Origin of the sequence: Kocuria sabuli, from assembly GCF_040981185.1 — a bacterium.
GTDB classification, from domain to species: Bacteria; Actinomycetota; Actinomycetes; order Actinomycetales; family Micrococcaceae; genus Kocuria; species Kocuria sabuli.
In genome coordinates, this window is record NZ_JAVHZE010000002.1 from 113,219 (window position 1) to 169,321 (window position 56,103).

Sequence of the window (56,103 nt, forward strand, 5' to 3'; positions counted from 1 at the left end):
CGGAGCGGTACTTGTTGTGATGGTCCTCGGCCACCCAGCGCGCCACGTCGCGGGCCTCGTAGCCCGGTGCGGGCGAGCCGGTGCGGTCGATCTCGATGGACGTGTGGGGCATGCGCGGTCCTCTCATGTCGGGGAAGGGCGGCTCAGCCGCCGGAGACGTCGAGCTCCGCCGCGACCAGGCCCAGCCGCTCGGCGTCGCCGAGCTCGCGGGAGTCGAGCCAGCCGTGCGGCAGCTGCGCCCGCTTCGGCGAGCCGGCCCGGCCGCGCGGGCCCTCGACGGCGTCCCCGGGGTAGCCCTGGTCGAGGTCGAGCTCGGCCAGCAGCTCCCGCAGGGTGGCGAGGTCGGGCACCTGGGCCAGCCGGGCGCGCAGGGCCCCGCCCACGGGGTAGCCCTTGAAGTACCAGGCGACGTGCTTGCGGATCTCCCGCAGGCCCTTGGCCTCGTCGCCGAAGGTCTCGACGAGCAGCTCGGCGTGGCGGTGGATCGTGCGGGCGACGTCGGCCACCCCGGGCCGGAAGCGGTCGGGGCGGCCCTCGAAGGCGGCCTGCAGGTCCCCGAAGAGCCAGGGGCGGCCTTGGCAGCCGCGGCCGATGACCACGCCGTCCACGCCGGTCTGCTCGACCATGCGCACGGCGTCCTCGGCGCTCCAGATGTCCCCGTTGCCGAGCACGGGCACGTCCGGCAGGGCCTCCCGCAGCTGGGCGATGGCGTCCCAGTCCGCGGTCCCGGAGTAGTGCTGCTCGAGGGTGCGCCCGTGCAGGGACACGGCGGCGACGCCGTGGTCCCGGGCGATCCGGCCGGCCTCGAGGTGGGTCAGGTGGTCGTCGTCGATGCCCTTGCGCATCTTGATCGTCACGGGGACGTCGCCGCGGGAAGCCTCCTCGACGGCGGTGCGCACGATCGCGGTGAACAGGTCCGTCTTCCAGGGCAGCGCGGAGCCGCCGCCGCGCTTGGTGACCTTGGGCACGGGGCAGCCGAAGTTGAGGTCGATGTGGTCGGCCCGGTCCTCCTCCACGACCATGCGCACGGCCCGGCCCACGTGGACGGCGTCCACCCCGTAGATCTGGATGGAGCGCGGGGTCTCGTCCGGGTCGTGGTCGATGATCCGCATGGACTCGGGACGGCGTTCCACGAGGGCGCGGGCGGTGACCATCTCCGTGACGTAGAGCCCGCCTCCGTACTCCCGGCACAGCCGGCGGAACGCCTTGTTGGTCACCCCGGCCATGGGGGCCAGCACCACGGGGACGTCGATCGTGAGATTGCCCAGCTGCAGCGGCGGCAGGTCGAGCCTGGCGGGCGCGGACCCGGGTCGGGTGTCGGTCGGTCGCGTGTGCATCACCGGGGAATTCTCTCACGGACGGCGCACGGGACGGGCCCCGTCACCCTCCGGTCCCGGGGCCCGTCCCGTGCGCCGAGAGCTCACGAGGCGGGCGGCTCCGCGAGGACCACGGCGGTCTCCACCACCGCGGCCACGCCGGCGGCGAGGAGGTTCTCGACGACGGCGGTCAGCGGCTCCATGGACCCGTCCACCTGGAACTGCACCGGGTGGTGGTGGGCCAGCAGGGCCAGCAGCTGCTCGAGCGCGGGGCCCGCCGCGGCGTCCCCCGGTGCCCAGCCGAGCACGACGTGCGCCGGGGCGTCCTGCGTGCCCTCCTCCGGGGCGGGGGCTCCGCCGGGGGCGGCGTCGAGCTCGACCGGGCGGTAGCTGACGGCGAAGGCGGAGAGCCTGCCCCGCTCCCCCGCCGCCACGCCGTTGCGCAGGACCACGGCCCCGAACGCGTGGGCGGCCTCGGAGAGGAACAGCTGGTTGACCCGCCCGATCGGCAGCTCGGCCGGCTCGTCCCAGGCGTGCACGGAGCGGTAGAACTCCCACAGCGCCCGGGTGAGCTCCACGGAGCCGGTGGCCAGGTCCTCGACGGCCTGCGCCGGCGTGCCGTCCGGGTGCTCGCGCAGCGGCTGCAGCGGCAGCGCCCCGGCCTCGACGCGGACCACGGTCGAGACCTGGACGGGCGCGAGGCCGGCGGCGCGGGCGAACCGCTCCCCGGCCGAGCCGGGCGCCGCCTTCGTGCGCAGCGCCTGCACGCCCGAGGGCGAGCCGGCGGCCTCGGTGCGCAGCCGCTCCAGCAGGGTGCGCCCGATCCCCTCGCCGCGGCGGTCGGGGGCGACCTCGACGTAGGCCCAGAGCCGCAGCGGGTGCAGCGACGACTCGTAGACGGTGCCGGCGGCCACCGGCACCCCGGCGTCCTCCGCGACCACGGTGCGCGACCACGGTGCGTCGGCGTCCGGGCGGAGCACGGCGCGGAACGCGGCGGCCTGCGGGCCCTCCGGGTCCGGCCACACCTCCAGCAGCCGCAGGTCGTCGCCGTCCCGCCAGGGTCGGAGCGTGAGCGAGGCCTGCATCAGCGGACGAGCTTCCCGGCGAGGTAGGACTTCACCTGGTCGAGGGCCACGCGCTCCTGGGTCATGGCGTCCCGTTCGCGGATGGTCACGGCCTGGTCCTCGAGGGTGTCGAAGTCCACGGTGATGCAGTACGGGGTGCCGATCTCGTCCTGCCGGCGATAGCGGCGTCCGATCGCCCCGGAGTCGTCGAAGTCGATGTTCCAGTTCCGGCGCAGCTCGGCGGCCAGGTCCCGAGCCTTGGGCGAGAGGTCCTCGTTGCGGGACAGCGGCAGCACCGCGGCCTTGACGGGAGCCAGGCGCGGGTCCAGCTTCAGGACGGTGCGCTTGTCCACCCCGCCCTTCGAGTTGGGCGCCTCGTCCTCGGTGTAGGCGTCCACGAGGAAGGCCATCATCGAGCGGGTCAGGCCGAAGGAGGGCTCGATCACGTAGGGCAGGTAGCGCTCGTTGGTCTGCTGGTCGAAGTAGTTGAGGTCGGCGTTGGAGTGCTCGTTGTGCACGCCGAGGTCGTAGTCGGTGCGGTTGGCCACGCCCATCAGCTCGCCCCACGGGTTGCCCTGGAAGCCGAACCGGTACTCGATGTCGATCGTCCCCGCCGAGTAGTGCGCACGGTCGTCCTCGGGGACGTCGTAGCGGCGCATGTGGTCGGGGTCGATGCCGAGGTCGGTGAACCAGTTCCAGCACGCCTCGACCCACTCGTCGAACCAGCGCCCGGCCTCGTCGGGGTGGGTGAAGTACTCGATCTCCATCTGCTCGAACTCGCGGGTCCGGAAGATGAAGTTGCCGGGGGTGATCTCGTTGCGGAAGGCCTTGCCGATCTGGCCGATGCCGAACGGCGGCTTCTTTCGCGCGGCGGTGACCACGTTGTTGAAGTTCACGAAGATGCCCTGCGCGGTCTCGGGCCGGAGATAGTGCAGGCCCTCCTCGTTGTCGACCGGGCCCAGGAAGGTCTTCAGCAGGCCGGAGAACTGCTGCGGCTCGGTCCACTGGCCCTTGGTGCCGCAGTTGGGGCAGGGGATCTCGGCCATGCCGTTCTCGGGGGCGCGGCCCTTCTTCTCCTCGAAGGCCTCGACCAGGTGGTCCTGGCGGGCGCGCTTGTGGCAGGAGGTGCACTCCACGAGCGGGTCCGTGAAGGTGGCCACGTGCCCGGAGGCCTCCCACACGGGCTTGGGGAGGATGATCGAGGAGTCGAGGCCCACCATGTCCTCGCGCCCGCGCACGAAGGTCTGCCACCACTCGTGCTTGATGTTCTCCTTGAGCTCGGCGCCGAGGGGCCCGTAGTCCCAGGCCGAGCGGGAGCCGCCGTAGATCTCACCCGCCTGGAACACGAAACCGCGGCGCTTGGCCAGCGAGATGACGTTGTCCAACGTGGATTTGGGGGCCATGGGGTTCACTCCAGGTTCTCGCCCGACCGCCGGCTGCGGACGCGCGTGGTGGGTTGCGTGGCCCGGCGGGTCGGCGCCGGGGCTGCGGCCGTCGTCGGCCGTCATGAACGAGGACGCCGCGGGCGGCGTCCTCGCCCCAGGGTAGCCAATTCCCGGGGGAACCGCCGACCGCCCGCCCCGGGCGGGGTGCTGACCGGCGGACTCCGGGACCTGGGACAATGGGGGCATGACGACCTCCCCGCAGCCCGCGCGCACCGACGACCTGCCCATCCGCGACGACATGATCCGGCTCGGCCAGGCGCTCAAGCTGGCCAACCTCGCCGAGGACGGCGCCCACGCCCGCGCCCTCGTGGAGGACGGCCAGGTGTCGGTCAACGGGGAGGTCGAGACGCGGCGCGGCCGCCAGCTGCACCCGGGCGACGTCGTCTCGGCGGGGGGCGCCTCCGTCCGGATCACCGCCGGGGGCTGAGCGGCCGGGGTCACTCCCCCAGCACGACGTGCGTGAGGTACTCCCCCACGTGCCGGAGCTCCTGGGGGCTGATCCCGTGGCCCACCCCGGTGTACTGCACCTTCATGACGTCGGCGTGCCCGAGCATCCACTCGGCCGTGGCGTCGACGAGGTGCGGCGGGATGACCGGGTCCTGCGGGTCGCGGCCCCAGAACATCCGCAGGGGCTGCTCGCGCAGCCGGTCGTCGGCGAACGACGGGTGCTCGCCCGGCACCACGAACCCGGACAGGCCCACCACCGCGGCGATCTCCCCGGGCAGGCGGCGGGCCAGCGAGGTAGCCATCGCCATGCCCTGCGAGAAGCCCAGCAGCGTGATGCTGGGGTGCTCCGCGGCGCGCTCGCGCAACCACCCGGCCACCGGCTCGACGGCCTCGGCGACGCGCTCGGCCGAGAAGCTGAGGTCGCCCGCGAGCGGGAACCACTGGTAGCCCAGCTGGACGGGCTGGGGCGCGCGCAGGGAGGCCACGCTGAACTCCCCCGGCAGCTCCGGGACGAGGCCCATGAGGTCGTGCTCGTGGGAGCCGTAGCCGTGCAGCAGCACGAGCAGCGGGGTGCCGGGACGGGCGTCGGCCTCGTTGCTCCAGACGGCGTGGGGGGCGGCGGTTCCGGTCGGGGCGGGGGCGTCGGTCATGGCACCAGTGTGCCACCCGGGACCGGGCGGACCGGGCCCTCAGGGCCGGGCCAGCACCGTCTCGACCAGCAGCTTCCCGATCTGCGGCGTCTCGATGAGGAAACCGTCGTGCCCGGACGGGGACGAGAGGGTGTGCCGCCGGACGTCCCCCGGCAGGGCGGCGGCCAGGACGTCGGACTCCCGCGGCAGGTAGAGCCGGTCGGAGTCCACCGCGGCCACGAGCCAGTCGCACGAGGTCGTCGAGAGGGCCTCCTCGAGCGTGCCGCGGCCGCGGCAGACGTCGTGGGACATGAGCGTCTCGTTGACCGCGAGGTAGCTGTTCGCGTCGAAGCGCCCCGCGAGCTTGGACGCCTGGTGGTCGAGGTAGCTCTCCACCTGGTAGCGCCCGCGTCCGCCGGGGTGCGTGTCGATCACGCGCTCGTCGGCCTGCGGGGTGCGCCCGAACCGGTGGTGCAGCTCGTCGGCGGAGCGGTAGGTGATGTGGGCGATCCGCCGCGCCAGGCCCAGCCCCGCCACGGGGAACGGACCGTCGTAGTAGTCCCCGCCCCGGAAGTCGGGGTCCTGGCGGATCGCGAGGTTCTGCGCCTGGCCCCAGGCCAGCTGCTCGGCGCTGGACTGGGCGCAGGCGGCCACCACCGCGCAGGACCGGACCCGGTCGGGGTGGCTCACGGCCCACTCCAGGGCGCGCGCCCCGCCCATGGACCCGCCGATGACGAGGCGCCACGAGGCGATGCCGAGGGCGTCGGCCAGCGCGGCCTCGGCGTGCACGGAGTCGCGCACGGTGACCAGGGGGAAGCGGGATCCCCAGGGACGGCGCTCGGGGTCCACCGAGGCCGGGGCGGGGGTGGCCGGCCCGGTGGTGCCGTAGCAGCCGCCCACGATGTTGGCGCAGACCACGAAGTACCGGTCCGTGTCGATGGCGGCGCCGGGGCCGACCAGGCCGTCCCACCAGCCGCCGCTCTCGGCGGCGCGCCGCTCCGCCTCGGAGGCGCCGGGGCGGGCCCGGCCGGCGGCGACGTGGGTGTCCCCGGTGAGGGCGTGCTCCACGAGCACCGCGTTGGAGCCGTCCGGGGCGAGCACGCCCCAGGTCTCGTAGGCGATCCGGACCTCCGGCAGCCGGAAGCCGGACTCGAGTTCCAGCGTCCCGATCCCGGCGTGCCGCGGCACGCCGTCCTCGCGCACGCCCGGACCGGCGTCGGCGCCCCGCACGACCGTCACGCTCACTCCTTCCCTCCGGGCACGGCCGCTGCCGCGGCGAAGCCCTGCTCCAGGTCCGCCAGGATGTCCCTGACGTTCTCGAGGCCCACGGACAGGCGCACGAACCCGGGCTCCACGCCCGACGCGAGCTGCTCCTCCGGCAGGAGCTGGCTGTGCGTGGTGGACGCGGGGTGGATCACGAGCGAGCGGACGTCGCCGATGTTCGCGACGTTCGAGTGCAGCGTCAGGGCGTCCACGAAGGCCGCACCGGCCTCCCGCCCGCCCTCGAGCACGAACCCGAGGACGGAGCCCGCGCCGCGGGGCGCGTACTTGCGCGCCCGGTCGTGCCAGGGCGAGGACTCCAGTCCCGCCCAGCTCACCGTGCGCACGTCCTCGCGGGCCTCGAGCCAGCGGGCCACCTCCCCGGCGTTGGCCACGTGGCGCTCCATGCGCAGGGACAGCGTCTCGATGCCCTGCGCGATGAGGAACGCGTTGAAGGGGGAGATCGCCGAGCCGAGATCGCGCAGCAGCTGCACCCGGGCCTTGAGGATGTACGACAGGTTGACCCCGAACGCGCCCTCCGCGCCGAGCGCCTGGGCGTAGACCAGACCGCCGTAGGACTCGTCGGGCTGGTTGAAGCCGGGGAAGCGCTCCGGGTACCGGCCGAAGTCGAAGGCGCCGGAGTCCACGATCACGCCGCCGAGCGCGGTGCCGTGCCCGCCCAGGAACTTGGTGGCCGAGTGCACCACGATGTCCGCGCCCCACCGGAAGGGCTGGACGAGGTACGGGGTCGCCACCGTGTTGTCCACGATGAGCGGCACCTCGTGCTCGTGGGCGATCCCGGAGACCGTCTCGATGTCGAGGACGTCGTTGCGCGGGTTCGGGATGGTCTCGGCGTAGAAGGCCTTGGTGTTGGGCCGCACGGCGCGCCGCCAGGCCTCGGGGTCGTCCGGGTCCGCCACGAAGGTGCTCTCGATGCCGAGCTTGGCGAGGGTGAACTTGAACAGGTTGTAGGACCCGCCGTACAGGCTGGGACTGACCACGACATGGTCCCCCGCCCCCGCGAGGTTCAGGACCGCGAAGGTCGTGGCCGACTGCCCGGCACTGAGCAGCAGGGCGCCCACCCCGCCCTCCAGCGCGGCGATGCGGTTCTCCACGACCTCCGTGGTCGGGTTGCCGATCCGGGTGTAGATGGGACCGAGCTCCGCGAGCGCGAAGCGGTCCGCGGCGGCCTGTGCGTCCGGGAAGACGAAGGACGTGGTCTGGTGGATCGGCAGGGCGCGGGAGCCGGTGACCGGGTCGGGGCGCTGGCCCGCGTGGATCTGCTGGGTCTCGAAGGACCAGCCCCCCGGGTTCTCGGGGGTGGGCAGCTCGGCCGCGGGGGCGTCGGTGGGGGAAGCGGGGGACTCGGACATGCCGGGACTCCTTGCGGGTGTCAGGGGTCCGGTGTCCGACCGTGGTGGTGCTGCCGTGCGACGGCCGGGCACCGAGGACCCGCGCTTGCTCGCTCGCCGGTCGCGAGGAGCCCGGTCTTCACCCAGGGCACCCCACCGCGGTGGAGGGTTGCCGGCCAGCTAGCTGGGGCTTGGACGCTGGCGCTCATGACCTGGGCAACATTGTCCGGATTCCGGCGACGCGGCGTCAAGCCGGGCCCGGCGAGTCCCCCGGACACGGTCTGTGCGCGGCGGGCTCCGGCACGGCGCGGACCGATTTGGAGACGAAACTCACACGGTGCCACGATGAGCCCATGAGAGTCGACCACGTGTCCTACGCCTGCCGCCCGGAGGGCCTGGCAGCCACCACCGAGGGCATCGCCGACCAGCTCGGGATCGAGCCGGTCAAGGGCGGGGTGCACCCCCGTTTCGGTACCCGCAACATGATCCTGCCCCTCACCAACCACCAGTACGTGGAGGTCGTCGAGGTCCTCGAGCACCCCGCCGCGGAGAAGGCGCCGTTCGGCCAGGCCGTGCGTGCCCGCTCCCGGGCCGGCGGCGGCTGGATGGGCTGGGTCGTCGAGGTCGACGACCTCGCTCCGTTCGAGGACCGTCTCGGCCGCCGGGCCGTGCCCGGCCACCGGGTGTTCCCGGACGGCCGGTGCCTGGAGTGGCACCAGATCGGCGTCAAGGGTCTGATGGCGGACCCCCAGCTGCCGTTCATGGTGCACTTCGACTCGGGCCCGGAGATGCACCCCTCCCAGGCGCGGCTCACCGACGTGGGTCTGGCGGGGATGTGCATCGCCGGTGCGCCCGAGCGGGTCACCGAGTGGCTGGGTGCGCCCGTGGAGACCGCGCTCGACCAGCTGAGCGTGGACTGGCGCTACCCCGCGGGCACCCCCGGCCTGCTCTCCGTCTCCTTCGCGACCCCCGACGGCCTCGTCACCATCTGAGCCGGAGCACGGGCTGCACCGCGGGCCGGGGCGGGTGCGCCCCGGCCCGCGCCTCAGCCGAGCAGCCAGGCGGTGCCCAGGAAGCCCACGGCGTCGAGCAGGAAGTGCGCGACGACCAGGGGCATCACCCGCCCGGTGCGCCGGTAGAGCTCGGCGAACACGAGGCCCATCACCACGTTGCCGAGGAAGGGACCGATCCCCTGGTAGAGGTGGTAGCTGCCGCGGAACACGGCCGTGACCGCCAGCACCACCGGCCAGCGCCAGCCGATCCGGGTGAGCCGGTCGGTGAGGAACGCGACCACCACCACCTCCTCCACGAGGGCGTGGCGCAGCGCGGAGAGCAGGAGCACCGGCACCGTCCACCAGTGCTCGGCCAGCCCCGACGTCGTCACCTCGGCGGTGAGGCCCAGGGCGCGGCCGGCCGTGTAGAGGGCGAGCGTCCCGAGACCCATGATCAGGAACAGCACCGCGCCCAGCCCGAGGTCCGGGAGCGGCATCCGGGCGTCGAGCCCGATCCGCCGCCGCGCGATGCCCAGGGCGCCCGCGGACCCGGCGAGCAGGTAGAGCGCGAGCAGCACCGGCACCAGGTCCAGCCCGATGCCCGTGAGCTGGCGCAGCAGGTCGAACAGCGGCTGGAGGCTCAGCGGCGGGTTCATGGTCGTCCGCGCCTCGGAGAGCGGTCCGCGGGCGAGCTGCTCCGCGAGGGAGAGCACCGCGTAGAGCGCCGAGGCGCCCAGCGAGACCCCGAGCACCAGGAGCACCTGCACCCACAGGTCGGCGCGGGTGGAGCCGAAGGCCGGAGGGCGCGGGGCGAGGTGCGAGGGGGTGCTCATGCGGACATTCTGGCACCGGCGGGGCCGGGCCCCGGGCCGGGAGCGCACGCACCGGTGCTGCTCGAGTCCGGGGGGCGACCGCCGGCCGCGGCGCCCCCGGGGGCGAGGTCGCCGGGCCGGTCGAGGCGCTCCGCGCCGGGCGGCACGTCGCGTCCGCCGGGGGCCGGCCCGTCTTCCCTAGGATGGGAGTCATGACAGCCCTTCCCCCGCAGATCAGCCGCCAGCCCGTGGAGCGCGCCTTCCACGGCCACGTGTTCCCCGACCCCTACGAGTGGATGCGGGCCAAGGAGTCCCCCGAGGTGCTCGCCCACCTGGCGGCGGAGAACGAGTACGCGGAGGCCAGCACGGCGCACCTGGCGGGACTGCGGGAGTCGATCTTCGGGGAGATCAGGAACCGCACCCAGGAGACCGACCTGTCGGTGCCGAACCGGCGCGGCGACTGGTGGTACTTCTCCCGCACGGTGGAGGGTGGCGCGCACCAGGTGTTCTGCCGGGTCGCGGCGGCCACCACCGGCGACGTCCTCGCGGACTGGACCCCGCCCGTCGTCGAGCCCGGGCTCCCCATGGCCGGGGAGCAGGTGCTCCTCGACGCCAACGCGGAGTCCGCGAAGCACGAGTTCTACTCGCTCGGGGGCTTCGACGTCTCCGAGGACGGGGAGCTGCTGGCCTGGTCCGAGGACGTCACCGGCGACGAGCGGTTCACGCTGCGCGTGCGCGACCTCACCACCGGGGCGCTGCTCGCCGACGAGATCCCCGACACCTTCTACGGGTCCTTCCTCACCCCCGACGCCCGCGCGGTCTACTACACCGTGGTGGACGAGTCCTGGCGGCCCCACCAGCTGCGCCGGCACGTGCTGGGCACCCCCGTGGCCGAGGACGTCGTGGTCCACGAGGAGACCGACCCCGGACTGTGGCTGGGCGCCGGGCTCTCCGCGGACCGGCGCTGGATCGTGGTGGAGGCCATGTGCTCCGAGTACTCCGAGCAGCTGATCCAGCCGGTGGCGGAGCCCGGGGCGCCGCTGCGGGTCGTGCTGCCGCGCACCGACCGGGTGCTCTACGAGGCCGAGCCGGTCCTGCTGGACGGGCGGGAGCAGATCCTGCTGACCCACGACCACGAGGCCCCCAACTCCCGGATCTCCCTCATGGACCCGGCCGACCTCGGCCGTCCGGTCGCGGAGGTGGCGCTGCGCGACGTCGTCCCGGCCTCGGACACCGTCCGGGTCCACGGCTGCGCCGTCACGGCCACCCACCTGGTGGTCTCCGTCCGGGCGGAGACCACGCTGCGGGTCCGCCTGCTCCCCCTGGCCGGCCTCGGCACGCCGGCCCAGGCGGCAGCGGTGGAACCGGCGTTCGCCGAGGAGCTCTACACCGCCGGCGTGGCCGCCGCGGAGCACGACGCCCCGGTGGTCCGGCTGTCCTACACGTCCTTCACCACGCCCCCGCGCGTCTACGACCTCTTCGCCGCCGGCGCCACCGGGGACGACGACGCCCTGCCCGCCGACCCCGTGCTGCGGCGCGAGGCCACCGTGCTCGGCGGCTACGACCCCGCCGACTACACGGTGGAGCGGGACTGGGCGAGCGCCGCGGACGGCACCCGGATCCCCGTCTCCCTGGTCCGCCGGGCGGACCTGGACCCCGCGGTCCCGGCGCCGGTGCTGCAGTACGCCTACGGCTCCTACGAGCACAGCACCGACCCGTCCTTCTCGGTCGCCCGGCTGTCCCTGCTCGACCGCGGGGTGGTCTGGGCGGTCGCCCACGTCCGCGGCGGAGGCGAGCTGGGCCGGGCCTGGTACGAGCACGGCAAGAAGCTGCACAAGGCCAACACCTTCACCGACTACGTCGCGGTGACCGAGCACCTCGCCGCCCGGCCGGACGTCGACGGGGAGCGCATCGTGGTGATGGGCGGCTCCGCGGGTGGGCTGCTCGTGGGCGCGGTGCTCAACCTGGCCCCCGAGAGGTACTGCGGCGCGCTGGCCGCGGTGCCGTTCGTGGACCCGCTGACCTCCATCCTCGACCCGTCGCTGCCGCTCACGGCCCTGGAGTGGGAGGAGTGGGGCAACCCCATCGAGGACGACCGGGTCTACCGGTACATGCGCGACTACTCCCCCTACGAGAACGTGCGCCCCCTGCCCTATCCCCCGGTCCTGGCGGTGACCAGCCTCCACGACACCCGGGTGCTCTACGTGGAGCCGGCCAAGTGGGTGGCCGCCCTGCGGGAGGCCACGACCTCCGGGCACCCGGTGCTGCTGCGCTGCGAGATGGCCGGGGGCCACGGCGGGGCGTCCGGGCGGTACGCGCAGTGGAAGGACACGGCGTGGGAGTACGCCTGGGTGCTCGACCGGATGGGCCTCGCCGGGGCCTGACCGCACCGCCGGTGGGCGGGCTGCCGGCGGACGGGCTGCGGGCGACCGGGCACCGGGTCACGGGCACCCGGCACCCGGCACCCGGCTCAGGGAAGCGGCGGCACCGGGTGCCCGGGCCCGCGGCGGAAGCGGCCCGGGTCCAGCGCCTCGGCGGTGTCCCGGGAGCACCACGGGCCCACGGTCCCGTCGAGCAGCAGGTCCGCGGCCGCCCGGGCCATGGCGGTGCTCGTCTGGAAGCCGTAGCCGGACTGGCCGGCGAGCCACAGCAGTCCCGGCACGTCCGGGTCCGGCCCGCACACCGGCACGCCGTCCGGGGCCTCGGTGCGCAGCCCGGTCCAGGCCCGCTCGATCCCCGTGGCGCCCAGGGACGTCACGGCGTTGAGCCGCGCCACGAGGTCCTCGACGTCCTCGAGCACGGGCTGCGCGTCGCAGGGCTCGCTCGGCACGGCCTCGGACGGGGAGACCAGCGCGCCGTCCCCGGCCCGCCGGTAGTACCAGCCGGCGGCGACGACCATGGGGTGGTCCGGGGCCAGGGGCCTGGCGAGGCGCACGAGGGCCGCGGTGCGCCGCAGCGGGCGCAGGCCGAGCGGGGCGGCGCCGAACCGGCCCGCGACCTCGTCCGCCCAGGCGCCCGCGGCGACGACCACGTGGCGGGCCCGGATCCGCTGTCCGCCGGCGGTGGCGCCCCAGCCCTCGGCGTCGGGCTCCGCCGCGGTCACCGGCGCCCCGGTGAGGATCCGCGCCCCGGCCGCCGTGGCGCGGTCCCGGTGCCAGGCCACGAGGGCGGCGGCGTCGGTGCGCACGGACGTGGCGTCGAGCAGCCCGCCCGCGACCGCCTCCGGCGGGGAGCAGGCCAGCTCGGGGCACAGCTCCGCGAGGGCGGCGCGGGAGAGCCCCTGCAGGCCTGGGACGGCCTCGGCGCGCAGCTCCGCCCCGGTGCCCACGAGCACCATGCGGCTGGGCCACGCCAGCGGCCGCGGCGGCACCGGCCGGGGGTCCAGCAGCCCGGCGACGGTCACCGCGGTGAGCTCCCGCACCGGCTCGGGGCCGTAGCTGGGGATGAGCTGCTCGGCCGAGCGCCCGGAGGTGTGGTGGGCCAGGGCGGGCTCGGTCTCCGCGAGCACGATCCCGGCCCCGCTCCCCCGCCGGTCGGCCAGCTCGGAGGCCAGGGAGAGTCCGGCGATGCCGCCGCCGATGATGAGCACGTCGTGCACGGGGTCCATGCCCCCATGCTCGCACGGCCGCTGCCGGCGGGAACGGCGCTCCCGGCGCCGGGACGCCGAGGGGCCGCGGCCCGGCGGATCCCTGCACGGTCTCCGTCGGCCCGCGGCCCCCCGGGGCGGGCGGGTCAGCCCTGCACGCCGAGCTTCTCCAGGATGAGCTCCCGCACCCGTGCGGCGTCGGCCTGGCCGCGGGTGGCCTTCATGACCGGCCCGATCAGCGCGCCCACGGCCTGCACCTTGCCGGTCCGGACCTTCGCCACGACGTCGGGCATCTGGGCCATGGCGTCGTCGATCGCCGCAGTGAGCACGCCGTCGTCGGAGACGACGGCCAGGCCGCGCTGCTCCACGACCTCGGCCGGGGAGCCCTCGCCCTCGAGGACGTGGGCGAGGACCTTCTTGGCCAGCTTGTCGTTGATCTTGCCCGCGCCGATGAGCCCGTCGAGCTCGACGACGTGCTGCGGCGTGACGCCGAGCTCCGCGATCTCGACCTCCCGCTGGTTGGCCAGGCGGGCGATCTCGCCCATCCACCACTTGCGGGCCGCGGACGGGGCCGCCCCGGCGGCGACGGTCTGCTCGATCTCGTCGAGGACCCCCGCGTTGACGACGTCGCGGAACTCCTCGTCGGAGAACCCCCACGCCGCCTGGAGCCGCTTGCGGCGCTCGGCCGGGGGCTCCGGCAGCTCCGCCCGCAGCCGCTCGATCCACTCGTCGTCCGTCACGACCGGCACGAGGTCCGGCTCGGGGAAGTAGCGGTAGTCGTCGGCGTCGGACTTCGGGCGCCCGCTCGTGGTGGAGCGGGTGTCCTCGTGCCAGTGGCGGGTCTCCTGCACGATCGTCCCGCCGGAGTCGAGCACGGCCGCGTGGCGCTGGATCTCGAAGCGCACGGCCCGCTCCACCGCGCGCAGCGAGTTCACGTTCTTCGTCTCGGAGCGGGTGCCGTACGTGGTCGCGCCCTTGGGCATGAGGGACACGTTGGCGTCGCAGCGGACGTTGCCGCGCTCCATCCTCGCGTCCGAGATGCCGAGGTTCTTGACGATCTCGCGGATGACGGCCACGTAGGCGCGGGCCAGCTCCGGGGCGCGCGAACCCGCGCCCTCGATCGGCTTGGTCACGATCTCGATGAGCGGCACCCCGGCGCGGTTGTAGTCCACCAGGGAGAAGTCGGCGCCCTGGATGCGTCCGGCCGCCCCGCCCATGTGGGTGAGCTTGCCGGCGTCCTCCTCCATGTGGGCGCGCTCGATCTCCACGGTGAACACGGTCCCGTCCTCCAGCTCCACGTCGACGGAGCCGTTCTCGGCGATCGGCTCGTCGTACTGGGAGGTCTGGAAGTTCTTCGGGGTGTCCGGGTAGAAGTAGTTCTTCCGGGCGAAGTGGGACACCGGGCGGATCTCGCAGCCCAGGGCCAGGCCGAGCTTGATCGCCGACTCCACGGCCACCCGGTTGACCACGGGCAGCACCCCCGGCAGCCCCAGGGAGACGGGGGTGACGTTGGTGTTCGGCTCGTCCCCGAAGACGTTCGGGGCGGCGTCGAACATCTTGGTCCGCGTGTTGAGCTCCACGTGGACCTCGAACCCGAGGACGGGGTCGAACTTCTCCATGGCCTCGTCGAAGGACAGGACCTCTTCGGTGGACTGGGTCATCAGCGGGCTCCTCCCCGGACGGATGCGGACAGGGCGGACGCGGCGGGCAGCTGCCGGACCAGCTCGGCGGTGTCCGGCAGGTCCTTCCAGAGGGGCCCGCCCCAGCGGTCGGCGAGCAGGGCCTCGAGGCCGGCGCCGGCGCGGTAGAGCCGGGCGTCCTCGCGGGCAGGGGCCATGAACTGGATGCCCACGGGCAGCCCGTCCTCGGGGGCGAGGCCGCCGGGCACGGAGATCGCGGGCACCCCGGCCAGGTTGACGGGGATGGTCGCGATGTCGTTGAGGTACATCTGCATCGGGTCCGCGGACTCGTCCACGGCGCCGCGCTCGAAGGCCGTGGTCGGGGAGGTCGGGGAGACCAGCACGTCCACCTGCTCGAAGGCGGCGGCGAAGTCGCGCTGCACCAGGGTGCGGACCTTCTGCGCCGAGCCGTAGTAGGCGTCGTAGTAGCCGGCGGACAGGGCGTAGGTGCCCAGGATGATGCGGCGCTTGACCTCCCCGCCGAAGCCCGCGGCCCGCGTCGCGCCCATCACGCGCTCGATGGTCAGCGGCCCGTCCTCGGGCAGCACGCGGTGGCCGAAGCGCACGCCGTCGTACTTGGCGAGATTCGAGGACACCTCCGAGGACATGATCAGGTAGTAGGCGCCCAGGGCGTAGCGGAAGTTCGGGGTGGAGACCGGCACGATCTCGGCGCCCGCGGAGCGCAGGAGCTCCACGGCCTCGTCGAAGCGCTGCTGGACCCCGGGCTGGAAGCCCTCGCCCGTGAGCTCCTCGACCACGCCGACGCGCAGGCCCTCGAGCCCGCCCTCGGCAGCGCCGGCCCGGGCCTGGGCCACGAGGCCGCCGACCGGGTCGGGCAGCGAGGTGGAGTCCTGCGGGTCGTGCCCGCCCACCACCTCGTGCAGCAGCGCGGCGTCGAGCACCGTGCGCGCGACCGGGCCCACCTGGTCGAGGGACGACGCCATGGCGATCACGCCGTAGCGCGAGACCCCGCCGTAGGTCGGCTTCACGCCGACCGAGCCGGTCAGGGCCGCGGGCTGGCGGATGGAACCGCCGGTGTCCGTGCCCAGGGCCAGGGGCGCCTGGAACGCGGTGACGGCCGCCGCGGATCCGCCGCCGGAGCCGCCGGGGATCCGGGCGAGGTCCCACGGGTTGCCGGTGTCGCCGAACGCGGAGTGCTCGTTGGAGGAGCCCATCGCGAACTCGTCGAGGTTCGTCTTGCCCAGCATCGGCATCCGGGCGGCGCGCAGCCGGCGGGTCACGGTGGCGTCGTAGGGGCTCATCCAGCCCTCGAGCATCCGCGAGGCGGCGGTGGTGGGCTGGCCCTTGGTGACGATGAGGTCCTTGACCGCCACCGGCACGCCGGCCAGCTCGGGCAGCTCCTCGCCGCGGGCGCGGGCCGCGTCCACCTCGGCGGCCACGGAGAGGGCCTCCTCGGCGTTGACGTGCAGGAAGGCGTTGAGCCCGGCCTTGCCGCGGCTGCGGTCGGACGGGTCGACGGGGGCGCCGTCGGTGTCCTGGATGCGGTCCAGGTGGGCCTGGACGACCTCCGCGGAGCTGACCTCTCCGGCGGCGAGCTGCCGGGCGAGCTCGGCGGCCGAGAGGCCGACGACGCCCTGGGGGGTACCGGTGTTCGTCATGCGGCTACCCCTCGTCCAGGATCGCGGGCACCTTGAACTTGCCCTCGGCGGCGTCGGGGGCGTTCCGGAGCGACTCCTCGGCGGTGAGGGTGTCGCCCACGACGTCGTCCCGGAAGACGTTGTGCAGCGGGATCGGGTGGCTCGTGGCCGGGACGTCCGGGCCGGCGGCCTCGCTGACGGACGCGACCGAGTCGACGACGAGGTCGAGCTCCGTCGCCATGGACCGCAGCTCCTCCTCGGTCATCTCGATGTGCGCGAGCTTCGCCAGGTGGGCGACCTGCTCGCGGGTGATCGCAGACATGCGCACTCCTGCTCGTGGTCGGGGTGGTTTCCGGTCCAGTCTAGCCGCGCGGGCTCGCCCCTCCGCGCGCGCGGAGGCCCTCCGCGGGGGCATACCCTGGAGGCACGCCCACCCACCACACAGGAGCACCCGGACATGGCCAAGAGCACCCCCGCCCGCACGAAGAAGGCCCGCGGGGCCAAGAAGGAGCGCACCGACGGTGCCCGGTCCGGGAGGACCACGCGCGCGACGTCGGCGGCGGACGCCGCCAACGCGTGGCGCCAGCGGGTCAGCAAGGACGCCGCCGCGACGATCGACACGATCATGGCCCACGTGCAGGCCGTGGCCGAGCAGCAGCTGGCCCAGCACGGGGCGTTCCCCGCGTTCCTCGTGACCGCCCGCAAGGACGGCGAGTTCGAGCTCGACGCCCTGTCCGCGGATCAGGCGGAGGAGCTCGCCCCCGAAGCCGCCCTGGAGGCCCTGCGGGAGAAGGCCGCGCAGCTGCGGGACGAGATCCTGTGCGCGGGGGTCGCCTTCCCGGTCACCCTGCCGGACCGCTCCGGGCAGACCGCGGTGGCCGTGGAGGCCCAGCACCGGGAGGGCGAGGCCCTGCTGGTCGTCCAGCCGTACCGGGTCAGGGGCGCGGAGCGCTCCGTGAGCTTCGGCGACGCGACGGTGGAGCCCGCCGAGCGGTGGCTGTGGCTCTGAGCGTGCCGCCCCGGCACCCGGCCGGGCACGACGAAGGGCCCCTCCGTGGCGGAGGGGCCCTTCGTCGTGCTGGTGCGCGGTCGCGGCCGCGCGGTGCCGGTCCTGGAGCGGATCAGGCGGGGATGTTCAGCACCTGACCGGGGAAGATCAGGTTCGGGTCGGCGATGCTGCCGGCGTTGGCGGCGGCCAGGGCCTCCCAGCCACCCTCGATGCCCAGCTTCGCGGCGATGACCGAGAGGGTGTCGCCGGCGACCACGGTGTAGGACTCGCCGGCCACGGAGGCCGGGGCCACGGAGACGGCCGGGGCGACGTAGTCGACCACGGGGGCCGGGGCGGCGACGGGCGCCGGAGCAGCGGCGGGGGCGACGGCCGGGGCCGGGGCGGCCACGGGGGCCGGAGCGGCCTTGACCGGGGCCGGCGCGGCCTCGACCGGGGCCTGGACGGACTGCGGGGTCACGGCGGAGGCGGAGCCCATCGGGTTGGCGGAGGGGGCGGCGGAGCCGCTCAGACCCAGCTTGGCCGAGCAGGCGGGCCACGCGCCCCAGCCCTGGCCGTCGAGAACGTTCTCGGCCACGGCGATCTGCTGCTCGCGGGAGGCGTCCTGCGGGGCGCCCTGGCCGCCGAAGGCGGCCCAGGTCGACGGGGTGAACTGCAGGCCACCGGAGAAGCCGTTGCCCGTGCTGGTGTTCCAGTTGCCACCGGACTCGCACTCGGCGAGCTGGTCCCAGGTGGAGCCCGGGGCGGCGTTGGCCGGGAGGGCCATGGCGCCCACGGCGGTTCCGCCGAGGAGAAGGGCGGCGGCACCGCGGCGGACGTTGCGACGAACAGCGGAGGTGTTGGTCATGATGCTCCCTTGGGCCACCTGCGCTCGTTTCCGTCCCCGGATGTCTTCGCGCCGTCGTCTACCCGTCAAGGTGTGGTCGGGTAAGTGCTTACAGGTGGCTGCCCTTCAGACGACGTGCGGTGTTACGGCAGCACCTAGCATGAGTTCGTGGCGCGCCGGAGATCGGACTCCAGGCACACCGGATCCCCGGAGGGAATCCTCGGGGAAGCTGTTTATCACGGTAGCGTAACGATTTCCGTTGCGCTACCCCTTTGCAACCGGGGTGAGGTATAACACTTCCGGTCTGCGTGGGGTTGCCGGCCCGTGACGGACGCCGGCGAGAGGAGCACGTGCTCCCGAAGCGGAGGGCGGACCCTCGGGAAGAACGCTTCTTCGGTCACGCTATGGCAACGGTTTTGTCTCGGTCAAGTCACGAGAGCCATCTCACACGGGGCGGGCCGGCGTCCGCCGCACCCGTCTCAGCCCGGAATGCCCCGTTCACGTGCGGTGATCCAGGCCGCGAGACGGTCCGCGACCGGCACCTCGCCGTCGGCCGGGGAGGGGAGGCGGGGTCGTTCGACGAGCGCTCCGGCCTCCTCGGCGATGAGCGCGCCGGCGGCCCAGTCGTGCTCGTGCAGGCCCTGCTCGCCGTATCCGTCGAGGGTCCCGTCGGCCACCATGCACAGGTCGAGCGCGGCCGAACCCAGACGCCGCATGTCCGTGTACTGCCGCATTGTGCTCAAGAAAGTATGGAACTCGCGTTCGCGCCGGTCGGCGTCGTAGGGGAAACCGGTCCCGTAGACCCGTCCCCGCCGGTCCGGCTCGGGGCCGGCCAGGCGCCGGGTGGCCCCGTCCGCCTCCAGCCACGCCCCGGCGCCCCGCACCGCGTAGTAGGTCCGGCGCAGGGCCGGGGCGTTGACCACGCCCACCAGCCAGTTGCCCTGGGCGTCGGCGGCGGCCACGGACGTGCAGTAGTAGACGATGCCGCGGATGAAGTTGGTCGTGCCGTCGAGGGGGTCCACCGACCAGCGGATCCCGGACGGCTGCTCCGGGCGGTGCGTGCCCGACTCCTCGCCCGTCACCGTGTCGTCCGGACGCCGGTCCAGGACGGTGCGCAGCACGGCCTGCTCGGCGGCGACGTCGAAGCGGGTCACCCAGTCCCCCGCCTCCGACTTGCCGGTCACGCCGAGCCGGTCGGCATCCCGGCCGCGCAGGACCTCGGCGCCGGCCTCGGCGGCCGCCAGTGCCAGCTCCAGCAGCTCCTCGAGCTCCCCGCCGGTGGGGCCCAGGCCCTCCAGTACGTCGTCGTGGCGTCCCATGCTCATTCCCCGTCCTCGTCGCCTGCGGCGTCGGCCGCGCTGTCCTGTGCCGTGCTGTCCTGTGCCGTGCTCCCGTCCGCCGGGCCGCTCTCCGCCGCACCGTCTGCCGCGCCGTCCGTCGCACCGTCGGGCGCGACGGCGTCCGGTCCCCCGGCCAGGAGGCGCTCGAAGCCCGCCTCGTCCAGCACGGGCACGCCGAGCTGCTCCGCCCTGTCCAGCTTGGTGCCCGCGCTCTCACCGGCCACCAGGAAATGGGTCTTCTTCGACACGGACCCGGAGGCCTTGCCGCCGCGCACCAGGACGGCCTCCTTCGCCGAGTCCCGGCTGAAGCGCTCGAGGGTGCCGGTGATGACCACCGTGGTCCCCTCTAGGGTGCGGGGCACGGACTCGTCGACCTCGTCCTCCATCCGCACGCCCGCGGCCGCCCAGCGCTCCACGATCTCGCACCGCCACGGCTCGGCGAACCACTCGGTGAGGGCGGCGGCGATGACCGGGCCCACGCCGTCGGCCTGGGCGAGGGTCTCCTCGTCGGCGTCGCGGAGGGCCTGCATCGAGCCGAACGCGGTGGCCAGGGAGCGGGCCGCGGTGGGCCCCACGTGCCGGACGGACAGCGCCACGAGGACCCGCCACAGCGGCTGGGACTTCGCCTTCTCCAGCTCCTCGAACAGCTTGCGGGTGGTGGCGGTGGGCTCGGACGGCTTCTTGGCCGTGCCCTTGGTCCAGAAGTACGGCACGAGCTCGGTCTCGCCCGTGGGGGCGCCGCGGGACTTCTTCTCCCGCCGGATCCGGACCTCGCGCAGGTCCTCGGGCGCGAGGTCGAACAGCTGGGCCTCGCTGGTCAGCGGCGGCGTGGCCGGCTCGTCAGGACCGGTCAGCGCGAGCGCCGACTCGTAGCCGAGGGCCTCGATGTCGAAGGCGCCGCGCCCGGCGGCGTGGAAGACCCGCTCCCGCAGCTGGGCGGGGCAGCTGCGGGCGTTGGGGCAGCGGATGTCGACGTCGCCCTCCTTGGCCGGGCGCAGCTCGGTGCCGCAGGACGGGCAGTGCGTGGGCATCACGAACTCCCGCTCGGTGCCGTCGCGCAGGGCGACCACGGGTCCCACGATCTCGGGGATGACGTCGCCGGCCTTGCGCAGCACCACGGTGTCCCCGATGAGCACGCCCTTGGCCCTCACCACGTCCTGGTTGTGCAGGGTCGCCATCTCGACCGTGGACCCGGCGACCCGCACGGGCTCCATCAGCCCGAACGGGGTGACCCGCCCGGTGCGGCCCACGTTGACCAGGATGTCCCTGAGCTTCGTGTGCACCTCCTCCGGCGGATACTTGTAGGCCACGGACCAGCGGGGGACCCGCGACGTGTGCCCGAGCCGGAACTGGGTCCGGCGGTCGTCGACCTTGACCACGATGCCGTCGATCTCGTGGATGAGGTCGTGGCGGCGGCGGCCGAACTCCTCGATGAAGGCCAGGACCTCCTCCGTGGAGGACAGCACCCGGCAGTACGGGCTGACGGGCAGGCCCCACCGCTCGAGCTGCGCGTAGACCCCGGACTGGGTGTCCGCGCGCAGGCCGGTGGCCGCGCCGATGCCGTGCACGTACATGGACAGCCGGCGCCGGGCCGTGACCTCGGGGTCCTTCTGCCGCAGGGAGCCCGCCGCGGCGTTGCGGGGGTTGGCGAACGGTGCCCTGCCCCCGGCGACGATCGCCTCGTTGAGCGCGCGGAAGTCCCGGGAGGAGATGAACACCTCGCCGCGGATCTCGACCTCCTCGGGGAGGTCGTCGCCGGTGAGGGTCGTGGGGATGGTGGCGATGGTGCGGACGTTGTGCGTGACGTCCTCGCCGGTCGTGCCGTCGCCGCGGGTCGCGGCCCGCACGAGCTCGCCGTCGCGGTAGAGCAGGTTCACGGCCAGCCCGTCGATCTTCAGCTCGGTCAGCCACGCGGAGTCCGGGGCGTCGGGCAGCGCCTCGATCGCGGCGGCGGCCTTGTCCATCCAGGCGGTGAGCTCGTCGATCGAGAACACGTCCTCGAGGGAGTACATCCGCGCGAGGTGGGTCACCGGGGCGAACGCCGCGGAGACCTCCCCGCCGACCTCCTGGGTGGGCGAGTCGTTGGCCACCAGCTCGGGGTTGAGCGCCTCGATCTCCTCGAGCCGGCGGTAGAGCCTGTCGTACTCCGCGTCCGGGACGGTGGGGGCGTCCTCCACGTAGTAGGCGGTCCGGGCCCGGCGCACGCGCTCCACGAGCTCCGCGTACTCCTCCTTGAGGTCCTCGCGCGGCGGGGCCGGGTTGAGGTCCTGACCGGTGGCGTCGACGGGACGGGCGTCTGTGCTGTGCTGTGGGCTCACCCGACCATTGTGGCCCACGCTCCGGACACGCTCGGCGCGGCGCCACGGCGCCGGACCGGTGCCGGTCCGGCGCCGTCTGCTCAGCGCGGGTCGCCCAGGCCCAGCGGCAGCCCGAAGCCCGTGCGCACGCCCGGGGAGCACAGCACGCTGTCGGGGGGCCGGGCCGCGAGCTCCCGGAACCCCGAAGCCTGCACCAGGGAGTCCTCGAGCGCCAGGAGCTCGCCGCGGTGCAGGGGCCACGGACCGTGGGTGTTGGGCACCCAGAGGGGCCGGCCCCACCACGGGGTGTGCAGCCCGAAGCGCGCGGTGAGGAACACCTCGAGCGGCTCGGGCCGGTCGATCCGCTCCCCCACCGCCACCCGCAGGTGGCTCGCCGGGCGGCTCCGCCGGGACGGTCCGCGGCGCCGGCTGCGGTAGTCGAGCACGGTCCGGCCGCGGGCATCCTGCTCCCGGGCGAAGCGCATCCGGGCCCAGCGGTAGGGCACGTCCAGCAGGCCCCGGGCCCCCAGCACGACCGCCGCCCGCTCGGCCTCGAGCGTGCGGAACACCACGCCCCGGCGGCCCTGGTCGTCCACCGAGTACGTGCGGACGTTGAGCTCCAGGAAGCTGCCGAGCCACGGGACGCCGCCCCGTCCGAGCAGGCCCGCCCCCTCCATCCGGAACGGGACCAGGCCCACCCACGCGTGGCCGTCGAACAGGTCCGGGCGGACCCCGCGGGGCAGCAGCGGGGCCACCAGGGCCGGGTCGGTCCGCCAGTGCACGAAGCACGCGTCCCGCCACCACTGCTCGGAGACCCGGGGCGTGGGCAGGGGCGGCCCCTGGGGGCTCAGCGGACGTGGCGGGCGGCCGGTCACGGCCCGAGCCGCTCGACCGCTCCCGTGAAGTGCGGGCGGCCGCGGCGGGGGTCCCAGCCGACGTAGTCGGAGCGCCGCCACTGCGCGCCCCGCCCGTCGTCGGAGACCGCGACCGCCACCGTGCCGGGGAGCAGGACGGGGGCGGCGAACTCGACCGTCCAGCGGAACGCCGTCCCGGCCGGGACCCCGACCTCGGCCAGCGCGCGGGAGGCGGAGTACATGCCGTGGGCGATCGTCCCCCTCATCCCGAGCGCCCGGGCCGTGGGCCCGGAGAGGTGGATGGGGTTCCAGTCCCCGCTCACGGCGGCGTAGTCCCGCCCCGTTCCGGCCGGCAGCTGCCAGCGCCCCGTCGGTGCGGGCGGCACGATCTCCCGGCGCGGCGCGTCGTCGGCCGTGCCCGGCACGCGGACGCCCTTGGCGAGGTAGGTCGAGCGGCCCGTCCAGACGACCTCGCCGTCCTCCCGGGAGAACCGGGCGACGACGTCGACCTGCGCCCCGGCCCGGTGCGGGCGCAGCCGCTCGGCGTGCGCCGTGGCGGTGAGGTCCTCCCCCACCGCGACGGCGCCGCGGTGCTCGACCTCGTTGGCCAGGTGCACCATGCCCAGCACCGGCAGCGGGAAGTCCCGGCGGATGAGCACGCTCATGGCCACGGGGAACGCGAGGGCGTGCAGGTGGCCGGAGAACGCCTCGGTCCCGCCCGGGCCCTCCCGCAGCGGTGCCCCGACCGTGCGGCAGAACGCCTCGTGCCCGGGGGCGTCGACGACCACGCCCTCGACCACGTGCTCCACGGCGGGCAGCGCGGGCGGCCCGGGGCGGCGGCCGGGCCGCCGGGCCGCGAGGCCGCGGGTCAGCGCCCCGCCGGCGGCCCCGGCCGCGGCACGGGCGTAGAGCCCGCCGAGGGAGGGGACGTCGGTGAGGACCACCTGTTCGCGCGGGGTGCCGTCCATGCTCACGCCCCCACCAGGTTCTGCCCGCACACGCGCAGCGTCTGTCCGTTGACGCCGCCGGCGGCGTCCGAGGCGAGGAACAGCACGGCCTGCGCCACGTCCTCCGGCAGCCCGCCCTGCTGCAGGGAATTCAGCCGGCGGGCCACCTGGCGGCGGGCCGCCGGGATCCGGGCGGTCATCTCGGTCTCGATGAACCCGGGGGCCACGGCGTTGACGGTGCCGCCGCGGGCGGCGAGCCGCGGCGCCGTGGCCGCGACCATCCCGATCACCCCGGCCTTGGAGGCGGCGTAGTTCGTCTGGCCGCGGTTGCCGGCCACCCCGCTCGTGGAGGCCAGGCAGACGATCCGCGGGGCCTCCCCCAGCCCCTCGCCCGCCAGGAGCTGCTCGTTCATCCGCAGCTGCGACTCGAGGTTCACGGCGAGCACCGAGGACCAGCGGGACTCGTCCATGTTGGCCAGCAGCTTGTCCCGGGTGATCCCGGCGTTGTGCACCACCACGTCGAGGCGGCCGAAGCGCTCCCGGGCGAGAGCGAGGATCCGCTCCCCGGCGCGCTCGTCCGTGACGTCGAGCTGGAGGGCCACGGCACGGATCTCGTTGGCCAGCGCCGCGAGGGGCTCGCCCGCGGCGGGGACGTCGACGACGACGACGCGGGCACCGGCCTCGGTGAGCGTGCGGGCGATCCGGGCGCCGATCCCGCGGGCCGCGCCGGTGACCGCGGCGACCTTGCCCCGCAGCGGGGCCTCCCAGTCGACCGGCAGCTGCCCGGCATCGTCGCCGACCGTGAGGAACTGCCCGGAGACGAAGGCGCTGCGCCCCGAGAGCAGGAAGCGCAGGGCACCGAGCACGCTCGGCGCCTCGGGGGCCACGCCCTCGGCGAGCAGCACGCCGTTGGCGGTGGCCCCGCCGCGCATCTCCTGGGCCACGGAGCGCAGCAGGCCCACCACCGCCTGGCGGGCCGCGGCCACGGCCGGGGCGAGCGGCTCGGCCGCCGCCGGGGTGGCCGAGGCCGCGCCCGCGCCGATGCCCGGCGCGGGCCGGGACACGGTGACCACCCGGCCGCCGGGGGCGAGCGAGCGCAGCGCCGCACCCAGGCCGAGCGCGGGCTCGGTCAGGTCCGCGGGCTCCGCGAGCTCGGTGAGGGCGAGCACGACGGCCCCGAAGCGGTGGACGTCCTCGGGGTGGCGGCGCACGTCGAGGTCCCAGCCGAGCAGGGTCCCCGCGATCCGGTCCGCCTCCTCCCCGCGGCCCAGCACGAGGACGGGGCCGGGGACCAGCGGGGCCCCCGCCCGGTGCCGGCGCAGCCGGGCCGGGGCCGGCAGGCCGAGCTGGCGGGCGAGCTTCGCCCCGGGCGCGGAGCTGACGAGGTCGAGATAGGTGTCTGCCATGGAAGGAGTCCTTGCTGTGCTGGTCGGTGGAGGGGCCGCGGGGACGGGGGTCAGCGGGCTTCGAGGACCGCGGTGACGCCCAGTCCGCCGGCGGCGCACACGGAGATGAGCCCGCGCGCCGGGCGCCCGGTCTCGTCGGCGCGCTCGCGCAGCAGCTTGGCCAGGGTCCCGACGATGCGGCCGCCGGTCGCGGCGAAGGGGTGCCCGGCCGCCAGGGAGGAGCCCGTGACGTTGAGCCGGCTGCGGTCCACGGTGCCGAAGGCGCCGTCCAGGCCGAGGCGCTCGCGGCCGAACTGCTCGTCCTCCCACGCGGCGAGGGCCGAGAGCACGGTCGCGGCGAACGCCTCGTGGATCTCCACGAAGTCGAAGTCGTCCAGGGCCAGGCCCTGGCGGGCCAGCAGCCGGGGGACGGCGTAGACGCCGGCCATGAGCAGCCCCTCGTCCCCGTGCACGAAGTCGACCGCGGCCGCCTCGACGTCCACGACGTCGGCGAGCACGGGCAGGGAGTGCTCGGCCGCCCAGTCCTCGGAGGCGAGCAGCACGGTGGAGGCGCCGTCGGTGAGCGCCGTGGAGTTGCCGGCCGTCATCGTCGCCTCGGCGTCGAGGGACCTGCCGAAGACCGGCTTGAGCCCCGCCAGCTTCTCGACGGAGCTGTCCGGGCGCATGTTGTTGTCCCGGGACACCCCGCGGAACGGGGTGACGAGGTCGTCGAAGAACCCGCGGTCGTAGGCCGCGGCGAGGTTGCGGTGGCTCGCGGCGGCGAGCTCGTCCTGGGCCTCGCGGGAGATGCCCCAGCGGGCGGTGGTGAGCGCCTGGTGCTCGCCCATGGACAGGCCCGTGCGCGGCTCCCCGGTGCCGGGGGCCACCGGCCTGAGGTCGGCCGGGCGCAGCCCCGCCAGGGCCTTGAGCTTCTGCGAAGTGGTCTTCGCCCTGCTGAGCTGGAGCAGCGCCCGGCGCAGCCCCTCGCTCACCACGATCGGGGCGTCCGAGGCGGAGTCCACGCCGCCGGCGACGGCCGAGTCGATCTGGCCCAGCCGGATCTTGTTGACCAGGGTGGAGACGGCCTCCATCCCGGTGGCGCAGGCCTGCTGCACGTCGAAGGCGGGGGTGCGCGGGTCCAGGACCGAGCCGAGCACGGACTCGCGGGTGAGGTTGAAGTCCTTGGGGTGCTTGAGCACGGCGCCGGCCGCGACCTCGCCGATGCGCTCGCCGGCGAGGCCGTAGCGGGCGGCGAGGCCGTCGAGGGCGGCGGTGAGCATGTCCTGGTTGCCGGCGCTCGCGTAGGCGCCGTGGGCGCGGGCGAAGGGGATGCGGTTGGCCCCGACGACGACGGCGCGGCGGGTCACGCCCGTGCGCTCGGCGCCGCTGGGGGTCGTGCGCTCGGCGGTGGGGTCGGCGGTCTGCTCGGGGGTGGACTCGGTCACAGGGAACTCCTCGGTGGTGTTGTGATGACGATCACGTCACGAACGACAATACCTGATACTCTGGGTATCGTGAAAGACGTCGACATTCCCGAGCCCGCCGACTCCGAGGCGGCGGCGCCCGCCGTGGACGGCAGGTCCTCCCGCTGGGCCCGGCACCGCGCCCAGCGGCGCACGGAGCTCATCCGCACGGCCCGCGGCGCCGTGGACGAGCTCGGGGCGCAGGCGTCCATGGAGGAGATCGCGTCCGCGTGCCGGACGTCCAAGTCCGTGTACTACCGGTACTTCGGGGACAAGGCGGGGCTGCAGCGGGCCGTCGGCGAGTACACCGTGACCCGGATGCGGGACCGGCTGGAGGAGGCGGCCCGCGCGGCCGGCAGCTTCGAGGACACGGTCGAGGCGATGGTCGCGGAGTACCTGCTCGGCATCGAGCGCTCCGCCGCGGTGTACCGCTTCGTCGTGGCCCTGCCGCCCGACTCCGGCCGCTCCCGCCACGAGCGGCACCGCGCCGAGCGGTCCCGCGGCGATCGCGCCGGCAAGGACGAGGACGAGGCCGACGGGGAGCGCTACGTGATCCAGGAGTTCGTCGAGTCCGTCACCGCCCTGCTGGCGCAGGCGCACGTGCGCCACTCCCCCGCCGCCCAGCGCCTGGAGGAGCCGGTGCTCGGCTACTGGGCGGCGTCCACGATCGGAATGGTGCGCGGCGCCGGCGAGGCCTGGATGAACACCCCCGGCGGGGCGCAGCGCCCGTCCCGCGAGCGGATGACCGAGCTGATCGTGGGCTGGGCCGTCGACGGGCTGCGCCCGCCCGGCGCGCCCGTGCCGGAGCAGCCCTCCACCTGACCACCGTCCCGGGCCGGGCGAACCCCGGCCGGCCCGTCCACCCCGTGACCGCACCGGCCACCGCCGGTCACCCACGACAGGAGCGAGCATGACCACCACCGTCGACCGACCCGTCCGCGCCACCGCGGACACCACCGACCTCACGGCGCCCGCCGTCGACGTCGCCGCGCTGGGCGAGGTGCTGCTCGGGCGCTGGGCCGAGGTCCGGCGGCAGACCCGCCGGATGCTGCTCGACGAGCGGCTGCACGACCGGCCGGGCCTCACCCACCACGAGCACCGCGAGCGCGTGCTGGGCCAGCTGCACCTGCTGGTCGAGCACGGGGCCATGAGCCGGGGCCTGCCGAAGGAGTACGGCGGGCACGACGACCCCGGCGGCAACGTCTCCAACTTCGAGGAGCTGCTGCTCGGCGACCCGTCGATGCAGATCAAGGCCGGGGTGCAGTGGGGCCTGTTCGGCTCCGCCGTGCTCAACCTCGGCACCGAGGAGCACCACCGCCGGTGGCTCCCGGACATCCGTGACCTGCGGACCCCAGGCGTGTTCGCGATGACCGAGATCGGCCACGGCTCCGACGTCGCCTCGATCGGCACCACGGCCACCTACGACCCGGCCACCGAGCAGTTCGAGATCCACACCCCCTTCAAGGCCGCGTGGAAGGACTACCTCGGCAACGCCGCCCTGCACGGGCGCGCCGCCGTGGTCTTCGCGCAGCTGGTGACGCTCGGCGTCAACCACGGGGTGCACGCCTTCTACGTGGACATCCGCGACGAGGACGGCCGCTTCCTGCCGGGCGTCGGCGGCGAGGACGACGGCCACAAGGGCGGGCTCAACGGCATCGACAACGGCCGGCTGCACTTCACCCGGGTCCGCGTCCCGCGCACGCACCTGCTCGACAAGTACGGCCACGTGGCCGCCGACGGCTCCTACAGCTCGCCGATCGCGAGCCCGGGCCGCCGGTTCTTCACGATGATCGGCACCCTCGTGCAGGGCCGGGTCTCCCTGGACGGCGCGGCGGTGCTGGCGAACAAGGCCGCGCTGACCATCGCGATCCGCTACGGCATCGAGCGGCGCCAGTTCAACGCGTCCTCGGACGTCCAGGAGGAGGTGCTGCTGGACTACCAGCAGCACCAGCGCCGGCTGCTGCCCCGGCTCGCCGAGACGTACGCCATGCACTTCGCCCACCAGGAGCTGCTGGACAAGTACGACGGCGTCTTCTCCGGCCGCGAGGACACCGACGAGAACCGCCAGGACCTCGAGACCCTCGCCGCGGCGCTTAAGGCGCTGTCCACGTGGAGCGCCCTCGAGACCGTGCAGGAGTGCCGCGAGGCCTGCGGCGGCGCGGGCTTCCTGACGAAGAACCGGCTGACCTCCCTGCGGCACGACCTCGACATCTACGCGACGTTCGAGGGCGACAACACGGTGCTGCTGCAGCTCGTGGCCAAGCGGCTGCTCTCCGACTGGGCGGACGAGTTCAAGCAGGTGGACATGGGGGTGATGGCCCGCTACGTGGCGGGCCGGGCCACCGAGGCGACCTACCATCGCTCGGGGCTGCGCAAGCTGGGGCAGGCGTTCCGCGACACCGGGGACGTGCGCCGCTCCGTCAACGCCCTGCGGGACGAGTCCGCCCAGCACGCGCTGCTGACGGACCGGGTGGAGACCATGGTCGCGGAGATCGCGGAGAACCTGCGGCCCAGCGCCAAGCTGCCCCGCGCGGAGGCCGCGGCGCTGTTCAACCGGAACCAGCACCGGATCATCGCCACGGCCCGCGCCCACGCGGAGCTGCTGCAGTGGGAGGCCTTCACCCGGGGCCTGGCCCAGGTCGAGGACCCGGGCACCCGCACGGTGCTGACCTGGCTGCGCGACGTGTTCGGGCTGCGGCTGATCGAGAAGAACCTCGCGTGGTACCTCTCCTACGGCCGGCTGTCCATGCGGCGCGGGCGCAGCCTCGACGAGTACATCGACCGGCTGCTGGCCCGGCTGCGCCCGTACGCGCTCGATCTCGTCGAGGCGTTCGAGCTCGCTCCGGAGCACCTGCGGGCCGAGATCGCCACGGGGATCGAGGCGCAGCGCCAGGAGGAGGCCGCCGAGCACTACCGCCGGCTGCGCGCCTCGGGCAGCGCGCCCGTCAAGGAGCGGGCGCCGCGCACGGAGGCCGCGACCACCGCCGCCGGCGCCCCGGGCGAGAAGGCCGCCGACGAGGCGACGGACGAGCGGAGGAAGGAGCGCCGGGCGGAGAAGCAGGCGGAGCGGCGGGCCGAGCGCAAGCACGAGCGCCGGCTCGAGCTCAAGCCGCGGAAGCTGGCGGCGAGACGGGCCGCGAGCACCGGGGCCGCCGGTGACCCGCCGGCCGGGCAGGTCACCGGGCAGGTCACGGGGCAGCAGCCCGGGGACCCGGCCGCCGGCCCGGTTCCGCCCGCCGCGGCGGAGGCGCAGCAGGCCTGACGCCGGGCCCACGGCCACGACGCCGCCCCGGGGGCTCCGGGGCGGCGTCGTCGTGCCGCACGGCCGGGCGGGCGGCGCTCAGTGCGCGGCGGCGGCGCCCCCGGTCCGGTCCGATCCGGCGAGGAGGTCGTCGATCTGGCCCATGGCCTGGCGCATGCCCTCCTCCATGCCCATGGCCAGCATCTGCTCCAGCTGCTCGGCGCTCTCGAAGGTGGAGTGCGTGGTCATGCGGGTGCGGCCGCCGACGTCCTCGAGCGTGACGACCGCGTGGGTGGTGCCCATGGCCGGGTCGGCCTCGCCGCGCTCGTCGGCGAAGCCGTCGTCGAACTCGAGGCGGTGCGGGGCGTCCACGGCGGTGACCGCCCACCAGCCACGGGCCTTCTCGCCGCCGGGACCGGTCATGTGGTAGCGGCACCGCCCGCCCGGCCTGAGCTCGTGCTGCTCGAAGGTGGCGGGCCACTCGGGCGGCCCCCACCAGCGCTCGAGCCGGCGCGGGTCCTCCCACACCTGCCAGACCCGTTCGAGGCTCGCGTCGAACTCGGCGACGAAGGTGAGGCTCAGCGCCTCCACGTCCCTCTGCACATCGATGACCGGCATGTCCTGGTTCCTTCCTACTCCGCCCCCCGGCCCCCGGGGGGCACCTCCTCGGCGAGGAGGTCGTCGATGCGGCGGGCGCGCCCGTGCCAGAGCTCCTCGTAGGACTCCAGCAGCCGGGCCGCCCGGTGGAGCGTGCCCGGCTCGGCGTGCACCACCTGTTCGCGCCCGCGCCGCTGCTTGGTGACCAGCGAGGCCCGTTCGAGCACCGCCACGTGCTTCTGCACCGCCGCGAAGCTCATCGCGTAGTGGCCCGCCAGTGCGGAGACCGACTGCTCCTGCCGCAGCACCCGCGTCACGATGTCCCGCCGGGTGGCGTCCGCGAGCGCCCGGAAGATGCGGTCGACCTCGTCGTTCGTCAGCTCATTTCCTACAACCATTTGGTTGTAGGTTACTCCCCGCGGCGCCCGCGGACAAGGGGTCACCGGCGGGGACGGCTCGGAACAGCCCGGCCGGGCCGGTGAGGTACCGGTGCAGCCCGTGGGCCACGATCGTGTTGCCCAGGGCGTTGAGGTGCTTGCGGTCGCTGCCGACCACCGAGCGCGGCGGCAGGCCGAGGGCCAGCCACCGCCGGTCCTCCGCGGAGGTGCCGATCCGGTGGGGCCGCAGCGCGGGCAGGGCCCACAGCCGCGGGTCGCGCAGGTCCTCCATCGTGTCGTGGTAGGCCGGCCCGTACTCCGCGCGGTAGGCGGCGTTGACGGCGCGCACCTGCTCCCAGCCGGCGGTGCCGCGGCGGTCTCGGTAGGTGTGCCAGTGGCCCATCACCACCGACCGGGCCGGCTCCACCCCCCAGGCCGCCCGGGTGTCGGCGAGCACCCCGCCGGGGTCCTCGATGTTGTTCTTGCCCGTCCAGAAGAGATGGGCCTGCCCGCGGTGGCGGCCCTCCAGGCCGGTGTGCCACCAGCTCGCCGGCCCGGGCCCGACCTCGACCTCGGGTCCGGGGACGTCCCGGCGGAGGACCACCGTGCCCGCCCGGTCCGCCACCGCCCGGATCGAGCAGGCGACCCCGGAGACGGTGCCCGGCAGGGCGATCCATTCACTCGGCACGCGCCCGTCGACGGTGGGGACGATCACCTGCCCCGCGGCCGGCAGCCGCCAGCCCCTCGAGCCCAGGTCCGGCCGGTACGGGTGGTCGTGGCTGCGCATCGCCAGCGTCTGCCACGACTCGTCGCCGCCGACGGCCCGGCAGGTGCCGGGTGCGCCCAGGAGTCGCGCGAGGAGGGTGTGGACGCGCACCGCGGCGTGACCGGGCGGGCGCTCGCGGTGCAGGCCGCCCGCGGCGGAGGACGAGCCCCACAGCACGAACCCGGGGCCCTGCGGCACGGGCGGGACGAGCGTGCTGCCGAGGGCCCCGGAGACCGCCAGCAGCGCCCCGGAGCGGAGCAGGGAACGGCGCGACACAACCATGTTCCCCAAGGTAGGTACGACGACCGGGCGGATGACCCGTTGTGACGGTTCATGATCGCCCCATTTGGGGGGATGTCGTACCCGCTGCGGGGGACACCGCCGCCGGAGCGGGTGCCCCCGGCCCGGCCACGCCCCCGGTCACCGCTCAGACGCCGGCGGCGTACTCCTCCGGCGTCACGGCGTCGGCGACGATCACCGTGACGTTGTCCCGTCCGCCGGTGCGCAGGGCGGCCTGCAGGAGGACGTCGGCGGCCTCCCTGGGGTGCGGCACCGAGCTCAGCACCCGGGCCATGTGGGCGGGACTGAGCTCGTTGGTCAGCCCGTCCGAGCACAGCATCAGCCGCTCCCCGGGCCGGGCGGGCAGCACCCACACGTCCGGTTCCCACACCTGGCCGGTGCCCAGGGCCCGGGTGATCACGTTGCGCCGCGGGTGCACCAGCGCCTGCGCGGAGGTGAGCTGGCCGATCGAGACGAGGTACTGCACCTCGGAGTGGTCCACGGTGAGCTGCTCGAGGGCCGGGGCGCCGTCCGGGCCCGCCCCGGGCGCCACGAGGCGGTAGGTCCGGGAGTCGCCCGTGTTGAAGACGAGCCACAGCATGCGCCCGTCGACCTGCGCCAGCCACACCCCGGTGACCGTGGTCCCCGCCCGGCCCTCGCAGGCCTGCTGGATGTGCTGGTCCGCCTGCCACAGCACCGAGCGCACGCGCCGGACCGCCTCGATCGCCTCGTTGGGGATCTCCGGGTCCAGCCGCAGCTCCCGCTCCACGGTGGCCCGGAAGCGCAGGATGTCCAGGGGCGGCTCCGGCTCCTGGACCTCGAAGTCGCTGAAGTCCTCGAGCCGGAACAGCGGGGACGCGCCGAGCGTGCGCACGCACAGGGCGCTGGCGACCTCACCGGCCTCGTGCCCGCCCATCCCGTCCGCCACGGCGCACATCGTGGCGGTGACCACCAGGGCGTCCTCGTTGGACTCCCGGCGCAGGCCGCGGTCGGTGGCCGCTCCGGCCCGGATGACGAGAGGTGCGCTCATTCGAAGTCGACCTCCAGCCCGGGACCGACGCCCTGGGAGAGCGCGACGGGCTGGACGTCGCCGAAGCCCCGCACGTTGCGCGTGGCCTGCGGGAGCAGGATGAACCGGTCGTCGCCGGAGAGCACGGCGGCGGTCGAGGCGTCCAGGAGCACGGAGCCCGGGTCGGTGAGCGCCACGAGCCGGGAGGCCAGGTTCACCGTGGGACCGTAGATGTCGCCCATCCGCGGCAGCACCCGCCCCCACACGAAGGCCACCCGGGCCTGCGGGAGCTCGGGGTCGTCGCGGATGGCACGGGACAGGGCCAGGGAGATCTGGGCCCCGCCCTGCGGGGACTCGGCGAGGAACATGACCTCGTCCCCGATGGTCTTGATGAGCCGGCCGCCGCCCACCGCGATCACCTCGGCGCAGCGCTGCTCGAAGCGCTGCACGAGGTTGGCCAGGGTGCGCTCGTTCATCTGCCGGGACAGGGAGGTGTAGGAGACGAGGTCGGCGAAGCCCACCCCGCGCGCGAGCGGGAGGATGGACGACGCCCCGTCCTCGTCGGTCGGGCCGGTGGCGGTGGAGCCGTCCGGGCGCTCCACGCGCATCGCCAGCCGCTGCACGGCGGCGTTCATCTGGCGCCGCCACGAGTAGACGAGCAGCTTCTCGATGGCGTCGATGAGGTCCGGGAGCAGGTGCAGCAGCTGCCGGCGGGCGGCGGCGTCGGTCATGCCGCCGTGCACGACCATGTCCTCGACGAGGGCCTCGACCTGCCACACGACCATGCGGTCCGTCATCTGCCCGATCGACCGGACCAGGGACAGCGCCGCCTCCTCGGTGACCTTCTCCTCGAGGACCATGGTGGAGAGCACCCGCAGGGCCTCGGAGTCCTGCTCGGTGAACCAGACGTCGTCGTCGGTGAGGTTCGGGAAGCCCAGCGCCCGCCACACCTTCCGCGAGGACAGCAGGGACAGCCCGCCGCGGCGTGCGGCCTCGCGGCGGCGCAGGCCGCGCTCCGAGCCCAGGAGGGTCCGCTCCAGGGCCTGCACGGCCGCCTTCGACTCGTCCGAGCGGTAGAGGTTCGCCTGCACGGGGTTGTGCAGGTTCAGGTTCAGCTGCTCCGTCTGGGGGCCGAGCGCCGGCTCGCCCCGGCGCTCCGGGTCCTCACTGGCCACGCGTCACTCCTGTTCCTGGGGGACGGTCCGCCGCCCCCACGGTCGGCGCGAGGGGGCGGACGGGTCCGGGCGTGGTGCCACGACCGCGTCCGGCTCCACTCTAGTGGGACGCCGCTCACGCGCATCCCCGGCGGATCCGGGCCCGCCCGCGCGCCGCTCGTCGGCGGCCCGCCGGACCAGCTCGGCCAGCCGGTGCGCCTCCGGGGCGTGCTCCAGCCGCAGCCCGCCGAGGGGCCCGAAGTCGGCCACCACCCGCCCGTCGCGCCGGCCCAGGGACGGGCCCCGGGCCCGCTCGACGCCGACCCGGTGCAGCCGCTCCAGCGGCAGCGCCACGTCCTGCCGGCCCCCGCCGGGCCGCTGGAGGACGAGGTGGCGGGTGGTGAGCACGTAGCGGGTGCGCCACCAGCGCAGCAGGGGGCGCAGGCAGCTGCGCAGCACCACCCAGCCGGCCACCACGAGCAGGGCGAGGTCCAGTCCGGCGTGCACCGTGGTCCACGGCTCCGCCACGGGACGCCAGCGCAGCTCGAGCGCCCGCTGGGCCAGCGAGAGCGCGAAGACGGTGAGCAGCAGCACGAGGAAGGGGCGCAGCAGCCGCACGCCGTGCGCCCGCGTGGCGACGAGCACCCGCTCGCCGGGCTGCAGGACGGGCCGGGCGGGCACGCTCAGGCCCTCCCGGGGGCGCCCGGGGCCGGTCGCAGGTGCACGACGTCCCCGGCCGTCACCTCGTGCTCCGCGCCGGCGCCGTCGCGCAGGAGCAGGCCGCCGTGCGGACCGAGCCCCACTGCCGTGCCGGTGACGGGGTCGTGGCCGCCGGGCAGCTCGGCGCGCACGGAGCGCCCGAGGGTCTCCGTGCGCTCGGCGACCAGGCGGCGCAGCGGCCCGCCGGGTCCCGTGGCGGCGGCCGGATCGGCGCAGAGCTGCCGGTAGAGGGGCACGAAGGCGCCCAGCACGGCCACGAGGACGTCCGAGCGCCCGACGTCGTGGCCGGTGGCCCGGCGCACGGACGTGGCCGTGGCCACGGGCAGCTCGTCCTGGGACACGTTGATCCCCGTGCCCAGGACCACGGCGGGCGGCCGGTCCGGGTCCAGGACCAGGCCCGCGAGCAGGCCCGCGAGCTTGCGCCCGTCGACGAGCACGTCGTTGGGCCACTTGATCCGCGCCCCCGCGCCCGCCAGGCGGTCGAGGGCCTCGACCACGGCGGCGGCCATCAGCAGCGTGAGCCACGGGAAGTACTGGGTGGGCACCGCCCGGCCGCGCCCGTCGGCCGGGCGCAGCAGGACGCTGAAGGTCAGGGCGGTGCCGGGCTCGGTGGTCCACACCCGGTCCAGCCGGCCGCGCCCGGCGCTCTGGTGGCCGGTCAGCACGAGGGACAGGTCCGTCCACGGCCGGGCCGGCTCCGTGCCGCGCGCCTGCCGGGTGACGGCGGCCGTCAGGTGCTCGTTGGTGGAGCCGACCTCGTCGAGCACCTCGATCCGCCCCGTGCCCAGCTCCTGCAGGGCGGCGAGCACGGCGGGGGCGCGCAGGTCGGCGGCGCGGGGGTCGGGCACGGTTCTCCTCGGGTCGGTGGTCTCCGGCGGCGCCGGACGGCCGGTGCTGTGCGCCCGGGCACCGTCCGCGTAGTGTCGGATGACGTCCACAGTAATAGCCGCGCTCCCCGGGAACCGCCCGGGTGCACCGCCGCCCGGCCGGGCGGCGGAGCGCGGCACGACCCACAGGAGCCATCGTGAGCGCAGCCGAGAACCGCACGACGTTCGCCGTCACCTACGTCTACGGCGGCCCGGCCGACGTCCTGGCCGCGCGCCGGCCCGAGCACCGCGAGTACCTGGGCGGGCTCGTGGCGCAGGGCCACCTGCTGGCCTCCGGGCCGTACGGCGACGACGGCCCGGCCGGGGCGCTGCTGGTCTTCACCGCCGAGGACGCGGGCGAGGTCGAGCGGCTCACCGACGAGGACCCGCTGGTGCGCCACGGCGTGGTCACCGAGCGGACCGTCCGGCCCTGGAAGGTGGTCCTGGGCCGCGTCGGCTGAGCGCCGCGCGGCGCCCCCCGCGCCGTTTTTGTAGGACTTCTACAACGGGGGGTGCCGCGCGCGCGGACTAGAGTGAGCAGGACCCCTGGCCGCCCCGGACCGGGCCACCGCACCCGGCAGGCACGGCCGCGTACCAGACCACGAGGTGCCATGACCCACGACCTGACGACCACCGCCGGCAAGATCGCCGACTTCCACGACCGCCGGGCCCGCTCCGAGGCCCCTGCGGGCCGGGCGGCGATCGACAAGCAGCACGCCCGCGGCAAGAACACGGCCCGCGAGCGCGTCGAGCTGCTCCTGGACGAGGGCTCGTTCGTGGAGTTCGACGCCCTGGCCACCCACCGCTCGACCGCCTTCGGCATGGAGTCCAAGAAGCTGCCCGGGGACGGCGTCGTCAGCGGGTACGGCACGGTGGACGGGCGCCTGGTGGCCGTCTACTCCCAGGACTTCGCGGTCTTCGGCGGCTCCCTGTCCCAGGTCAACGGCGAGAAGATCGTCAAGGTGCAGAAGTTCGCGCTGCGCAACGGCTGCCCGGTCGTCGGGATCAACGACGGCGGCGGGGCCCGGATCCAGGAGGGCGTGGCCTCCCTGGCCATGTTCGCCGACATTTTCAACATGAACGTCCGCTCCTCCGGGGTGGTCCCGCAGATCTCGCTGATCATGGGCCCGTGCGCGGGCGGGGCGGCCTACTCCCCCGCCCTGACCGACTTCATCGTGATGGTGGACAAGACCTCGCACATGTTCATCACCGGCCCCGACGTCATCCGGACGGTCACGGGCGAGTCGGTGGACATGGAGACCCTCGGCGGGGCGCGCCAGCACAACGCGACCACGGGCACGGCCACCTATCTCGCCGAGGACGAGCAGGACGCCTTCGACTTCGTGCACGAGCTGCTGGAGTTCCTCCCGGCCAACAACCTGCAGGAGGCGCCGCTGCTGGACCACGACCAGGAGGACGAGGTCACGGACCTCGACGCCGCCCTGGACACGCTGGTGCCTGACTCCGCCAACCAGCCCTACGACATGCGCGCGGTGATCGAGGCCGTCGTCGACGACGGGCACTTCCTGGAGATGCAGGCGCTCTACGCCCCCAACGTGATGATCGGCTACGCCCGGATCGAGGGGCACACCGTGGGGATCGTGGCCAACCAGCCCATGCAGTACGCCGGCACGCTCGACATCGCCGCCTCCGAGAAGGCCGCCCGGTTCGTGCGCCACTGCGACGCGTTCAACGTCCCGATCCTCACCCTGGTGGACGTGCCCGGCTTCCTGCCCGGCACCGACCAGGAGTTCAACGGCATCATCCGGCGCGGGGCGAAGCTGCTCTACGCCTACGCCGAGGCGACCGTCCCGCTGGTCACCCTGATCACCCGCAAGGCCTACGGCGGGGCGTACATCGTGATGGGCTCCAAGAAGCTCGGCGCGGACGTCAACCTCGCCTGGCCCACCGCCCAGATCGGCGTGATGGGCGCCCAGGGCGCCGTGGAGATCCTCTACCGCCGGGACCTCAAGGCCGCGGCGGACGGCGGCGAGGACGTCGAGGCCCTGCGCGCCGAGCTCGTGCAGAAGTACGAGGAGAGCCTGCTCAACCCGTACCAGGCCGCCGAGCTCGGCTACGTGGACGCGGTGATCTCCCCCTCCGAGACCCGGGTCCAGGTGCTCAAGGCCCTGCGGGCGCTGCGCGACAAGCGCGCCACGATGCCCGCCAAGAAGCACGGGAACATCCCGCTGTGAGCGCCCCCGAGCCCGTCGAGGGCGCCCCGGCGCTGCGCTTCGTGGCCGGCAGCCCGACCCCGGAGGAGGTCGCCGCCGTCACGGCGGTCCTGCTCGCCCGTGCCGAGGAGGGCGACGCCTCCGGCAGGGGCGGCCCGGGCCGGCGGGACCAGTTCCGCCGGATGCGGCTGGGTCTGCGCCTGCGCCCCGGCCGCGGCGCGTGGCGGCGCTCCAAGCCGGAGGAGTGAGCCCGGCGGGGTGAGCCGGGAGGAGTGAGCCCGGATCGGCGAGCCCGGCACCGCGGCGGCCGCCGGGGCGCCCGGTCCGGTCGGCGCCCGGCGCTACTGTGGCGTGCATGAGCACACCACGGCCCGACGCCACGTCCGCCGCCGGATCCGGACCGGCCCCCCTGCCGCCGCTCGGCACCGGGCTCCGCGAGTCCACGGCCGTGGACGCCGTGGCCGAGCGCTGGTTCCGGCGGGCCATGGAGCTGGACCCGGCCCAGGCCACCGTGCACGGCTTCCGCGGCAGCGGGACCGAGTACCGCGACTTCGGCCCCGAGGGCCTGGAGGCCCGCGCCGAGGCCGTGCGCGCGTCGCTGGCCGAGCTCACCGGCGTGGCCCCCGTGGACGACGTGGACCGGATCACCGCGCACGCGCTGCGCGAGCGGCTGGGCCTGGACCTGTGCCTGCACGAGGAGGGGCTGCGGGGCTGGGAGGTCAACAACATCTCCTGCCCGGTCCAGGAGATCCGGGACGTGTTCGACGACCTGCCCCGGCACACCCCCGAGGACTGGGCACAGATCGCCGGGCGGCTGCGCAGCGTGCCGGGGGCCGTGGACTCCTACGTGCGGGGCCTGCGGTACGCCCGGGCCCGGGGCCGCTGCGCCTCCGTGGTGCAGCTGCGCAGCGCCGCCCGCCAGTGCGGCGGCTACGCGGCGGAGCACGGCTTCTTCGCCCGGCTGGCCCGCGGCCCGCGCGTCCCCGAGGGGCTGCGCCGGGAGGTCGGGGAGGCGTCCGCGGCGGCGCGGCGCGCCTACCTCGACCTCGCCCGGGTGCTGGGCGAGGAGCTCGCCGCGGACGCCCCGCGCTCGGACGCGGTGGGCCCGGACGTGTACGCGCTGCGCCTGCAGGAGTTCCTGGGCGCGGTCCTGGACCCGGCCGCGGTCTACGCGTGGGGCGTGGAGCAGCTGCGGGCGGTCGTGACGGAGCAGGAGGTCCTCGCCGGGCGGATCGCCCCCGGGGCCACGGTGGCCCAGGCCATGGCGGCCCTCGACGCCGACCCGGCCCGGCAGCTGCACGGCACCGACGCCCTGCAGGCCTGGATGCAGGAGCTCTCCGACGCCGCCGTGGACGCGCTCGCAGGGACCCACTTCGAGCTGACGGAGCCGATGCGCCGGCTGGAGTGCCGGATCGCGCCCACCCACGACGGCGGCATCTGGTACTCGATGCCCAGCGCGGACTTCTCCCGCCCCGGGCGCATGTGGTGGTCCGTCCCCGAGGGCACGAGGACCTTCACCACGTGGGAGGAGACCACGACCGTGTACCACGAGGGCGTCCCGGGACACCACCTGCAGTTCTCGACGGCGCTCGCCAACTCCGGGGAGCTCAACCGGTGGCGGCGCATGGGCGTTTGGGTCTCCGGGCACGGTGAGGGGTGGGCCCTGTACGCCGAACGGCTCATGGACGAGCTGGGCCACCTCCAGGACCCCGGGGCCCGGATGGGGATGCTCGACGCCCAGCGGCTGCGGGCGGCGCGGGTGGTCTTCGACGTCGGCTTCCACTGCGGGTACCGGATCCCCCGGGAGCTCGGCGACGCCCTCGGCGGGGCCCGCCCCGGTGAGGTGTGGACGCCCGAGGACGGCTGGCGGTTCCTGCGCTCGAACATCGTGATGCAGGACCCCATGCTGCGCTTCGAGTGGCTGCGCTACATGGGCTGGCCCGGCCAGGCGCCGTCCTACAAGGTCGGCCAGCAGCTGTGGGAGCAGGCGCGGGACAGCGCCCGCACCGCCGCCGGCCCCGGCTTCCGGCTCAAGGACTTCCACTCGCGGGCCCTCCGGCTCGGCTCGGTGGGCCTGGACACCTTGGCATACGCCCTGAGCCTGTGATGAACCCCACCTGACCTGCGCGTCATCGGATCTCGACGTGGTACGGTCCGCCGCCGTACCGTAGGAACATGATTTCCGCAGAAAGCAATCGACGCCTGCCCCGGTGGACGACCTCCTTCGGGCCGCAGATCGTGATCGCCCTCCTCCTGGGCGTGGTGCTGGGCACCCTCGCCGACACCCTCGGCGGCGACCCCGACACGGACCCGAACTGGCTCATGACCGCCCTGGACACCATCGGCACGAGCTACGTGAACCTGCTCAAGGCCGCCGTGGTCCCCCTCATCGTGACCGCGGTGATCTCCTCGATCGCCAATCTGCGGGAGGTCTCCAACGCCGCCCGCCTGGCCTGGAAGACCCTGCTGTGGTTCGGCATCACCGCCCTGATCGCGGTGACGGTCGGGCTCGTCCTGGGCCTCGTCGTCCAGCCGGGCGCCGGCACGGGCGCCGCCGCCCCCGCCGAGCAGTACTCGGGGACCCAGGGGTCCTGGCTGGCCTTCCTCACGGGCCTGGTGCCCGCCAACTTCCTGGGCCTGCAGGTCTCCTCCTCCGTGGTGGACCCGGAGACCGTCCAGACGGCCCTCGGCTTCAACGTGCTGCAGGTGCTCGTGGTCTCGGCGGCCGTCGGCATCGCCGCCCTGAAGGTGGGCGCGCCCGCCGAGCCCTTCCTCGCCGTGGTCCGCGCCGCGCTGGCCGTGGTGCAGAAGGTCGTCTGGTGGATCATCCGCCTGGCCCCGCTGGGCACCCTGGGCCTGATCGGCCGGGCCGTGTTCGAGTACGGCTGGACCTCGATGGGCGGGCTGCTGGCCTTCGTCGCCACCGTCTACGCCGGGCTGCTGATCGTCGCGTTCGTGGTCTACCCGGTGCTGGTCAAGGCGCACGGGCTCTCCGTGAAGCAGTACTTCTCCGGCGTGTGGCCGGCCGTGCAGCTGGGCTTCGTCTCCCGCTCCTCGGTGGGCACCATGCCCCTGACCCAGCGCGTCACCGAGCGCAACCTCGGTGTGCCCCGGGCCTACGCCTCCTTCGCCGTGCCGCTGGGCGCCACCACGAAGATGGACGGCTGCGCCGCGGTCTACCCGGCGATCGCCGCCCTGTTCGTCGCCCAGTTCTACGGGATCGACCTCGACGTCACCCACTACGTGCTGATCGCCCTGGTGTCCGTGCTGGGCTCCGCCGCGACCGCCGGCACCACCGGCGCCACCGTGATGCTCACCCTGACCCTGTCCACCCTGGGCCTGCCGCTCGACGGCGTGGGGCTCCTGCTGGCGGTGGACCCGATCGTCGACATGGGCCGCACCGCGCTCAACGTGGCCGGACAGGCCCTGGTGCCCACGATCGTGGCGCGCCGCGAGGGCCTGCTGGACCGGGCGCTCTACGACGCCCCGCGCACCGGGGACCCGTTCGTGCCCGAGGCCCCGGCCGACGGCGCGGCACCGGCCGAGACGGCCGCGGTGGGCACCGCCCGCTGACCGGCCCGGCCCGCCCGAGGGGCGGGGAACTGGTGGAGTGCCCGTCGCATTCCGGCAGTTCCCCGCCCCTCGTTCTTCGTGGACGCGTCCCGGGCTACGCTGGGCACCGGCACGAGACCTGGGTCACGGCATCGAGCGGGGGTGGAGCGCGTGGGCGCAGCGGCGGAGGGCCCGACGCCGGACCCGCTGCTGCGGATGTCCTGGGCGCGCTCGCTGGACCACCTGGCCGCACCCGAGCGCTGCGCCCCGCGCGTGGTGCTGGACCGCGCCGACCTCCGGGACGCCGGCGCGCCGCTGCGGGCGCTGCTGCCGGTGCTGGACGAGCTGCTCACCCCCCTGGCCGAGGACACGGGTCTCGTGGTGGCGGTCACCGACCCCTGCGGGGTGCTGCTGCGCGTCCGGGGCAGCGCGCAGACCCGGCGGCGCGCGGAGGCCATGGGCTTCGTCGAGGGCGCCGACTGGTCCGAGCTCGCCGTGGGGACCAACGCCCCGGGCACGGCCCTGGTGCTGCGCCGGGCCGTCACCGTGCGCCGGGAGCAGCACTTCTACCCCGAGGCCCGGCCGTGGTCGTGCACCGCGGCCCCGCTGCTGCACCCGGTCACCGGAGAGCTGCTCGGGGCGGTGGACCTCACCGGTGGGGACGCCGCCGCCGGCCCCGCCACCCGGGCCCTGATCGGTGCCGCGGTGCGCGCCGCCCGGGCCGAGCTGGCCCTGGCCCTGCGCCGCGAGCCGCCGCCCCGTCCGGGGGCGCCCGCAGCACGGATCCTCGCACCGGCCGCCTCCGCGCCGCCCGCCCTGCTGCGCGTGCTCGGCGACGCCCCGCCGGCGCTGGTCCTGGCGGGGCAGCCCCTGGAGCTGACCGAGCGCCACGCCGAGATCCTGCTGGCGCTCTCCCGCGCCGGGTCGGGGCTGAGCACCGCGGAGCTCTCGGAACAGCTGTGGGCCGGCCGTGCCCGGGAGACCACGGTGCGGGCCGAGGTGCTGCGCCTGCGGCGGCTGCTGGAGCCCCGGGGCGGGCCCTCGATCACCTCCCGCCCCTACCGGCTCCCCGCCGCCCTGCCCTCGGACGCGGGGCGGGTGCTCGAGCTGCTCGCCAGGGGCTCGCACCGGCGGGCGCTGCGGGAGTACCCCGGCGCGCTGCTGCCGCACTCCGAGGCCCCGGAGGTCGTGGTGCTGCGCCACCGCCTGTCCCGGCTGCTGCGCGAGGCCGTCCTGACCGACGGGTCCGCCGATGCCGTGCGCCAGTACCTGGCCCTGCCCGAGGCCGCCGACGACGCCGAGGCGTGGGCCCTGCTGCTGCGCCTCCTGCCGGCCCGCTCCCCCGCCCGCGCCCGGGCGGTGCTCGAGCTGGAGCGGCTGCGCGACTGAGCCGCCGCTCCACCGGACCCCGGGCCGCCGAGCGGACCGGGGCGCCGAGCGGACCGGGGCGCCGGCCCGGCCGCTGCCCCGGGGTGCGTGCAACGTCCGTGCAACCCGCCTGGGCGTAGCGTGACAGGTGTCACACCGGGTGCGGGAGGACCGTCCGCACCCGCCGCACCGTCCCGCACAAGGAGCAGGCCACCATGACCGTTGATACCCAGTCCCTCACCACCGTCTACGCGCAGCCGGGCACCGAGGGCTCGAAGGTCACCTTCAAGCCCCGCTACGAGCACTGGATCGGCGGCGAGTGGGTGCCGCCCGTCAAGGGCCGGTACTTCGAGAACATCTCCCCGGTCAACGGCAAGCCCTTCACCGAGGTGGCCCGCGGCACCGCCGAGGACATCGACGCGGCGCTGGACGCCGCCTGGGCCGCCGCCCCGGCCTGGGGGAGGACGCCCGTGGCGGAGCGGGCGCTGGTGCTGCACCGCATCGCCGACCGGATGGAGCAGAACCTGGAGATGCTCGCCGTGGCCGAGACCTGGGACAACGGCAAGCCGGTCCGCGAGAGCGTCAACGCGGACATCGCCCTGGCCGTCGACCACTTCCGGTACTTCGCCGGGGCGATCCGCGCCCAGGAGGGCACCCTCTCCCAGCTCGACGACAACACCACGTCCTACCACTTCCACGAGCCCCTCGGGGTGGTCGGGCAGATCATTCCCTGGAACTTCCCGATCCTGATGGGCGTGTGGAAGCTGGCCCCGGCGCTGGCGGCGGGCAACGCCGTCGTCCTCAAGCCCGCCGAGCAGACCCCGGCCTCGATCATGGTGCTCATGGAGCTCATCGGCGACCTGCTGCCCCCCGGCGTGGTCAACGTGGTCAACGGCTTCGGCGTGGAGGCCGGCAAGCCGCTCGCCTCGAGCCCGCGGATCCGCAAGATCGCGTTCACCGGCGAGACCACCACCGGCCGGCTCATCATGCAGTACGCGTCCCAGAACATCATCCCGGTGACCCTGGAGCTGGGCGGGAAGTCCCCCAACATCTTCTTCGAGGACGTCGCCGCCGCCCAGGACGCCTTCTACGACAAGGCCCTCGAGGGCTTCGCGTTCTTCGCCCTCAACCAGGGCGAGGTCTGCACCTGCCCCTCCCGGGCCCTGATCCAGGAGGGGATCTACGACCGGCTGCTGGGCGACGGCGTCGAGCGCGTGAAGGGCATGGTCCAGGGCAACCCGCTGGACCTCACCACCCAGGTCGGCGCGCAGGCGTCCAACGACCAGCTGCAGAAGATCCTGTCCTACATCGACATCGGCAAGCAGGAGGGCGCGAAGGTCCTCGTGGGCGGTGAGCGCAACGTCCTGGACGGCGACCTCGCGGAGGGCTTCTACGTCGCCCCCACGGTGTTCGAGGGCGAGAACTCGATGCGCATCTTCCAGGAGGAGATCTTCGGGCCGGTGCTGTCCGTGACCCGGTTCTCCGGCTACGCCGACGCGATCACCACCGCCAACGACACCCTCTACGGCCTGGGCGCCGGGGTGTGGGCCCGCAGCGGCAACCTCGCCTACCGCGCGGGCCGGGACATCCAGGCCGGGCGCGTGTGGGTGAACCAGTACCACAACTACCCCGCCCACTCGGCCTTCGGCGGCTACAAGTCCTCCGGCATCGGCCGCGAGAACCACCTGATGATGCTGGACCACTACCAGCAGACCAAGAACCTGCTGGTCTCCTACTCCGAGGACGCCCAGGGCTTCTTCTAGGCCGGGGGCTCCCGAGGTGCCGCGTTCCGCCGGAACGCGGCACCTCGCCGCACGGGTGACCGGCCGATGCGCCAGGGCCCGGCCTACGCCGGGTCGCCGCCGGCCGGCCGCGCCGCCGCCGAGACCCTGCCGGGAACGGGCACGGCGTTGCGGCTGGGCCACTCCAGGGGCAGCGCGGGGGCGGGCCACACACGGTGCCGCGGTGGCGTCAGCCGCGGCGGCAGGGGCACCGTGCGGTGCCGCGGGGCCGGCCGTGGCGGCTTCCGGCCCCGCGGCGGGCGCTGCTGCGCCGGCGGCCGGGCCGGGACGGCCCGGGGCGGCGTGCGCTCGGGCAGCCACCGCGCGGCGAGCTTGCGGCCCAGGAGCAGCAGCATCCGGCTCAGCCGGTGCAGCAGCACGGTCAGGCCGAGCAGCGGCAGCACCAGCAGCACGATGGACAGCACCGCCAGGACGAACTCCGCCGGAGCGGTGTCGAGCCAGGCCCGGGACGCGAGCGCGGCGTGCTGCCGCACGGAGTCGGCCGCCGTGCCGAGGATGAGCGGAAGGCTGGCCAGGATCCAGACCAGGGCGAGGAGCAGGGTGGGGACGACCGTGACCACCCAGACGGTCACGATCCACCGGGCGGCGGGCTTCATCTCGGTCACGAGCGGGTGGGTGGGCCGTCCCGGGAGCAGACCGGAGAGCACCGGCCGCACCCGGGCGAACAGGTCCGGCACCCCGGCCAGGTCGGCCAGCACGTAGTAGCCGTCGAAGCGCAGCGTGGGGATCAGCTGCTGGACCATCTCGACCTGCATGATCACGACCACGAGCAGCAGGAGGCCGTGACCGGTGATCAGGTAGGCCGCGCCGGCGGCGAGCAGGCACAGGACGTTGAAGTACAGCCCGCCGAGGTCCACGCGCAGCCGGCCGGACCGGCCCAGCCGGTAGGCGTCGGTGACGTTGGTGAAGAAGGCGGGGAAGACGATGTAGATGCCGAAGCCGATCACGCCGGGGCGGGCGCCCCCGTAGCGGCACGCCGTGGCGTGGCCCAGCTCGTGCACCAGCGCCCCGAGCGTCAGCAGGGCGTACAGGCCCAGCAGCAGCACCGGGACCTGCAGCACCTGCTGCACGGCGTCCACGAGCCCGCCGCGCATCAGCAGCACCACGTCGAGCGCCACGAGGGCGGCCACGGCCACGGCCACGACCGCCGGGTGGAAGAGCGGACGCAGCGCTCCCGCCAGGACGTTGACGGGGCGCTCCGGGAGGATGGTCCCGCGGAAGCGCAGGGACAGCAGCGGGTTCGCGCGGGGGTGCTGGACCCCCTCCTCGGACGGTGCCCCGGTGTCCGCGACGAGACCCAGCGGGCACAGCGTCCGGCGGACCAGCTGCTGGAGGCCCTCGGGGGTCAGCCGCCGGCCGTAGGCCTGGGAGACGTCCTCGGCGACGTCCTGCGGGTCCCGGCCCGGGGAGAGCTCCTGCACCACCAGGTGGAGCAGCTCGGAGACCTGGAGCAGCTGGCCGTCCCCGCGCTTGATCAGGTAGGTGGGGTCCACCAGGCCGGAGCCGGTGGCCGCGCCGAGCAGCTGTACGCCGTCGGCCCGGGCCCACCGCGGGGCCGGGCCGGCGGGGGACGCCGGGGCGGGTTCGATGTCGGTGGTCATGCTCGCCTCACTCGGGCCGGGACGGACAGCGGGTCCGGCAACGCCCGGCGCCACCGGGTGGGGCGGCGCCGGGCGTTGCCGGGGAACGTCAGCGCTACTGCGAGACGTTGATGTACTGATCGGCGTAGCTCTCGGCCGACGAGTCCACGGTCGCAGCGTTCACGGCCTGCGAGACGTTCTCGGCGCTGACCGCGGCCAGTGTCGCCTGGACGTCGAGGAAGACGTCGAGGCTGTTCATCCACAGGGTCTCGCGGGCCGGCAGCAGCTCCGCGCGCTGGGTTCCCAGCTCGTCGAAGGTCACTTCGTTCATGGTGTTTCACCCCCTCCCGATTCCCGTTCCGGGTCGGCGACGTCAGGACGTCAGCCGATCACCGAACTGAGGTCCTGCTCGGCCGCCGAGGAGGCGATCGAGTCGATGGTCGCGGCGTTGATCGCGAACGACAGATTGACGCCCACCACCGGTGCCACGTTGATGTTGATGCACAGCGTCTCCCGGTCCGGGAGCAGCTCGGCACGCTGGCCGGCGAGCTCGTCCGGCCCCAGGATGTCTCCTGCCATGGTCCTCACCTCTCCGCTGGGCCCGGCACCACCGGCAACGGTGGTGCCGGGCGCGTCCAGCTGTCCTGACGGCTACTGCTCGACGTTGATGGTCTGCACGGCCTCGCTGTACGCGTCGGAGTCCTCCGTGAGGACGTTGAGCGCCTGCGAGGCGTTGCTCGCCTCGACCAGCGCTGCCGTGAAGTCGAAGTAGGCCTCGATCGAGGTGTAGAGCGTCTCGCGTGCGGGCAGCAGCTCCGCGCGCTGGACCTCCAGCTCACCGAAAGTGACTTCGTTCATGGTGATTCACCTCCTCCCGTCGGTCTCGGTCAACTCGTCCGGCTATGACGATCAGGAGTCAACACGGGCCGCCGTCACGGCACCGTCCCCACGTCGTCGCGACACCGTCCTTCTCGCGTTAAATTCTTGTCTTCCACTGTTTGCGCACCGGAACGGACGGCGAAGCGGTGCCAGGCGACCAGGAAACCGGCAGGCGCCTCACCGAGTACTCCGTGGTAGTCACTTCCAATTCGTTCACATGGGACCTCCCACCTGTCGGCCGGCCTCCGCGTCCCCCACCATGAGAGCAGGCGGCACGGCCGTCGGCGCAGGCCGTGCGCCGGTCGAGGGGCAACAGGGGGATCAGATGACATTGCTGGAGACACTGGAACGGCACCATCCCCGCGGGGACGGGACCCCCTCGACGACTCCGCCCCGGACCGGCGCATGGCGCCTGCAGCTGCTGGGCACCTGGGCGCTGCACTGCGACGGCGTGGCCGTGCAGGTGCCGCACCGTGCGCAGCGCCTGCTCACGGCGCTGGCGCTGCTGGATCCCCGGCCGCGGTCCTACCTGGCGGGCCAGCTGTGGCCCGACAGCACGGAGGAGCAGGCCGCGGGGAACCTGCGCAACTGCATCTGGAAGATCTCGCACCTCTTCCCGGACCTGCTGGACCGGCAGAAGGACCCGGTGCTGCTCCGGCGCGACGTCGTGGTCGACGTGCACCTGCTGACGGCGGTGTTCGACCCGGCGGGCGCCTTTCCCGACCCGCCCTACACCAAGGAGTCGATCGAGCTGCTCGGCAAGGCGGAGCTGCTCCCCGGCTGGTACGACGACTGGCTGCTGCACGACCAGGAGCGGACCCGGCAGCTCCGGGTCCGCGCGCTGGAGCGGATGGCCGAGCTGAGCCTCGCCGCGGGCCACGCCGCCACGGCTGTCGACGCCGCGCTGGCCGCCGCCGCGATCGAGCCCCTCCGCGAGAGCGCCCACCGCCTGCTGATGCAGGGACACCTCGCGGCGGGCAACAGGGCCAGCGCGCACCGCGTGTACGACCGGCTGCACTGCCGCCTCGGCGAGGAGCTTGGCATCCTGCCCTCGCCCGAGCTGAAGAGCCTCATCGCCAGCCCCTGAGCACCCGGCCCTCCCGGGACCCGACGCCGCCCGGCGCGTGCGTATCCTGGAGCGGTGACTCCCCGCCTCGTCCTCGCCTCGCGCTCCCCCGCCCGCACCAAGCTGCTGGCCGACGCCGGGATCGCCCACGACCGGCTCGTCTCCGACGTCGACGAGGACGCCGTGGTCCGCGAGCGCGGCGTGACGGCGCCCGAGGAGACCGCGATGGTGCTGGCCCGCGCCAAGGCCGAGGCGGTGGCCGCGCTCCCGGCGGCGGCCGGCGCCCTCGTCGTCGGCTGCGACTCGGTCTTCGAGCTCGACGGGGAGGTGCACGGCAAGCCCCTCGACGCGGCGACGGCCACGGCCCGGATCCGCGCGATGCGCGGGCGCTCCGGGGTGCTCCACACCGGCCACTGGCTGGTGGACACCCGGGCCGCGGCGGACGGCGGCACCGGCTTCAGCGGCGGTGCGCCCGCCGGGGCCGAGGTGTTCTTCGCGCAGATGTCCGACGACGAGGTCGACGCCTACGTGGCCACCGGCGAGCCCCTGGAGGTCGCCGGGTCCTTCACCATCGACTCCCTGGGCGCGGCGTTCGTGGAGCGGGTGGAGGGCGACGTGCACGCCGTCGTCGGACTGAGCCTCAGCACCCTGCGCACGCTGCTCGCCCGGGCGGGCGTGGGCATCCCCGAGCTATGGGCGGCCCACCGCTGAGCGGAGTCCGGGCTTTGTAGGAGTCCTACAGAAACTCCGCCGCATTTCCGGCCTGCCGCCGGGCGGTTGGGCGATTGACGACGGCGGGGAATACAGTGCATCCGAGGATTCGACAAGGAGTGAGACGTGACCCCTAACAGCCCCGCGGACGGCGCCATCCGCCCCATCACCAAGGTGCTCGTGGCCAACCGCGGCGAGATCGCGGTGCGCGTGATCCGTGCCGCCCGGGACGAGGGCATCGCCTCCGTGGCCGTGTACGCCGACCCCGACCGCGACGCCGTGCACGCGCGCACGGCCGACGAGGCCTACGGGCTGGGCGGCAGCACCGCCGCGGACTCCTACCTGGTGGTCGAGAAGCTCCTCGACGTCGCCGCCCGCTCGGGCGCCGACGCCGTGCACCCGGGCTACGGCTTCCTCTCCGAGAACGCCGACTTCGCGATGGCCGTGCTCGAGGCCGGCCTGACGTGGATCGGCCCGCCGCCGGCGGCGATCGCCAAGCTCGGCGACAAGGTCGCCGCCCGGCACATCGCCGAGAAGGTGAACGCCCCGCAGGTGCCCGGCACCACCGACCCGGTCGGCTCCGCCGAGGAGGTGCTCGCGTTCGCCGACGAGCACGGCCTGCCCCTGGCGATCAAGGCCGCATTCGGCGGCGGCGGGCGCGGGATCAAGGTGGTCCGGGACCGCGCCGACATCCCGGAGCTCTACGAGTCCGCCGTCCGCGAGGCCACGGCCGCGTTCGGGCGCGGCGAGTGCTTCGTCGAGCGCTTCCTCGACGCCCCGCGGCACGTGGAGACCCAGTGCCTCGCGGACGCCCACGGCAACGTGGTGGTCGTCTCCACCCGCGACTGCTCCCTGCAGCGGCGCAACCAGAAGCTCGTGGAGGAGGCCCCTGCCCCCTTCCTCTCCGAGGAGCAGAACCGCCTGCTCTACGACTCCTCGAAGGCCATCCTCCGGGAGGCGGGCTACCAGGGCGCGGGCACCTGCGAGTTCCTCGTGGGCCGCGACGGCACCATCACGTTCCTGGAGGTCAACACCCGCCTGCAGGTCGAGCACCCGGTGTCCGAGGAGGTCACGGGCATCGACCTGGTGCGGGAGCAGTTCCGCCTGGCCCGCGGGGAGGCCCTCGGCTACGACGACCCGCAGGTCCGGGGCCACTCCATCGAGTTCCGGATCAACGGCGAGGACCCCGGGCGGCACTTCATGCCCTCCCCCGGCAGCATCACCGCCCTCGACCTGCCGGGCGGGCCCGGCGTGCGCGTGGACTCCGGCGTGCAGGCCGGCGAGACCGTCGGGGGGAACTTCGACTCGATGCTGGCCAAGCTGATCGTCACCGGGGCCACCCGGCAGCAGGCCCTCGAACGCTCCCGCCGCGCTCTGGACGAGCTGCGGATCGAGGGGATGCCCACCGTGGTGCCCTTCCACCGCGCGGTCGTCGCCGACCCCGCGTTCGCCCCGGCGGACGGCTCCCCGTTCTCGGTGCACACGCGGTGGATCGAGACCGAGTTCCGGAACACCATCCCGCCGTTCGAGGGCGTCCCGCAGACGGCGCCGGAGGCGGGGGAGCGCCAGGCGATCGTCGTGGAGGTCTCCGGCAAGCGCCTCGAGGTGGTCCTGCCCGCCCTCCCCGGCACGGCCAAGCCCAACGGCAGCGCGGCCAAGACCCGCAAGTCCCGGTCCTCGCGCGGGGGCTCCGCCGCCGCGGCGAGCGGCGACGGCCTGAGCTCCCCGATGCAGGGCACCATCGTGAAGATCGCGGTGGACAACGGCGACGAGGTCGCCGAGGGGGACCTCGTGCTCGTGCTCGAGGCCATGAAGATGGAGCAGCCGCTGACCGCGCACAGGTCCGGCACGGTCTCGGGGTTGTCCGTCAACCCGGGGGACACCGTCTCCGCCGGCACCGTCCTGGCCGTCATCTCCTGAGCGCCGCGGCCCGGAGTCCCCGATGAGCACCCGACCGGCGCCCGGGCGCTGCCTCGTGGACCTCTCGGCGCAGGACCGGCTGCGCGGCGGCGCCTCCGGGCGGACGCCCCGGCTGCGGGTGCTGTGCTGCCCGCCCGCGGGCGCGGCCGCCGGCTACTGGCGCTTCCTGGTCCGCGACGACGTCCACGTGTTCGGCGTGCAGTACCCGGGCCGGGAGTCCCGCTTCCGGGAGCCGGCGGCCGCCTCGATCGACGTCCTCGCCCGGGAGGCGGCCGAGGCCGCCGCCGCGTGGGCGCCCTCCTCCGTGCCCCTGGTGGTGCTGGGCCACAGCATGGGCGCCGCCGTCGCGGCCGAGCTCGCATCCCTCCTCGAGCACCGGCACGGGGCGCGGGTGGCGCTGCTGGTGCTGTCCGCCAAGGCGGCCCCGGGTGTCGTGGACGACGACGAGCTGCTCCGGGGGGGCCTGGACCCGCACGACCCCCGGGCGGACGACGCCCTGGTCCGGTGGCTGCGCGGGCTCGGCGGCACCCCCGAGGCGGTGCTGGAGAACCCGGAGCTGCTGGCGCTGCTGCTGCCCGTCCTGCGCGCGGACCTGCGCGCCTCGGCCGCCCACGACAGGCTCCCGGTGCCCGTCCGGGCGCCCCTGCTGCTGCTGCGCGGCACGGAGGACGCCGGCGTGGACGCCGCCGGCATGGCGGCCTGGCGAGCGGTCAGCACGGGCCCGGTGCACCGGCGCGAGTACCCGGGCGGCCACCACCCCCTGGCCGACCACCGGGACCGCCTGCTCGCCGACCTCGAGGCGTGCGCGGCGGCCGGCGGGCCGCGGTGAGGACCGGCCCGTGAGCGCCCCGCGGTGACGGCCGCCCCGGCGCCGCGCTGGGAGACCCTCGAGGCACCCCGGCGGGCCCGCGACGTCGCCCTCGTCCGGGCCCGCCTGCCCGAGCTCGTGCCGTGGGCCCGCACGGTCGAGGACGACTGGCTCGACCCGGCGGAGCGGGCGCGGCGCGACGGCTACCGGCGCCCGGAGGACCGCGAGGCGTTCCTCGCCCGCCGCTGCCTGCTGCGCGCCGTCCTGGCGGAGCGGCTCGGCACGGAGCCGGCCGCGGTGCCGCTGGGCCCGGCCCCGGGTGCGGCCGGGCGGCGGGGCAAGCCCGCGGTGCCCGGACTGCACTTCTCCCTGTCCTCGGCCGGCGGGCAGGTGCTGCTCGCCACCGCGGCGCGGGAGCTCGGCCTCGACGTGGAGCGGGTCCCCGACTCGACCGGGGCCGAGCAGATGTCCCGGATCCTGCACCCGGCCGAGCGGCGCCGGCTCGCCTGGACGCTCCGGAGCCGGCGCCCCGCCGTCGTCGCGCGGGTGTGGGCGCGCAAGGAGTCGCTGCTCAAGGCCCTGGGCACGGGGCTGTCCCGCGACCCGTCGCTGGACCGCGTGGGGACCGGCCGCTTCCCCGCCCGGCCGCTGCCCGGCTGGCGCGTCCTCGATCTCGATCTCGGCCCGGACGGCCGGGAGCTCCGGGCCGCCCTGACCGTCCAGGAGCTGCGCCCCTCCGCTTGTTCCACGATGTGAGATGGGAAACCCACGATGCGGACCACGGCACTACCATCGGAGCTTTGATCCCAGCCGCTGCGACTACTGAGGTGTCCCCATGTCCTCTCCGGTGACCGGGCAGGGCGCCACCGGCGCGCCCTCCCCCTCGCTCCCCCCGTCCGCCCGCGTGCCCCGCAGCCGGGTCATCCTGGCCTCCCTCGTGGGCACGACCATCGAGTTCTACGACTTCTACGTCTACGCCACCGCCGCCGTGGCGGTGTTCCCCGCCCTGTTCTTCACGGGCGAGGACGAGACGGCGAAGCTCCTCGCGTCCATGGCGACCTTCGCCGCCGCGTTCGTGGCCCGTCCCATCGGCTCCGTGATCTTCGGGCACTTCGGCGATCGGATCGGGCGCAAGGCCACCCTGATCGGCGCGCTGCTGACCATGGGCATCGCCACCTTCCTCATCGGCCTGCTGCCGACCTACTACTCGATCGGCATCTGGGCCCCGCTCATCCTGACGATCCTGCGCTTCTGCCAGGGCCTCGGCCTGGGCGGCGAGTGGTCCGGCGCCGCGCTGCTGGCCACCGAGTACGCCGAGGAGGGCAAGCGGGCGCGCGCCGCCATGTGGCCCCAGCTGGGCGCGCCGTTCGGCTTCATCCTGGCCAACGGCTTCTTCCTGCTGCTGACCATCGTGATGGGCTTCGTCTCGGTCGCCGAGCAGGGCACCGACCACCCGTTCCTCACGTGGGGCTGGCGCGTCCCGTTCCTCGCCTCCGTGGTCATGGTGGTCGTCGGCCTGTACGTGCGGTTCAAGCTCGAGGAGACCCCGGTCTTCCAGAAGGCCCTGGACCAGGGCGAGAAGGTCCAGACCCCGCTCGTGGAGGCCTTCCGGGGCTCGTGGCTGCAGATGATCCAGGGCACGTTCATCATGCTCGCCACCTACATGCTGTTCTACCTGATGACCGCGTGGATCCTCTCCTACGGCATCGGCAGCCCCGCCAACGGCGGCCTCGGCATCCCCTACCGCGACTTCCTGGTGCTGCAGCTGCTCGCCGTGCTCCTGTTCGCCGCGATGGTGCCCGTCTCCGGGTGGGTCGCCGACCGCTTCGGCCGGCGCAGCTCGCAGCTGGTGATCACCTCGGTGATCCTGCTCTTCGGGCTGAGCTTCGGGCTGCTCATGGACCCGGCCGCGGTCGGGACCGGGGAGGCCGTCAGCACGACCCGCGTGCTGTTCTTCCTCGCCGTCGGCATGACCCTGATGGGTCTGACCTTCGGCTCGATGTCCGCGATCCTGCCCGAGCTGTTCCCCACGAACGTGCGCTACACCGGCTCCGGCGTCGCGTACAACACGGCGTCGATCCTCGGTGCCGCCATCACCCCGTACGTCGCCGTGACGCTCAACGCGAGCTACGGAGTGGGCTCCGTCGGGCTCTACCTGGCGTTCGGCGCGGTGCTGACCCTCGTCGCGCTCTGGTTCTCCCCGGAGACCAAGGACGTCGACATGGAGAACGTGGTCACCCGCCGCTGACCCGTTCGCCCCCACACGCCCGAGGGCCCCGATCCTGTCCAGGATCGGGGCCCTCAGGCGTGTGGGGCCAGGACTCAGACGTGCACGTGCAGGCGCCGGGCGGCCTCCGAGATCGAGCCCGTGAGGGACGGGTAGATCGTGAAGGTGTCGGCGAGGTCGTCGACGTGCAGCTTGTGCGTGACGGCCAGCGAGATCGGGAAGATCAGCTCGGACGCGCGGGGGCCCACGACGACGCCGCCGATCACGGTGCCGGAGCCCTTGCGGGAGAAGATCTTCACGAACCCGTCCTCGACCGCCATCATCTTGGCGCGGGGGTTGGTGGAGAGCTTGAGCATGATCGTGTCGGCCTGGTAGGTGCCGTCCTCGATCGCCTTCTCGCTCACGCCCACGGAGGCGATCTCGGGGGAGGTGAAGATGTTGGAGGCGACCAGGTGGGTGCGCAGCGGCTTCACGGCGTCACCCATGAGGTGGGCCACGGCGATCCGGCCCTGCATGGCGGCCACCGACGCGAGCGGGAGCACCCCCGTGCAGTCGCCCACGGCGTAGACGCCCGGCACGGTGGTGCGGGAGACGCCGTCGACCTTAATGTGCCCGGAGTCGGCGCGGGCCACCCCGACCTCGTCCAGGCCGAGGTCGTCGGTCGCGGGGATCGCGCCGACCGCCACCAGGCAGTGCGAGCCGGCGACCTTGCGCCCGTCGGAGAGGGTGACCACCACGCCCTTCTCGCTGCGCTCCACGGCGTCGGCGCGGGAGCGGTTGAGCACGTTCATCCCGCGGCGCTCGAAGACGTTCTCGAGGACGCCGGCGGCGTCCTGGTCCTCCCCGGGCAGCACCTGGTCCCGGGAGGAGATCAGGGTGACCTCGGCGCCGAGGCCCCGGTAGGCCGAGGCGAACTCGGCGCCCGTGACGCCCGAGCCGACCACGATCATGTGCTCCGGGACCTCCCGCAGGTGGTAGACCTGCTTCCAGTTGAAGATCCGCTCCCCGTCCGGCTTGGCGCTGGGCAGCTCCCGCGGGGTCGACCCGACGGCCAGCAGCACGGCCTGCGCGTCGAGGGTGTACTCCAGTCCGTCGTCGGTGGTGACCCCCACGCAGGTGGGGCTGAGCAGCCGGCCCCGGCCCGAGATCACCCGCACCCCCACGCGCTCGAGGCCGCGCTTGATGTCCCGCGACTGGGAGGCGGCCAGGCGCAGCAGACGGGTGTTGACCTTGTCCAGGTCCACGGCGAGGTCGTTGATCTCGTTGCCGTCCTTGCTGCCGCGCACGTGCACGCCCAGGTCGGCGGCCTCGGCGAAGCGGGTCATGGCGTCCGCGGAGGCGATGAGGGTCTTGGAGGGGACCACGTCCGTCAGCACGGCGGACCCGCCCAGGCCCTGCTGTTCGACGATCGTCACTTCCGCGCCGAGGCTGGCCGCGACCAGGGCGGCCTCGTACCCGCCGGGACCGCCGCCGATGATGACGAGCTTCTGGATGGAGAATTCGCTGTGTGCAGTCACCCGGCCATTGTTGCAGGTGCCACCGTGCCGGGGAACCGCCGGCGGACCCGGGACCGGGCGCCGGCCGGTCGGCGGCCATGCGGTAGTTTTGGGCGGGTGGACACAGAGCACAGCACCTCCCGCACCGACCCCTTCGAGCTCGCCCGGGAGGCCGCGGACGCCCTCCGCCGGGCCACCGGCGTCGACGCCCACGACATCGCCCTGACCCTCGGCTCCGGGTGGGGGCAGGCGGCCGAGCTGATCGGCGAGACCGTCGCCGAGATCCCCGCCGCCGAGATCCCGGGCTTCACCCGGCCCGCCCTCGAGGGCCACGTCGGCACGCTGCGCTCCGTGCGCACCCCCGCCGGCAAGCACGCCCTGGTGATCGGTGCCCGCACCCACTACTACGAGGGCCGGGGCGTGCGCTCCGTGGTCCACGGCGTGCGCACCGCGGCCGCCGCCGGTGCCACCACCATGATCCTGACCAACGGCTGCGGCGGGCTGAACCCGTCCTGGGGCCCCGGCACCCCGGTGCTGATCAGCGACCACCTCAACCTCACCGGCCGCTCCCCGCTCGAGGGCGCCACGTTCGTGGACCTCACGGACCTCTACTCCCCGCGGCTGCGCGAGCTCGCCCGCCAGGTGGACCCGGGCCTGGACGAGGGCGTCTACGCCCAGTTCCCCGGCCCGCACTACGAGACGCCCGCGGAGGTGCGGATGGCCGGGGTCCTCGGCGCCGACCTGGTGGGCATGTCCACCGCCCTGGAGGCCATCGCCGCCCGGCACGCGGGGATGGAGGTCTTCGGCATCTCCCTGGTGACCAACCAGGCCGCCGGGATCTCCGCGACCGCCCTGTCCCACACGGAGGTCATCGAGGCCGGGCAGGCCGCCGGCCCCCGGATCTCGCAGCTGCTGGCCCGCATCGTCGACCGGCTCTGACCGGACCCCGCCGGGGCCGCGACCCCGCCCCGGCACGCCGCGCACCGGACCCGCACCAGGAGAGCACCCCATGACCACCGCCCCCCGTACCGAGCCCGAGCTCCTCGACGCCGCGCGCGCCTGGGCGGCCGACGACCCGGACCCCGCCACCCGCGACGAGCTGACCGCGCTCACCGCGCGGGCCGCGGCCGGCGACGACGCGGCCCGCGCGGACCTGGCCGACCGCTTCGCGGGGACCCTGCAGTTCGGCACCGCCGGGCTGCGGGCCGCCCTC

At 74.4% G+C, this 56,103-nt stretch carries 52 protein-coding genes and 1 riboswitch (2 of these 53 only partly in view); of the genes, 21 read left to right on the top strand and 31 right to left on the bottom strand.

The annotated features are described in order from the left end of the window. From RE027_RS02790 to RE027_RS02805, 4 genes are all read right to left on the bottom strand, one after another. A protein-coding gene (locus RE027_RS02790; protein WP_368806714.1) for a deoxyguanosinetriphosphate triphosphohydrolase crosses the window boundary here: on the bottom strand, window positions 1–112 show its beginning. It extends 1,220 nt beyond the left edge of the window; the window shows 112 of its 1,332 coding nt (coding positions 1–112); it begins with the start codon at window positions 110–112; its stop codon lies off the left edge, out of view. Window positions 113–143: 31 nt separating this feature from the next. Then, a complete protein-coding gene (gene dusB / locus RE027_RS02795; protein ID WP_368806715.1) occupies window positions 144–1,337 on the bottom strand; it encodes a tRNA dihydrouridine synthase DusB in 1,194 nt (397 codons plus the stop codon). 83 nt (window positions 1,338–1,420) lie between these two features. After that, window positions 1,421–2,401, bottom strand: a complete 981-nt coding sequence (locus RE027_RS02800) for a GNAT family N-acetyltransferase (RefSeq protein ID WP_368806716.1) — start codon at window positions 2,399–2,401, stop codon at window positions 1,421–1,423. Next, window positions 2,401–3,783, bottom strand: coding sequence for a glycine--tRNA ligase (locus tag RE027_RS02805; protein WP_368806717.1), 1,383 nt, complete (start codon window positions 3,781–3,783; stop codon window positions 2,401–2,403). The genes RE027_RS02800 and RE027_RS02805 overlap by 1 nt, the downstream gene beginning before the upstream one ends. A gap of 226 nt (window positions 3,784–4,009) precedes the next feature. Between RE027_RS02805 and RE027_RS02810 the strand changes: the two genes are divergently transcribed. Further along, complete coding sequence (locus RE027_RS02810; protein ID WP_368806718.1) at window positions 4,010–4,252, top strand: RNA-binding S4 domain-containing protein; 243 nt, start codon at window positions 4,010–4,012, stop codon at window positions 4,250–4,252. Between the two features lie 10 nt (window positions 4,253–4,262). Here RE027_RS02810 and RE027_RS02815 read toward each other — a convergent pair whose 3' ends face one another. Genes RE027_RS02815 through RE027_RS02825 form a run of 3 tightly spaced genes read right to left on the bottom strand, consistent with a single transcriptional unit; the run spans window position 4,263 to window position 7,534 of the window. Further along, window positions 4,263–4,922, bottom strand: coding sequence for an alpha/beta hydrolase (locus tag RE027_RS02815; RefSeq protein ID WP_368806719.1), 660 nt, complete (start codon window positions 4,920–4,922; stop codon window positions 4,263–4,265). A gap of 39 nt (window positions 4,923–4,961) precedes the next feature. Beyond that, window positions 4,962–6,146 (bottom strand): homoserine O-acetyltransferase MetX, encoded by a 1,185-nt coding sequence (gene metX, locus RE027_RS02820; RefSeq protein WP_438612408.1) that lies wholly within the window; start codon window positions 6,144–6,146, stop codon window positions 4,962–4,964. Then, window positions 6,143–7,534, bottom strand: coding sequence for a bifunctional o-acetylhomoserine/o-acetylserine sulfhydrylase (locus RE027_RS02825; protein WP_368806721.1), 1,392 nt, complete (start codon window positions 7,532–7,534; stop codon window positions 6,143–6,145). Before RE027_RS02825 ends, metX begins: the two co-directional genes overlap by 4 nt. A 76-nt stretch (window positions 7,535–7,610) precedes the next feature. Beyond that, window positions 7,611–7,726: riboswitch (SAM riboswitch) on the bottom strand. A 140-nt stretch (window positions 7,727–7,866) separates the two neighbouring features. Between RE027_RS02825 and RE027_RS02830 the strand changes: the two genes are divergently transcribed. After that, window positions 7,867–8,505, top strand: coding sequence for a VOC family protein (locus RE027_RS02830; RefSeq protein WP_368806722.1), 639 nt, complete (start codon window positions 7,867–7,869; stop codon window positions 8,503–8,505). Window positions 8,506–8,558: 53 nt separating this feature from the next. On the opposite strand, the gene RE027_RS02835 is transcribed toward RE027_RS02830, so the two are convergent. After that, window positions 8,559–9,338, bottom strand: a complete 780-nt coding sequence (locus RE027_RS02835) for a CPBP family intramembrane glutamic endopeptidase (RefSeq protein WP_368806723.1) — start codon at window positions 9,336–9,338, stop codon at window positions 8,559–8,561. A 191-nt stretch (window positions 9,339–9,529) separates the two neighbouring features. On the opposite strand from RE027_RS02835, the gene RE027_RS02840 reads away from it, so the two are divergent. After that, the gene (locus tag RE027_RS02840; RefSeq protein ID WP_368806724.1) at window positions 9,530–11,701 is read left to right on the top strand and encodes a S9 family peptidase; all 2,172 of its coding nucleotides are present in this window, start codon (window positions 9,530–9,532) and stop codon (window positions 11,699–11,701) included. Between the two features lie 86 nt (window positions 11,702–11,787). On the opposite strand, the gene RE027_RS02845 is transcribed toward RE027_RS02840, so the two are convergent. The 4 genes from RE027_RS02845 to gatC all read right to left on the bottom strand — a co-directional run bounded on the left by RE027_RS02845 (window position 11,788) and on the right by gatC (window position 16,502). Continuing rightward, window positions 11,788–12,924, bottom strand: coding sequence for an NAD(P)/FAD-dependent oxidoreductase (locus tag RE027_RS02845; protein WP_368806725.1), 1,137 nt, complete (start codon window positions 12,922–12,924; stop codon window positions 11,788–11,790). A gap of 125 nt (window positions 12,925–13,049) precedes the next feature. Continuing rightward, window positions 13,050–14,564: an Asp-tRNA(Asn)/Glu-tRNA(Gln) amidotransferase subunit GatB gene (gene gatB / locus RE027_RS02850; RefSeq protein WP_368806726.1), complete on the bottom strand. Its 1,515-nt coding sequence runs from the start codon at window positions 14,562–14,564 to the stop codon at window positions 13,050–13,052. After that, window positions 14,564–16,201, bottom strand: coding sequence for an Asp-tRNA(Asn)/Glu-tRNA(Gln) amidotransferase subunit GatA (gatA, locus tag RE027_RS02855; RefSeq protein WP_368806727.1), 1,638 nt, complete (start codon window positions 16,199–16,201; stop codon window positions 14,564–14,566). The genes gatB and gatA overlap by 1 nt, the downstream gene beginning before the upstream one ends. Before the next feature lie 4 nt (window positions 16,202–16,205). Beyond that, window positions 16,206–16,502: an Asp-tRNA(Asn)/Glu-tRNA(Gln) amidotransferase subunit GatC gene (gene gatC, locus RE027_RS02860; RefSeq protein ID WP_368806728.1), complete on the bottom strand. Its 297-nt coding sequence runs from the start codon at window positions 16,500–16,502 to the stop codon at window positions 16,206–16,208. A 135-nt stretch (window positions 16,503–16,637) separates the two neighbouring features. Between gatC and RE027_RS02865 the strand changes: the two genes are divergently transcribed. Next, window positions 16,638–17,189 carry a hypothetical protein gene (locus RE027_RS02865; RefSeq protein ID WP_368806729.1) on the top strand — a complete coding sequence of 184 codons (552 nt, stop codon included), beginning with the start codon at window positions 16,638–16,640 and terminating at the stop codon, window positions 17,187–17,189. Between the two features lie 112 nt (window positions 17,190–17,301). Here RE027_RS02865 and RE027_RS02870 read toward each other — a convergent pair whose 3' ends face one another. The 7 genes from RE027_RS02870 to RE027_RS02900 form a co-directional block, all read right to left on the bottom strand. Beyond that, entirely contained in the window at window positions 17,302–18,033 is a 732-nt protein-coding gene (locus RE027_RS02870; protein WP_368806730.1) for a transglycosylase family protein, read from the bottom strand. A gap of 458 nt (window positions 18,034–18,491) precedes the next feature. Then, entirely contained in the window at window positions 18,492–19,331 is an 840-nt protein-coding gene (locus RE027_RS02875) for an inositol monophosphatase family protein (RefSeq protein ID WP_368806943.1), read from the bottom strand. A 2-nt stretch (window positions 19,332–19,333) separates the two neighbouring features. After that, complete coding sequence (ligA, locus tag RE027_RS02880; RefSeq protein WP_368806731.1) at window positions 19,334–21,670, bottom strand: NAD-dependent DNA ligase LigA; 2,337 nt, start codon at window positions 21,668–21,670, stop codon at window positions 19,334–19,336. Between the two features lie 80 nt (window positions 21,671–21,750). Further along, on the bottom strand, window positions 21,751–22,524 hold the full coding sequence (locus RE027_RS02885; protein ID WP_368806732.1) for a YqjF family protein: 774 nt from the start codon (window positions 22,522–22,524) through the stop codon (window positions 21,751–21,753). After that, entirely contained in the window at window positions 22,521–23,471 is a 951-nt protein-coding gene (locus RE027_RS02890) for a MaoC/PaaZ C-terminal domain-containing protein (RefSeq protein WP_368806944.1), read from the bottom strand. The genes RE027_RS02885 and RE027_RS02890 overlap by 4 nt, the downstream gene beginning before the upstream one ends. A 2-nt stretch (window positions 23,472–23,473) precedes the next feature. Then, on the bottom strand, window positions 23,474–24,856 hold the full coding sequence (locus RE027_RS02895) for a 3-oxoacyl-ACP reductase (RefSeq protein ID WP_368806733.1): 1,383 nt from the start codon (window positions 24,854–24,856) through the stop codon (window positions 23,474–23,476). A gap of 50 nt (window positions 24,857–24,906) precedes the next feature. Next, window positions 24,907–26,280: an acetyl-CoA C-acetyltransferase gene (locus RE027_RS02900; protein WP_438612409.1), complete on the bottom strand. Its 1,374-nt coding sequence runs from the start codon at window positions 26,278–26,280 to the stop codon at window positions 24,907–24,909. A 69-nt stretch (window positions 26,281–26,349) separates the two neighbouring features. Here RE027_RS02900 and RE027_RS02905 point away from each other — a divergent pair, with 69 nt between their 5' ends. Next, on the top strand, window positions 26,350–27,120 hold the full coding sequence (locus RE027_RS02905; RefSeq protein WP_368806734.1) for a TetR/AcrR family transcriptional regulator: 771 nt from the start codon (window positions 26,350–26,352) through the stop codon (window positions 27,118–27,120). An 88-nt stretch (window positions 27,121–27,208) separates the two neighbouring features. After that, window positions 27,209–29,560: an acyl-CoA dehydrogenase family protein gene (locus RE027_RS02910; protein ID WP_368806735.1), complete on the top strand. Its 2,352-nt coding sequence runs from the start codon at window positions 27,209–27,211 to the stop codon at window positions 29,558–29,560. A gap of 78 nt (window positions 29,561–29,638) precedes the next feature. Here the strand turns inward: RE027_RS02910 and RE027_RS02915 are convergent, their stop codons facing one another. The 7 genes from RE027_RS02915 to RE027_RS02945 form a co-directional block, all read right to left on the bottom strand. Beyond that, entirely contained in the window at window positions 29,639–30,157 is a 519-nt protein-coding gene (locus RE027_RS02915; protein ID WP_368806736.1) for an SRPBCC family protein, read from the bottom strand. Between the two features lie 14 nt (window positions 30,158–30,171). Continuing rightward, window positions 30,172–30,534 carry an ArsR/SmtB family transcription factor gene (locus tag RE027_RS02920; RefSeq protein WP_368806737.1) on the bottom strand — a complete coding sequence of 121 codons (363 nt, stop codon included), beginning with the start codon at window positions 30,532–30,534 and terminating at the stop codon, window positions 30,172–30,174. After that, window positions 30,518–31,561, bottom strand: a complete 1,044-nt coding sequence (locus tag RE027_RS02925; RefSeq protein WP_368806738.1) for a hypothetical protein — start codon at window positions 31,559–31,561, stop codon at window positions 30,518–30,520. Before RE027_RS02925 ends, RE027_RS02920 begins: the two co-directional genes overlap by 17 nt. 145 nt (window positions 31,562–31,706) lie before the next feature. After that, the gene (locus tag RE027_RS02930) at window positions 31,707–32,588 is read right to left on the bottom strand and encodes a PP2C family protein-serine/threonine phosphatase (protein WP_368806739.1); all 882 of its coding nucleotides are present in this window, start codon (window positions 32,586–32,588) and stop codon (window positions 31,707–31,709) included. After that, window positions 32,585–33,742 carry an adenylate/guanylate cyclase domain-containing protein gene (locus tag RE027_RS02935; protein ID WP_368806740.1) on the bottom strand — a complete coding sequence of 386 codons (1,158 nt, stop codon included), beginning with the start codon at window positions 33,740–33,742 and terminating at the stop codon, window positions 32,585–32,587. Before RE027_RS02935 ends, RE027_RS02930 begins: the two co-directional genes overlap by 4 nt. 3 nt (window positions 33,743–33,745) lie before the next feature. Next, window positions 33,746–34,402, bottom strand: coding sequence for a PH domain-containing protein (locus RE027_RS02940; protein WP_368806741.1), 657 nt, complete (start codon window positions 34,400–34,402; stop codon window positions 33,746–33,748). A 2-nt stretch (window positions 34,403–34,404) separates the two neighbouring features. After that, window positions 34,405–35,289 carry a biotin--[acetyl-CoA-carboxylase] ligase gene (locus tag RE027_RS02945; protein ID WP_368806742.1) on the bottom strand — a complete coding sequence of 295 codons (885 nt, stop codon included), beginning with the start codon at window positions 35,287–35,289 and terminating at the stop codon, window positions 34,405–34,407. Between the two features lie 176 nt (window positions 35,290–35,465). On the opposite strand from RE027_RS02945, the gene RE027_RS02950 reads away from it, so the two are divergent. The 7 genes from RE027_RS02950 to exaC all read left to right on the top strand — a co-directional run bounded on the left by RE027_RS02950 (window position 35,466) and on the right by exaC (window position 44,164). Then, entirely contained in the window at window positions 35,466–35,768 is a 303-nt protein-coding gene (locus tag RE027_RS02950) for a YciI family protein (protein ID WP_368806743.1), read from the top strand. A 150-nt stretch (window positions 35,769–35,918) separates the two neighbouring features. Next, entirely contained in the window at window positions 35,919–37,502 is a 1,584-nt protein-coding gene (locus RE027_RS02955) for an acyl-CoA carboxylase subunit beta (RefSeq protein WP_368806744.1), read from the top strand. Further along, complete coding sequence (locus RE027_RS02960; RefSeq protein WP_368806745.1) at window positions 37,499–37,729, top strand: acyl-CoA carboxylase subunit epsilon; 231 nt, start codon at window positions 37,499–37,501, stop codon at window positions 37,727–37,729. Before RE027_RS02955 ends, RE027_RS02960 begins: the two co-directional genes overlap by 4 nt. A 107-nt stretch (window positions 37,730–37,836) precedes the next feature. Next, a complete protein-coding gene (locus RE027_RS02965; RefSeq protein WP_368806746.1) occupies window positions 37,837–39,588 on the top strand; it encodes a DUF885 domain-containing protein in 1,752 nt (583 codons plus the stop codon). Between the two features lie 68 nt (window positions 39,589–39,656). Continuing rightward, window positions 39,657–41,054 carry a dicarboxylate/amino acid:cation symporter gene (locus tag RE027_RS02970; RefSeq protein ID WP_368806747.1) on the top strand — a complete coding sequence of 466 codons (1,398 nt, stop codon included), beginning with the start codon at window positions 39,657–39,659 and terminating at the stop codon, window positions 41,052–41,054. A 150-nt stretch (window positions 41,055–41,204) separates the two neighbouring features. Next, window positions 41,205–42,422: a sigma-54-dependent transcriptional regulator family protein gene (locus RE027_RS02975; protein ID WP_368806748.1), complete on the top strand. Its 1,218-nt coding sequence runs from the start codon at window positions 41,205–41,207 to the stop codon at window positions 42,420–42,422. Between the two features lie 194 nt (window positions 42,423–42,616). After that, entirely contained in the window at window positions 42,617–44,164 is a 1,548-nt protein-coding gene (gene exaC / locus RE027_RS02980; protein WP_368806749.1) for an acetaldehyde dehydrogenase ExaC, read from the top strand. Between the two features lie 83 nt (window positions 44,165–44,247). On the opposite strand, the gene RE027_RS02985 is transcribed toward exaC, so the two are convergent. The 4 genes from RE027_RS02985 to RE027_RS03000 all read right to left on the bottom strand — a co-directional run bounded on the left by RE027_RS02985 (window position 44,248) and on the right by RE027_RS03000 (window position 46,641). After that, window positions 44,248–45,804 carry a hypothetical protein gene (locus RE027_RS02985; RefSeq protein ID WP_368806750.1) on the bottom strand — a complete coding sequence of 519 codons (1,557 nt, stop codon included), beginning with the start codon at window positions 45,802–45,804 and terminating at the stop codon, window positions 44,248–44,250. Between the two features lie 94 nt (window positions 45,805–45,898). Further along, window positions 45,899–46,114 carry a hypothetical protein gene (locus RE027_RS02990; protein WP_368806751.1) on the bottom strand — a complete coding sequence of 72 codons (216 nt, stop codon included), beginning with the start codon at window positions 46,112–46,114 and terminating at the stop codon, window positions 45,899–45,901. A 50-nt stretch (window positions 46,115–46,164) separates the two neighbouring features. After that, on the bottom strand, window positions 46,165–46,362 hold the full coding sequence (locus RE027_RS02995) for a hypothetical protein (RefSeq protein ID WP_368806752.1): 198 nt from the start codon (window positions 46,360–46,362) through the stop codon (window positions 46,165–46,167). Window positions 46,363–46,434: 72 nt separating this feature from the next. Continuing rightward, window positions 46,435–46,641, bottom strand: a complete 207-nt coding sequence (locus RE027_RS03000) for a hypothetical protein (RefSeq protein ID WP_368806753.1) — start codon at window positions 46,639–46,641, stop codon at window positions 46,435–46,437. Window positions 46,642–46,987: 346 nt separating this feature from the next. Between RE027_RS03000 and RE027_RS03005 the strand changes: the two genes are divergently transcribed. The 6 genes from RE027_RS03005 to RE027_RS03030 all read left to right on the top strand — a co-directional run bounded on the left by RE027_RS03005 (window position 46,988) and on the right by RE027_RS03030 (window position 53,415). Then, the gene (locus RE027_RS03005) at window positions 46,988–47,749 is read left to right on the top strand and encodes an AfsR/SARP family transcriptional regulator (protein ID WP_368806754.1); all 762 of its coding nucleotides are present in this window, start codon (window positions 46,988–46,990) and stop codon (window positions 47,747–47,749) included. Window positions 47,750–47,803: 54 nt separating this feature from the next. Further along, the gene (locus RE027_RS03010; protein WP_368806755.1) at window positions 47,804–48,439 is read left to right on the top strand and encodes a Maf family protein; all 636 of its coding nucleotides are present in this window, start codon (window positions 47,804–47,806) and stop codon (window positions 48,437–48,439) included. Between the two features lie 126 nt (window positions 48,440–48,565). Then, entirely contained in the window at window positions 48,566–50,359 is a 1,794-nt protein-coding gene (locus tag RE027_RS03015) for an acetyl/propionyl/methylcrotonyl-CoA carboxylase subunit alpha (protein ID WP_368806756.1), read from the top strand. 22 nt (window positions 50,360–50,381) lie between these two features. Further along, window positions 50,382–51,188, top strand: a complete 807-nt coding sequence (locus RE027_RS03020) for a thioesterase II family protein (RefSeq protein ID WP_368806757.1) — start codon at window positions 50,382–50,384, stop codon at window positions 51,186–51,188. A gap of 24 nt (window positions 51,189–51,212) precedes the next feature. Continuing rightward, window positions 51,213–51,923: a 4'-phosphopantetheinyl transferase family protein gene (locus tag RE027_RS03025; RefSeq protein WP_368806758.1), complete on the top strand. Its 711-nt coding sequence runs from the start codon at window positions 51,213–51,215 to the stop codon at window positions 51,921–51,923. Between the two features lie 79 nt (window positions 51,924–52,002). Continuing rightward, window positions 52,003–53,415, top strand: coding sequence for an MFS transporter (locus RE027_RS03030; RefSeq protein ID WP_368806759.1), 1,413 nt, complete (start codon window positions 52,003–52,005; stop codon window positions 53,413–53,415). A gap of 74 nt (window positions 53,416–53,489) precedes the next feature. On the opposite strand, the gene RE027_RS03035 is transcribed toward RE027_RS03030, so the two are convergent. After that, a complete protein-coding gene (locus RE027_RS03035; protein ID WP_368806760.1) occupies window positions 53,490–54,911 on the bottom strand; it encodes an NAD(P)H-quinone dehydrogenase in 1,422 nt (473 codons plus the stop codon). Window positions 54,912–55,007: 96 nt separating this feature from the next. On the opposite strand from RE027_RS03035, the gene RE027_RS03040 reads away from it, so the two are divergent. Both RE027_RS03040 and RE027_RS03045 read left to right on the top strand, forming a co-directional pair. Next, window positions 55,008–55,829: a purine-nucleoside phosphorylase gene (locus RE027_RS03040; protein ID WP_368806761.1), complete on the top strand. Its 822-nt coding sequence runs from the start codon at window positions 55,008–55,010 to the stop codon at window positions 55,827–55,829. Window positions 55,830–55,899: 70 nt separating this feature from the next. Next, window positions 55,900–56,103: the 5' portion of a phospho-sugar mutase gene (locus RE027_RS03045; protein ID WP_368806762.1), read on the top strand. It continues 1,548 nt past the right edge of the window; only the first 204 of its 1,752 coding nucleotides appear in the window; the start codon lies at window positions 55,900–55,902; its stop codon lies off the right edge, out of view.

Excerpts from the sequence above, each read along its gene's own strand:
- gatA (WP_368806727.1), bottom strand. The coding sequence starts at position 16,201 with ATGACGAACACCGGTACCCCCCAGGGCGTCGTCGGCCTCTCGGCCGCC.
- RE027_RS02990 (WP_368806751.1), bottom strand. The coding sequence starts at position 46,114 with ATGAACGAAGTGACCTTCGACGAGCTGGGAACCCAGCGCGCGGAGCTG.
- RE027_RS02810 (WP_368806718.1), top strand. The coding sequence starts at position 4,010 with ATGACGACCTCCCCGCAGCCCGCGCGCACCGACGACCTGCCCATCCGC.
- RE027_RS03030 (WP_368806759.1), top strand. The coding sequence starts at position 52,003 with ATGTCCTCTCCGGTGACCGGGCAGGGCGCCACCGGCGCGCCCTCCCCC.
- gatB (WP_368806726.1), bottom strand. The coding sequence starts at position 14,564 with ATGACCCAGTCCACCGAAGAGGTCCTGTCCTTCGACGAGGCCATGGAG.
- RE027_RS03000 (WP_368806753.1), bottom strand. The coding sequence starts at position 46,641 with ATGAACGAAGTCACTTTCGGTGAGCTGGAGGTCCAGCGCGCGGAGCTG.
- RE027_RS02915 (WP_368806736.1), bottom strand. The coding sequence starts at position 30,157 with ATGCCGGTCATCGATGTGCAGAGGGACGTGGAGGCGCTGAGCCTCACC.
- RE027_RS02890 (WP_368806944.1), bottom strand. The coding sequence starts at position 23,471 with ATGGACGGCACCCCGCGCGAACAGGTGGTCCTCACCGACGTCCCCTCC.
- RE027_RS02965 (WP_368806746.1), top strand. The coding sequence starts at position 37,837 with ATGAGCACACCACGGCCCGACGCCACGTCCGCCGCCGGATCCGGACCG.
- RE027_RS02870 (WP_368806730.1), bottom strand. The coding sequence starts at position 18,033 with ATGACCAACACCTCCGCTGTTCGTCGCAACGTCCGCCGCGGTGCCGCC.
- RE027_RS02825 (WP_368806721.1), bottom strand. The coding sequence starts at position 7,534 with ATGTCCGAGTCCCCCGCTTCCCCCACCGACGCCCCCGCGGCCGAGCTG.
- RE027_RS02835 (WP_368806723.1), bottom strand. The coding sequence starts at position 9,338 with ATGAGCACCCCCTCGCACCTCGCCCCGCGCCCTCCGGCCTTCGGCTCC.
- gatC (WP_368806728.1), bottom strand. The coding sequence starts at position 16,502 with ATGTCTGCGATCACCCGCGAGCAGGTCGCCCACCTGGCGAAGCTCGCG.
- RE027_RS02910 (WP_368806735.1), top strand. The coding sequence starts at position 27,209 with ATGACCACCACCGTCGACCGACCCGTCCGCGCCACCGCGGACACCACC.
- exaC (WP_368806749.1), top strand. The coding sequence starts at position 42,617 with ATGACCGTTGATACCCAGTCCCTCACCACCGTCTACGCGCAGCCGGGC.
- RE027_RS02970 (WP_368806747.1), top strand. The coding sequence starts at position 39,657 with ATGATTTCCGCAGAAAGCAATCGACGCCTGCCCCGGTGGACGACCTCC.
- RE027_RS02955 (WP_368806744.1), top strand. The coding sequence starts at position 35,919 with ATGACCCACGACCTGACGACCACCGCCGGCAAGATCGCCGACTTCCAC.
- RE027_RS02895 (WP_368806733.1), bottom strand. The coding sequence starts at position 24,856 with ATGGCAGACACCTATCTCGACCTCGTCAGCTCCGCGCCCGGGGCGAAG.
- RE027_RS02840 (WP_368806724.1), top strand. The coding sequence starts at position 9,530 with ATGACAGCCCTTCCCCCGCAGATCAGCCGCCAGCCCGTGGAGCGCGCC.
- RE027_RS03020 (WP_368806757.1), top strand. The coding sequence starts at position 50,382 with ATGAGCACCCGACCGGCGCCCGGGCGCTGCCTCGTGGACCTCTCGGCG.
- RE027_RS02815 (WP_368806719.1), bottom strand. The coding sequence starts at position 4,922 with ATGACCGACGCCCCCGCCCCGACCGGAACCGCCGCCCCCCACGCCGTC.
- RE027_RS02930 (WP_368806739.1), bottom strand. The coding sequence starts at position 32,588 with ATGAGCGCACCTCTCGTCATCCGGGCCGGAGCGGCCACCGACCGCGGC.
- RE027_RS02865 (WP_368806729.1), top strand. The coding sequence starts at position 16,638 with ATGGCCAAGAGCACCCCCGCCCGCACGAAGAAGGCCCGCGGGGCCAAG.
- RE027_RS02805 (WP_368806717.1), bottom strand. The coding sequence starts at position 3,783 with ATGGCCCCCAAATCCACGTTGGACAACGTCATCTCGCTGGCCAAGCGC.
- RE027_RS02800 (WP_368806716.1), bottom strand. The coding sequence starts at position 2,401 with ATGCAGGCCTCGCTCACGCTCCGACCCTGGCGGGACGGCGACGACCTG.
- RE027_RS02925 (WP_368806738.1), bottom strand. The coding sequence starts at position 31,561 with ATGGTTGTGTCGCGCCGTTCCCTGCTCCGCTCCGGGGCGCTGCTGGCG.
- RE027_RS03005 (WP_368806754.1), top strand. The coding sequence starts at position 46,988 with ATGACATTGCTGGAGACACTGGAACGGCACCATCCCCGCGGGGACGGG.
- RE027_RS02920 (WP_368806737.1), bottom strand. The coding sequence starts at position 30,534 with ATGGTTGTAGGAAATGAGCTGACGAACGACGAGGTCGACCGCATCTTC.
- RE027_RS02830 (WP_368806722.1), top strand. The coding sequence starts at position 7,867 with ATGAGAGTCGACCACGTGTCCTACGCCTGCCGCCCGGAGGGCCTGGCA.
- RE027_RS02985 (WP_368806750.1), bottom strand. The coding sequence starts at position 45,804 with ATGACCACCGACATCGAACCCGCCCCGGCGTCCCCCGCCGGCCCGGCC.
- RE027_RS02875 (WP_368806943.1), bottom strand. The coding sequence starts at position 19,331 with ATGGGACGCCACGACGACGTACTGGAGGGCCTGGGCCCCACCGGCGGG.
- RE027_RS02995 (WP_368806752.1), bottom strand. The coding sequence starts at position 46,362 with ATGGCAGGAGACATCCTGGGGCCGGACGAGCTCGCCGGCCAGCGTGCC.
- dusB (WP_368806715.1), bottom strand. The coding sequence starts at position 1,337 with ATGCACACGCGACCGACCGACACCCGACCCGGGTCCGCGCCCGCCAGG.
- RE027_RS02845 (WP_368806725.1), bottom strand. The coding sequence starts at position 12,924 with ATGGACCCCGTGCACGACGTGCTCATCATCGGCGGCGGCATCGCCGGA.